Genomic DNA, 57,671 nt, shown 5'->3' with positions numbered 1-57,671 from the left:
GTATTTTACCCATGAAACCGTTGATTTTTATAACTTAGAATTAACCGATACTAATCTTGTTGATCACTTTACCCACAGTTTTGCTAAAAGTCATAATTTAGAATTTGAAATTGTAGAGAGTAAGTAATAGGCAATAGGCAATGGGTAATAGAAAAGACCGAAAATAAAAGTTTTCTTCCCCATTCCCTATTCGTAATTCGTAATTCGTAATTCGTAATTCGTAATTCGTAATTCGTAATTCGTAATTCGTAATTGCCCATTGCCCATTGCCTCTGTCCTATTTCTCCAATTGTTTCAACGCTTGAAACGTCACGAAGAAAAATCCCAAAGAACCAATAACTGTAATGATTTGAGCAATTAAATTAGCTGTTGCCATTTCATCCATTGTTCATCCTCCTATCAAACTAAACTTAGGATTTCCTATTCTTAAGTTTACCGGATCAAATCAACTCCTAGTTTAAGAACTTAGGACAACTCCCTTCTACACAGAACTAAACAAATTGAATCCCGTATTTCATCCCCGTGTTGAGAAATAATACAAACCCTCGTTCCTGACCTCAAAAGTGTTACAACAAAGGAAAAATCGCCAGGAGAACTCTTACCATGCAATTTCAAACCGCAATGCACGAAGCTTGTTATAACAAAGTTGCCACCTGGATGCGAGAATTATACGGCAAATTCCCTTGCGCTAGGGAAGATGTCCCTGGATTAGCAATGGTCATGGGTTCAGCATTGGTTGAGGTATTTGTGTTTCCTTGGGAAAAAGATGATGCTGTTATTAATGCCCGGTCTTATGTTGTAACCGATGTAGAACTTTCCCCAGATTTACTACATTTTCTGCTTCGAGAAAATAACATTATGAGATTCGGGGCTTTTGGAATTGATGAACACGGAGACATTGTTTTTGAACATACCATTGTTGGCTCAACTTGTGATAAACTGGAGTTAGAAGCTTCTGTGAATGCGGTGTTAGAAATTGCCGATGAATATGATGATAAAATTGTAGAACGTTGGGGAGGAAAAAGAGCATTAGATCGCATCGCTAGTTAAAAAAACTATCATTTTAGGGGCGGTTTTACTTCTATTTTTTCAGTCTTGATTAATTTGATAAATCCGCCCATCGTCATCATATTTTAAAGCGGGAATGGTGCTGAACTTAGCATCATTAAATCATTCAGTCCCCTGAGAACCTCTTCGTCGATATTGTCGAACCGAGCCTAAAAAAATTTTAATTAATCCTGAAAACTTCCGTTTAGGATGTGAAAGATTAATATTATATTGCATACAATCAACACCGTGACTTAACCGTTAGATTCCTACTTCAACTATGAAAAAATATTTAGCCGGACTGATCTTACCGATTCTTTGTTTCTTATCTCCAACGGTAGCAAATGCTCAAGTGGAAACCACCCTGCAACCCAATCAAATTACAATTACAGGAAACCGCCTCGAAAAACAACCCCCACGTCAAATTTTTGTGCAAACAAATAGTCCGATTCAGGATTTACGGGTGCTGGTATTAGATTTGAATCGTCAAGATGGAACCACTGTTTTTCCCGCATCAGGTATTGTTTCTAATAAGCAAAATTGGCAGACAATTAAACCCAACCAAATGTTAATTCCACTTGAATTTAACTTAAGTCAAGCCCCCAGTAGTGGCGAATATAATGGAATAATGCGTTTAAGTTATACCGGAGGAGAATTAACCCTTCCCATTACTCTACAAGTTAAAGATTTCTGGTTGCTTCCTGTATTAATATTATTTCTGGGAACTGGATTAGGAATTCTGGTTTCAGTTTATCGCGCTCAAGGAAGACCCCGTGATGAAATTTTAGTGCGGGTTGGACAATTACAAACTCAGATCCAGGAAGATATAGAATTTGGAAAAATCACAGCATTCAAACAATATATTGAAGGGTGTTTAATTGAGATTAAAATGGATTTGCAAACGGAAAAGTGGGAACAAGCGATCGCCACTTTAGAACAAGCTGAAAACGTTTGGAAAAGATGGGTGAAAGGACGAAATGATTGGTTACAACAATTCGATTATTGTCAACAACTCAAACATCAGTTAGAAGATAAAAATCCCAACGATTTAGAAGTAAAAGCCATATTACGGGATTTAGAAGCAACAATTAACGATGTTCCAGAACTGGAAACCCCCGAACAATTCCGAGAACGGTTAGAAAAAATTGCTCAACAGATGAATCAGTCTATTTTGGAGAATCAAAAGCAAGATTTAAAAGCGTTAATTGCCGAAATTCCCTTAGAAAAACGGACTACTATCCTTCCTGAATTTGAACAATTAGAAGCAAAAATTGCCACTGAATCTCTCGCTAATCCCAAACAATTTAAAGCGTTAACAACAGAGTTAAATGATTTAACTGTAAAAGCTCAAGACATCGGAAATGAATTTTCACCAAGAGGAGGGGTAATTTCTAAAAGTCTGTTTGGGTTTACTGGGGTTATGTCTCCTCCTCCAGTGACAAATCGTTCTACAACTTCAACACCAGAAACAACCAAAGCGGGAGTGCGATTAAAGTTATTTACTTGGACAAGTTATGCGATCGCGGTTATCTTTTTAGCCGGAACCGGATTCAGTCAATTATACATTGATAATCCTACCTTTGGTGCTAATCCCTGGAAGGATTATTTTGCATTAATGGCTTGGGGTTTCGGTGCAGAAGCCACCCGCGATGCGATTACAAAAGTTGTTCAAAGTTGGAATTTACCGGGGTTGAAGTGAAACCCAATCACAATACATCAAACCCCATTAAAAATGGCAATTAAATCCGATGAAATAAATGCACCCAACCCGTCTGACCTGGATCAAAAAATACTGTTTGATTAATTAAATCATAGGAATAGTGCAAATTTTCTCCGTTCAGATCGGTTCTATAGCCATCAGGGAACCATTCACCATAGGGGTCATTAACCCAAAATCCCGTTTCATCATAACCCCGTAATAAAATAATATGTCCTTGAGTGGTAAGCTGAGTATGAACGACAACAGGATTTTGGTTTTCTAAGGTTCTTTTTACATCTTCAATTCTGCCTTGCATCGTAAAGTTATCAATGGCAACATCTTTCATCAGAATATTAAAGACTTCTGCTAAGTCAATGCCATTTTGACGATGTAACCCTCTCTGTTCTAATTCAGTATAAAGTTTATCTTTAATTTCGTTATGGGTTCCAGGGTAGCCATAGTGTTTCATGACCATTGTTATGCAAGTTGCAGCACAAGAATCTTGAGGATACCAAATATTAGTATATTGAAAGAAATGCTCAACAGGCAGATTAATAGACATATTGAATATCAAGATAATTGTTTATTTTAATTTACATAAGAACTTAGTCAATATTCGGAAGCAATGATTTAAGAATTGTTAATTAAAATATTAAATTATGGCGGAAATCCAGGGGGGAATGGGATCTCTCTAACTCCACCTCCTTCAGGCCCATTAATTAAAGCTGGCCACATACTCCCAGACCATTCGGGTAAAGCTTTAAGATAATCTGAAAGAGCTTGTGTTTGATTTCCTAGATCATAGTATGCTAGACCTCGAATAAAGTAAGCATTAGCATGGGGTTGCTCATCTAAAAAACGACTATCCTCTTGGGGGTTATATTTTTTCAGTAATTCTTCATGAAGTTTAATTGCATGGTTAGAATCTTCAATCACTTTATCTAAATCTTTTGTATTCTTTGACAATTTAGAAAAATCATAATAGGTCAATCCTCGAATTGCATATAAGTCGGGAAAATCAGGATATATTTTAATAACTTTGTTAATATTCTCAAGTGCTTCTTGATAGTTTTTTTGCTTATAATGAGCTAACCAAAGACCATAGTAAGCTAAAGCTTTTAATGAATTGTCGCTAGAATTCAACTGAATAACTTGATTCAAGTCCTCAATGGCTTTTTGATTATTGTTACTATCTAAGTAAATTAGAGCGCGTTGATGATATAAAGAACCATCATTAGGATTGGTTTTTATTTTTTCAGTTAAATTTTTTATCAGACTTGAATATTCATCACTAAAAACAGGACATGGATTGATTGCATTAAGAACATAAGGATATTTTTTATAAAAAAATGGGTCATTCCGAATAGCATTCTTGAAATCATCAATCATGCTAAAAAATATATTTTCATTAAAAATACCCTTTTCAATCGCTTTATTAATTGCTTCCTTTGAATTCCTTTTTCCATAAGCAACGGAAAAATGAGAAGGTATTTTATAATAACTTAAATAACCCCTTAAATAATAAGCATTAGCAAAATTTGGATTAAATTTTATAGCTGAATTTGAATTATCGTTAATATTAGATAACAGTATGTTAGGGTTACTCCCTTTGCTTGATAGCTCGTTAAAAAAATGGTATGGATTTTTAGGTTTAGAATTTGCTAATTCAAAGTAAGCTGACGCTATAGATTTACTGAGAGTGCTTTTATTTTTATTATTAAGATCAATTGCTCGGTTAAAATCATTAATAGAGCCTTGATAATCTCCTAGTTGAAAACGAATTTTTCCTCGTTTTATGTAGGCTATATCTGAAGCAAGAATCAAAGTTTGAAAATTCTTAACTTGTTCCTCATCAATAGTTGAAGTGGGGCAAATATTTGAACGATCATTAGAGTTGTTCCCAAGATTTTCGATTGATAAAACTTGATTAGCGATTTTTAATTGGGGATCTAATATTAAATATTTACCAAAAGATTCAATAACTTTTGTTTCATCATCATACAGAGGATCTTTAGATAAATAGCTTGCTAAGGTATAATAATCCCAACTTTGAGATTGCTCTAAAGAAAGTTTCTCTTTTTGGCTTAATCGAATAATATTGAAGGCATAGATTAACCCTAATAATTCTACCCCAGCCAAAAATGCTAAAATCAATATTAAGATTTTTTGATGGTTGTGTTTTAAACTAGCTTTAAAATTATTGATCAGGTTTTTCATGGCTAAAATCTCCATTTTTAATTAAATTGTTACATGAATTAAACTGATTAGCTTCCTTCTGGTAATGAGATACGATATATCCCTTTGACCAAGTACAGCTTTGTAACAACAATTGCTTTAGGTTTAAATTTCGCAAAACGACTAAATTATCCTGACTAGCTGAAGCTAAGTAGGTAGGCTCTATAAAACCTCCCTATGTAAACGATTGTAAATCGCTCTAACGGTCTCTCATGGCTGATCTAAGCCTCCTTTACATATTGTTACATGGAAAAGTTTAATCCCGCCTACCTACTTAAGGTTTGACTATCAGGGCTTAAGCTAACACCATACAGATAATTAGTTTCAGGTATAGTCTGTAATAAATTTCCCGCTAAATCCCATAATTTTATGGTTCGGTCAAAACTAGCTGATGCAAGAGTTTGACTATCAGGAGTAAAATTAATATCGAGGATACTCATATTATGTCTAAGAACATTCGTTAAAGGAATTGCTTCACCATCAGGTTTCCAGAGTTTTATCGTTCCATTCATGCTGGCTGATGCTAAAGTCTGACCCGGGGTTGAAGTAATTGTATATAAAGCTTATAATTGCTATAATTAGCGAAGAATAGAAACCATGTTTCTGATTCTTTCTCATGCGATCGCACTGTTATTAATCCGATGAAATAGATGTACCCAACCCACTTGACCTGGATCAAAAAATACCGTTTGATTAATTAAATCATAGAAATAGTGCAAACTTTCTCCGTTCAGATTGGTTCTATAACCATCAGGGAACCATGCACCATAAGGATCATTAACAAAGAATCCTGTTTCATCATAACCCCTTAATAAAATAATATGTCCTTTAGTAGTAAGCCGAGTATGAACAACAACAGGATTTCGGTTTTCTAAAGTTCTTATTACATCTTCAATTCTGCCTTGCGTGGTAAAGTTATCAATGGCAATACCTTTCATCAAAATATTAAAGACTTCTGCTAGGTGAATTCCATTTTGACGATTTAACGCTCTTCGCCCTAATTCATTATAAACTGAGTCTTGAAGATCTTTATGAGTATTTCCAGGGTAGCCATAGTATTTCATAACCATCATGATACTCGTTACAGCACAAGAATCTTGAGGATACCTGATATCATCAATTTGACGGAAATGGGGAATAGGAAGATTAATCGACATATTAACTATGAAATCAGTATTTATTTTATTTTACATGGGAAATCAGTAAATATTCAGCTTCAATTGTTCAAAAACTGTTAATTAATATATCCAATCAAGGCGGAAAATATTCTGGTGGGGGGATTGTACTAACTCCACCTCCTTGCTCCCCTTGAACTAAATTAGGCCACATACTACCAGAATGGAGATTTAAAGCTTGAAGATAATCTGAGAGTGCTTTTTTTTGATCTCCCTGGGCATAGTATGCTAAACCTCGAATAAAGTAAGCATTAGCATGGACAGGATTATTCAAAATATCAGATAAAAGAATAGCTAATGAATAACCTAAAGAACTGCTATCCTTTAGGGAGTTATTTTTTTTCATTGATTCTGGCTTTATTTTTTTCACAGATTCTTTATATATTTTAATTGCTTGGTCACAATCTTGAATCACTTTTTCTCTACCTTCTTCATTTTTTAAAAAATCATAATAGGTTAAAGCTCGAATTGCATATAAGTCTGCAAAATCAGGATGTATTTCAATTGCTTGACTAATATCTTCAATAGCTTTTTGATAGTTTTTTTCTTTATAATATGCTAACCAACGAACATAGTAAGCTACAGCTTTTAATTGATTATCATTTGAAGAAAAATTAAGAGATTTGTTCAAATCTTCAATAACTTTTTGATTGTTGTTACTCTTTAAGTAAATCAAGGCTCGTTTATAATATAAATAAGGATCATTAGGCTCATTTTTTATTTGTTCTGTCGCAATTTCTATCAAGGTTGGATATTCATCACTAAAAACAGGACACGGATTAATTGTATTAATAGGATAACGTCTATAGAAAAATGGATCATTCCGAATAGCATTAGTTAAATCACTAATCATATCATGAGTTATCTGGTTCTTAAAAATGCCCATTTCGATCATATTATTGATTTCGTTTGATTTTATATCTTTTACCGATTTATCAGTATGAAAGTTCAAGCTAATTTCCTTAAGACCCAGATAACCTTTTAAATAATAGGCATTAGCGAAATTGGGATTATATTTTAGAGCGTCTTTTGAATGATCTTTGAGATTAGTTCGCAGAGATGATGGATTATCTATTTGGAGTAAGAGAGCATCTGGAATATGTTGATTTTCATATTTAGGATTTCCTAATTCAAAGTAAGCTAAGGCTCTGGCTTGATTTAATTGATCTGTATTGTTTGAATTGAGAGCTTCAGCTTTTTTAAAATCATTAATAGCTCCTTTATAATCTTCTAAATAAAAACGAATTTTCCCTCTCTTAATATAGGCTGTATCAGAATCAAATTTAAGATCTGAAAAACTGTTGACTGTTTCTGGGTTAATAATTGAACTCAAGCAACTATTTCGATAATCATGAAATTGCTGACTATCTAAATTGTTATAACGACGTACTTTATCGTTTGATAAAACAATCGGATCAGCTATTTTATTAAATAAAGCTTTATTAGCAATTTCTAATTTTGGATCTAATATTAAATATTTACCCAAAGATTCAATAACTTTTGTTTCATTATAATAAAGAGAATCTTTAGATAAATAGCTTGCCAAGGTATAATAATCCCAACTTTGAGATTGCTCTAAAGAAAGTTTTTCTTTTTGGCTTAATCGAATAATATTGACAGCATAGATTAACCCTAATAATTCTACCCCAGCCAAAAATACCAAAATCAATATTAAGCTCTTTTGATGGTTATTCTTTAAAACGGCTTTAAAATTATTGAGCAAGTTTTTCATGGCTAAAATCTCCAGTTTTAATTAAATCAGGGCATAAATTAGACTGATTAGCTTCCTTATGGTAATGAGATACGATATATCCCTTTGACCAAGTACAGCTTTGTGACAACAATTGCTCTAGGTTTAAATTTCGCACAACGACTAAATTATCCTGACTAGCTGAAGCTAAGGTTTGACTATCAGGGCTTAAACTAACACCATACAGATAATTAGTTTCAGGTATAGTTTGTAATAAATTTCCCTCTAAATTCCATAATTTTATGGTTTGGTCAAAACTAGCTGATACAAGATTTTGACCATCAGGAGTAAAATTAATATCGAGAATACTCATATTATGTCTAGGAACATTTGTTACAGGAATGGCTTCACCATCAGCTTTCCAGAGTTTTATCGTTCCATCCATGCTGGCTGATGCCAATATCTGACCATTAGGGCTAAACGTTACTTTTGTGACTGAACCTTCATGGGCATTAATAGTTTTAATTAAAGACCCTTCAAGAGTCCAGAACTGAATGTTGCCATTTTTACTCCCAGAAACAAGAGTATTCCCATCAGGGCTAAAGATTACATCCCAAACAGGATTTTCAACATTTAAAGTCTTAATCAAGGTTCCGTCTAGTTTCCAAAGCTTAATGGTTCCATCCTCACTCGCAGAGGCTATCATCTTATCTTGAGAATTAATACTAACACTCACAACCTTACCATTATGTCCTTCAAGGGTGTCAAGTAAACTCCCTTTTTGGTTCCACAACTTCACAGTTTTATCGCTACTCGCAGAAGCAATCATTTCTCCATCAGGACTAAAACGAACCTTGATTACAGGTTTTGTATGTCCTTTTAAAATATGTAGTAAATCTCCATTCGGTTTCCATAATTTAATTGTTGTATCTTGACTTGCAGAAGCAATGATTTGACCATCAGGAGAGAAGCTAACACCCATCACTGGAGCATCGTGTTTAAGCAGTTGAGGATGTATCCCTTCCCATCTCCATAACCGAATAGTTTGGTCTGTACTGGCTGAAGCTAATGTCTGACCATCAGGACTAAAACGAACCCCTACGACTGGAGCTTTATGACCTTCTAAAGTTTGTAATAGTTCTCCAGTCTCAACCTTCCATAGTTTAATGGTATTATCAGCACTAGCCGAAGTAACCATCTTGCCATCAGCGCTAAAATCAACTTCTAAAACTTTATCTTCGTGTCCCGTTAATGTTCTCATTAATGTTCCATCTTTGGTTCTCCAAAGTTTAATGGTTTTGTCTGCACTAGCTGAAGCAATTATATCACCATCGGGACTAAAACTAGCTTCTAAAACTTTATCTTGATGTCCGGTTAATGTCTTGATTAATGTTCTATCTTTTGCATTCCAAATCTTGATGGTTTTGTCTGCACTAGCAGAAGCAATCATATCCCCATCAGGGCTAAAGCTAACACTAATCACTTCATCTGTATGCCCTAAAATTTGATGCAAAAATTTTCCTGTTTCGGCATCCCACAGCTTAATACTTTTGTCTGCACTGGCAGAGGCAATAATGGGCAAAGTAGGATGAAAACTCACATCATAAACTTTTAAATCATGGGCTGGAATCGTTCGTAATAAATCCCCCTCTTTGCTCCAAAGTTTAATAGTTTTATCTGCACTTGCAGAAGCAAGAGTTTGACCATTCGGGCTAAAAATCACTCGATAGATCTCGGCTTCATGCCCTGATAAAGATTTTATGAGTTGACCGTCTACTGTCCAAATTTTAATAGTCTTATCCCGGCTAGATGAAGCAATCGTTTGGTGATCCGGGCTAAAACTGACACTGATTACGGCATCTGTATGATCTTCTAAACGATTAGTTTCTCGAATATTATATAAAACTTGATTTAATTCAGTTAAAACTTTAATTTTCAAAGAACTAGGAGCTAAAAAAGATATTGCTTTTACCATTTCCCCTGCTTTGATACTTTCCATCAAAGCATCTAAGTCTTGATTATCAGCAAACAAAGCCTGAGAGGATTCACTGAGAGCTTTAATCGTTTGGAGTCTTGCTTGTAAAGCTTGATGAGCAGAAAAAGTGGTTAAGCCAGCCATTAACAATAATGAAACGATTAAGGTTCTAGTTTTAGATTTTTCAGCTTTTAAGGCTTTGTGTTTATTATTATTAGCAATTTTTTCCTGTTCCAACCGTTCTCGAATTAACTCTAATTCCCGTTCTTGAGCTTCTATTTCTCGTTGTTTTTCATCCTCTATTGCCGTTTTACTTAATTCCACTAACGCGACTAATTGCTCATCACTCCCTAATTCTATTGCATCAGAACTATCTAACCAATGTTGGGCTTCAGCGAGTTCAAACTCATCCAATAATCCTCCTTTATCTTTCCCTAATCTCACCCATTCTTCCACTTTTGCTATTAGTCTGCGGCGGGTTTGTTCCGCTTCTCGACGTTCAATAATCCAATCTTGTAACTGGGGCCAACTGCTAATTAAAATTTCGTGGGCAATATCAACTTTTCGGGTTTTATCCTCTTTTCCACTTAGAGTTAATAACCGACGATCTGCTAAATAACGTAAGGTTTCTTCAAAGATTTGATCATTATCTCCTCTGGCTTTTAAAGCTTCTACAGATTCTTGTCTTCGGGTATCTGCCCGCCCTTCTCCAAACTGAATTAAACGTAAAAATACCCGACGGGCGATGATTTGTTGTTCATCAGTTAAACGAGCGATCGCAGCATCCCCCTGTCGCGCGATCGCCACTTGAATTCCAGTCAATTGATTATTAGTATTAGATACTGTATTATGATAAGATAAGACTAAAGCTTCATAGGCTCTTAAGGGTAAATATCGCCGTTCTATTTTTTGCCATAATAAGACTAATGTTTCTTGTAATAACGGTAAAACTCCAGGTTCACTCGCGGCTGTTATAATTAATCGTTCTAATAATGCCGATTCGATAAAAACACCCGCCTTTTCCGCCGGTTTCAGAATGGCTTCTTGCAGTCCCGTTTGATCTAAAGGTAACACTTCATACCGATGGGCTTTAATTTCTCTCCAGAAAGTAGCAGATTCCATCAGTTGAGGATAAAAATCTGCTCGAACCGTTAAAACAACATAAACATTAGGCTGTTTATAGAGATTTAATAGGATTTCTTGAAACGGAATAGCCTCTTGAGGAGAGAGGGTAAAAACTTCTTCAAATTGATCAATGACTAATAGGTATTTTTGGGAAGGATGGAATTTTGTTGTGATAGCTTCATCGGAAGTTGGATCGCAGCCTAATGTTGTGCTTAATGTCGTTATCGGTGTTGTACCGGGACGCATGGAATAGATTTGCCAGGGTTCTTTTCCTAATAATTGGGTTTTTTGCAGCTGGGGAATTAACCCAGCAAAAACCAGGGAAGATTTACCGCTTCCCGATGCTCCAATGACGGCTAAAAAGGGAAATAATCGTAACTGTTGAATTAAATCATTAACTTCTCGTTGTCGTCCAAAAAAGCGATCGCTATCTTCTGATTTAAAGGGAACCATCCCCGGATAGGGACAATCAGGAATAGTGGTTAAAGTCGGAACCGGTTTTTTGAAATCTTCACAAATTCGTTGAATGACTTCCTGTTGTTTTGTCGCATCCGTCGCATCCAGATACCCTAACATTTCTAGGCGCATGGGTAATTCTTGAACAGGATGCAAAATAATCACAACAGTCGGCCAAATATCCGTATGGCGTCCGTAGATTTGGGAGAGTAAATTAACAAATTCTGCAAAATTATCGTTTAAATAGGCGGGGGAAATTACTAATAAAGTTCGTTCACTATTTTTAACCGCACTTTCAAATTCAATTAATCGCGGTACACCTAAACGAAACATCGCCTCGGAATGACAGGTTAATCCGGCTTCTTTTAAAGCGTTTAATAAATAACCTTCTACCCAGGCGCCATCCTCGTCTGCGTAGGAAACAAATACAGAATATTGTTTTGACATAGCAATCCCTCTGGTTTGTTTGGGGGTGAAAACGGTATTCAATGCGCTCGATTCACCTGCTTTCTATTACAGTGCTATAAAAGGAAATTCCTGTACAATTGTTTGCGATCGCTTTTGAGATAGGTTCCCCGATTTTCTCCTTCTGTAGAGACGTGCCATGGCACGTCTCTACGTTATCTGGTGTTCCTTAACCCGTTTTAACGGGTTTGTAGGGGCGAGGTAACCTCGCCCTTACGCCTGAAATTTATTTCAAGGCTTTTAGAATTAAGTTGACACCGATGGTTCTGTGTTAACCTTTCCAACCCCTACCCCAAAAATTATTAACTCACCCTGCGGGTTAGGATCGATTAATCACAAGTCTATAACAACAATATAACAGAATTATTGATTGATTTCAATCATTCGTAAAGTCCCGATTCGGTGCGATGATACAGAGGTTGTTTTAACTGTTCAATTAAATTTTGTAAATTTCGTTCACCGCGTCGAGAATTGTCAAGCTTCCGAAGTTTTTCTAATTGTAGGCGTTCGGGCAGTTTAGACGGATCAACGTCCTCTTTTTGTGCACAAACCAAGCGAGCTTTACCTTCTTTAATTCCCAAGTTTTGAACTAAAACATTTTCAAATTCTGCCATATTATTATCTAAGTATAAATTTGATAAAATGACAAGGGTTCGTTTAGAAAACTTAACACCCCGTTCTATATTCACAACCCGTGCGACCCCTAATAAATCCACATCTCCTGAAACCGCAACTTTTAGGTTTTCTGCTTCTAATTTTGGCACTAAGAAATCCCAAACCCAAGTTGAATCAGGGTCTTCATCCACATAACTAATATAAACATCATAGCGAAACTCTTCTTGAGGTTGAGGAGAAACCGGACTTACCCCTTTTTGCCCGCCTAAATAGAGGGTTAGGGGAAAATTTTCCTCAATATCAGATTTAAAAATCGGGTGTTGATTCGGTTGTTCGGCGGTAACTTTCGGTTGTAAATATTCAAAAATATCAAAGATTCTAATTAAGCCATCATTGCTAGTAATTCCTCCTTTTAACCCAGCAATTAAATGTTGAGTAAAAACACTATTATTTGCGCCCCGATTCACATAGGATTGTTCTGTATTCCGAGAGGAGGCGAATATAACCCGACCTTTTCCTTGCACTAATTGATCATAATAATTATCGGGTAATCCCCCTTTAATTTCAGGTGTTGTTACATCTTTCGGTTGACCAATACCCCCAGAGTGACAACAATCAAAAATTACGACTAATTTTCGCGCGGGAATTGCTTTTAATGCGTCTGTAAATTGAGTTCCTGAAATAGCCGTTTCTGCCAAGGATGCACCGGAGGTATAAACCGTATCAACGGGTAATAAATATTCTCCAGCAGTCGGGCCAAATTCAACTTGTCCTCCATGTCCTGAATAATAAATTAATACCGTTGAATCTGTGTTGGTTTTAGTCGATAAATCCGTTAACGCTTGAGTTAAAGCTAATTTTGTGGCTTTTTCATCTAATAATAATTCCACATTTTCAATTAAATAACCACAGAATGAAGGTTCTGTTAATAAACTATAAATATCCTTAGCATCGTTGAGAACCGTTGACGGTAAAGGTTTGATTTTTTGATAATTAGAAATTCCGATAATTAGAGCGTAACAGTTGTTTAGGGTTGTCATATTATTAGGATGGGTGGGCGGGAAGACCCCGCCCCTACGGTAATTTAGGCAGTTTGGGGTTCTAGGAGTTGGTGTTCTTGACGTAAATAGGCTTGAATGAAAGCATCTAATTCTCCATTCATCACATCCTGAATTGCTGTTGTTTCTTCGGAAGTGCGTAAATCCTTCACCATTTGATAGGGATGAAAGACATAGTTTCGGATTTGATTTCCCCAAGCCGCTTCGACTAAATCACCTCGAATTTCTGCGATCGCTTTTGCTCGTTGTTCTTGAGCAATAATTAATAATTTTGCCTTTAACAACGCTAAAGCTTTTTCTTTATTTTGCAATTGAGATCGTTCTTGAGTACAACGCACAGCAATGCCCGTTGGTAGGTGAACAATACGCACGGCTGTTTCAACTTTATTAACGTTTTGACCGCCTTTTCCGCCTGAGCGAGTCGTGGTAATTTCTAAGTCCTTATCAGGAATATCTAACTCAATAGAATCATCCAAAATTGGCATAATTTCCACCCCAGCAAAACTGGTTTGTCGCTTACCATTGGCATTAAAAGGTGAAATTCTAACTAAACGATGGGTTCCTTTTTCCCCTTTTAAATATCCATAGGCATAACGACCTTCAATTTCCAAAGAAGCAGATTTAATTCCGGCTTCATCTCCTTCAGAAATTTCCGTTAAATGTACTTTATACCCCTGAGATTCTCCCCAACGAGTATACATTCGCAACAACATTTCTGCCCAGTCTTGAGCATCGGTTCCACCTGCGCCTGCATTAATCGTTAAAACTGCACCATGTTGATCATAAATTCCTGAAAGCAGTTGTTGTAATTCCCAGTGATCAAATTCTCGGTTGAGTCGAGAAACCGTAGCTGTTGCTTCTTCTAAGAGAGCATCATCGGTTTCTAACTCCAACAGTTCTAAGATGGCTTTGGTATCTTCGAGCGCTTGCTGCCAATCATCCTGTTGCTGCACAATTGATTTAAGATCATTCAACTGTTGAAGGGTTTGTTGTGCTGTTTTTTGTTCATCCCAAAAGTCGGGTTGTGCTGCAATTTGCTCTAAATCTTGAATTTTGGCTTGAAGTGCAGGCAGGTCAAAGATAGTCCTGGGTTTTACCCAGGTGCTCAGATAACAGTTCGATTTCCCGTTTAATTTCTAAAACATCCATTGCGATCGCTAACCGTTTTTCTATGAGTACACTGGCAGGATGCCAATGCTACAAGGTACACTTTTAATTTTAGCGGGAATGATTGCAAATTTGAGTGATCTATTGTTAGTTTTCCCCAGTCGGTCAACCGTCAACAGCCAACAGTCAATACCCAACACCTAAATTATGTCCCGTCAAATTTTCACTGGAAATAGTCCTTTGCGTCAAATGCGTCCCCTGGATCGTTGGGTTGATTTATTATGGTTTTTAGGTTTATTAATAGCAGCATTGACCCTCTATGGGTTACATTTAGGGGGAGTTCCCTTACGAGATTGGGATGAGGGTTTAGTGGCTCAAGTTGCTCGTGAAATTGGACGAGGAACACACAATTGGTTGTATCCAACGCTGCATGGAGTTCCCTATTTTAATAAACCTCCGTTAGTGCATTGGTTAATCGCTTTTGCCTATCAAATGGGAGGAGTTAATGAAGGGATGGCGAGGTTGCCTTCAGCCTTATTAACAGCACTTTCAGTTCCTTTATTATATAGCATTGGTTTAGAATTATTTCGCCATCGCACCTCGGCAATTTTTTCGGCTTTAGTTTATCTAACCTTCTTACCTGTGATCCGTCAGGGACGGTTAGCCATGTTAGATGGAACAATTCTATTTTTATGGTTAATTTTGGTGTGGTGTGTGTTGCGTTCCCGACGGGATTTACGATTTGCTTTGGGATCGGGATTAGCCTTTGGTTTATTATGTTTAACGAAAGGAATCTTTTTAGGATTATTATTAGGAGCGATCGCCTTTTTCTTCCTCTTATGGGATACACCTCGACTGTTAACAAGCCCCTATCTTTGGTTGGGTTTAGCATTAGGGTTTTTTCCTGTTTCTCTTTGGTATGGGGCGCAATGGCTTCATTATGGGCAAGGATTTATTCTGGGAAATTTATTCAATCAATCCCTACAACGGGTTTGGCAACCTGTTGAAAATCATTCGGGGCCGATTTGGTATTATCTATTAGAAATTTTAAAATATGGCTGGCCTTGGCTATTATTTGTACCCCAGGGGTTACGGTTAGCTTGGCAAAATCGGAATTTAAGTTGGGCTAAATTAATCTTAGTTTGGACAGGGATTTATTTTGTAGCTATTTCGGTGATGACGACTAAATTACCTTGGTATGTTTTACCCATTTATCCGGCTTTAGCCTTAGCAGTGGGACGATATTTGGCGGAAGTTTGGCGGGAAGGTGATCGAGATATTGGACTCTGGAAATTAGGAAAAGTTGAACGCGGAAAGCATGAACATTTTGTTAAACCGACACCGGATCAACTTGTCCCCATTTTTATTTTATTAGCTATCATTTCTGGCATTGGATACTGTTATTTTGGAGGAATGTTTTATTTTATTAATTCTAATTTTACCCAGATCAGAGATTTACAATTCACTTTCGGATCATTAATGTTAACTTTTTCTTTTGTGGCCGTTTTAATTAGTCAAAAAGATAGACAGTTTTTAATTGTTTTATTTTGGGGAATGTATTTATCTCTGCTGCTATTTTTTACTTCAAATTATTGGGTTTGGGAACTAAATGAAGATTTTCCCGTTAAACCAGTGGCGGCTATGATTCGGGAAGGAACACCCCTCGGACAAGAAATTTATCTGGATCATCCCTTCGGGCGTCCGTCTTTAAATTTTTATAGCGATCGCCATATTCACGCCGTTGATCATACCACCCTTAAAACGAAATGGCAAACCCTGGATCAACCTTACTTTTTAGTCAAAGCAAATAACCTGAATAAATTACAGTTAAACCCGGTTGAAAAAATTTCTCAAACACCAGATTGGATATTAATCACGAAGAAACGTTAGCAGAAAGAGAACATCATTAAATCAAAGGCTTGTCCGCACTGCTTCGGGTCATCTTATAGTGGTGTGGATTGTTTTAACACTATTTTTAATGAATCAGTTCAGAAAATTTTAAACAATGGACAATCGACAATAGGCTCTTTATTAAGAATTTTTTCTAGGAGTAAAAAGGCGATTTTATCCCGTTTTCATCAAAAGAAAATTAAGGGATTTTATCTCAAATACTTTCCTCAAGTAAAAAATTATGTTAAAGATTAAATTTTTGCAAAAAAATCGGAAGTTCAGACAAATCTCTCTACAATAGTAATTTATAAAATTTGAGTCTATTAGCCCAGTTAAATCAGTTGTCATTAATAATAAGGTTTGGGCCAAAACCCTAAAGGAAGGGGCTATTCATGAATAGTCACTCTTGTCAATTTATTGAGCGGCACTACAGACTCTGTTTTTGATTAACCAGTTAAAAGGATTGTAAGTCATGAATAATCAATACGTTCTCAGTTTTGATGGTAAGGATGATTATGTCTCCATACCTACTATGAATGTTGATTACTCTCAAGGTTTAACCGTAGAAGCTTGGGTCTTATACCATAGTTTCCAGGTTAACTCACGAGTGATCGATTTTGGGAATGGTAAAGACAACAATAATATTGTTTTTGAGAACCTCCTGACAACAAGAAAGCTGATTTTAGTGGTCGCTCACAATAGCGTTCAACAATTCATTGAGTCAGAGGAGGTACTAGAGACAGGGGTTTGGATACACGTAGCAGCCACCATTGATCAATCCGGCAATGCTACCCTGTATAAAAATGGTCAAGTGGTGAAAACTGGCCGGGTTCATCTGCCACTGAATGTGAATCGCACCACAAATTATATTGCCAAGAGTAATTGGGGAGAATCTGTTTTTCATGGCTGCATGACTGAGCTTCGAGTCTGGAATATCGCTCGTTCTGCTGCTGAGATTCAAGCTAGTAAGAATAGTCGGTTAAATGGAGATGAAAAGGGGTTAGTCCAATATTGGCCGTTGAATGAAATCAGTGGAGACACTGTTGTGAATCTCACCAGTAATGGTCATGATGGCACGGTTTATGGTGCTACCCTTGTAGAAGCAAAACCTCAACTTCAGTTGCAACCCGCCACCCCAAAACCAATAGAGAATCTCGAATCCGTCCTCAAGTTTGATAGCCCGGATGATTATGTCTCCATACCCGCGATGAATGTTGATTACTCTCAGGGTTTCACCGTAGAAGCTTGGGTCTTATACCATAGTTTCCAGGTTAACTCACGAGTGATCGATTTTGGGATTGGTCACACCAACAATAATATTGTCTTTCATAACAGACCGACACCAAAAAATCTGTCATTAGTAGTCATCACTAACAATGATGTTGAATATCCCCTTAATTCAGAGGAGATACTAGAGACAGGGGTTTGGATACACGTAGCAGCCACCATTGATAAATCCGGCAATGCTACCCTGTATAAAAATGGTCAAGTTGTGAAAACTGGCCCGGTTCATCTGCCACTGAATGTGAATCGCACCACAAATTATATTGCCAAGAGTAATTGGGGAGAATCTTTTTTTCATGGCTGCATGACTGAGCTTCGAGTCTGGAATATCGCTCGTTCTGCTGCTGAAATTCAAACCTATAAAAATAGTCGGTTAAATGGAGATGAAAAGGGGTTAGTCCAATATTGGCCGTTGAATGAAATCAGTGGAGACACTGTTGTGAATCTTACCAGTAATAGTCATCATGGCACCGTTCACGGCGCTATCCTTGTCTCTGCTAAACCCCAACTTCAGTTGACACGGAAAACCTTTTTAATTAAGAGCAAACTGAATGGTTTGGCGGTTGTTGGTACGCCAAATAATCCAGCAACAACAGGAGCAGTGGATAGCCAAAATCCCATTCAACGGTGGACTATCACTGCCGATGGCGTGATTAAAAATGAAGCCGGTTTTGTACTCGATTATCAATACTATAATCATCCTCTCTATTATATCGTGATGGCTAATCGCATACAAGGAACTCAGGGTTCACCCTCTCAACAATGGCGAATCGAAAATGGAGTAATTAAGAATAAACAAAAAGCTGATTTAGTGTTAGATATTGCTGGCTGTAATCCCGCTCCCAATACGGAAATTTTAGCGGCTCCTGGCATGGGTGGATTAAACCAACAATGGGAAATTGTATCGGTTTAGAAATTGATTTTCTTCCCCCTTTCTCCCCTGAATTCAGGGGAGAAATAGAGTATAAGTTTAACTTTTAGGGGAATATCAGCCTAATTTTCTATAAATTGAAAGGACTTTTTTAGAGATATTAACTATCACAAAAAAACTATTTTGAATTGAAAAGTTTTTAAAAAACAGAAATCCTAAACTTTATTTTTCTTCATTAACTCACTGATTTTACCAATTTTTTTCTTAGGGTTTTGGGGGGAGAAGCGTTTAGTTTCAGCAGAATAATTCCAAGGGATGGCTTCTGGGTCACGTTGATAACTCCAGTCAGGAAATTCTGGTTTGGTTTTCCACTTGCTGAGGGTATTGGGATGCACCCCTAAGCGTTGGGCGAGTTCCGACTGGTTCAATGTTAAGGGTGAAACGGTGCTGGATGTAGGTTTAACTGGAAATAAAACCACGGATTTCGGGTTTTCCGCAGGAGGGGAAGGGAGAGGGTCATCAGCCGTTGTGGAGGGTTGGGCGGTAGGAAAATAATAAATCATTCCTCCAGCGTCAGTAATTTCATACTGGGCGGCGAACTCGGTGGCGCGTTGGTCGAGATAGGCTTGGACTTTCGTACCCGACTGTTTCGAGTGCATCGCTAAATCTAAGGCTGTGATGCGTCCTTGGTTTTCCCGAATGAGTCGATAAAAAACTTCATCCAAGGTCGCTAATTGATGTTGTTGACGCTGTTGATAATATTTCCACATCTGCCAAGACCCCCATGCGCCAACGGTTAAAATGGCTAAGGGGAATGCTTTCTGAAGGACAAACAAAACCACCGCAATGGGGAGGATAACCGTCAGATATCCCCGTTCAGGCGGGTTGAGGTTTGGGTTTGAGTCTGACATGGATAAGACGTTAGCAAAGGTAACATCTTCAAATATTGAATAAAAAGTCTATTTTTGCAAGGTGGGCGTTGATCAACCGTAACCTATCCCATCAGTTATCTATTATTAGTAAAGACTATATGGTTAAGTGACCCTCTAGGGGATAAAACTATGAACTTGACAAACTGTCTTTTGACGGGTTTATCTAGGGGGTCGAAAATGGGTCGGGTCTATTAAGTTTCTTCTTTTATTTAGCAACTGGCTGTCCTGAACCAGTCCAGCTTGTTGTATCTGCAAGGGTTCGTAGGAGACTAGCTTGTATGAAATCTAAATTGCCTTATGTTTTTGCTGCTTCACTCTTGGCTGGGTTATTAGATTGGAGTGTCATTACAAAACCAGCTTACTCAGAAACCCCATTAGCTCAAACTACGGAAAAGGCGACAGAATCAAGAGCACTGTTTATCAATTTGACCAGTGATGATACATGGACGGCAAGTATGGCGATTTCTATTGCCCACAATGCCTTGCGAATGGGACATCAGCCTGTCACCATCTTCCTTAATGTTCGTGGGGTATATCTGGCTGATAAACGGCGATCTCCAGCAACAGAAGGTAATGGTGATTTAACGATTCATCAAAGGCTACAAAAGTTTATAGAGGATGGGGGAACAGTGATTGCTTGTCCCAGTTGCTCTCGCAAAGCTGGCTTAACTCAGGAGGATTTTATTGAAGGTGTTGTACTTGGACAAGAGGGAGGAATATTGCCACTTCTTTTTGCTCCGAATACGGTAACGATCTCATATTGATTCCTAAAATTAGCTCCTCTCGTGATCAATCACAATCTTCTCAGTTAACTTCTGTTTAAAATATAATAGGCAATAACTATGACTCAAGAAATACGTCAAAAAATCGTTACTTTAGCCCAACAGTTACCAGATGAATTGTTACCAAAAGCCCTAGCTTCTTTGAATTCTATTGCAGAAAAAGCACAGAAGACTCCCTCGGAGCATTCCTCAACTCTTAATCAGCCTGAATTTGACAAAGTAATGCAAATTTATAAACAAGGCAGTGAAAAGTATAAAAATGCGTTACGGGAATTAGCCAAGTGAATGAACCGTTATCTAGTTCTTAGAAACCGGGTTTCTACATTAGATTCATTATAAAAAATCAAGATGTCTTGAGAAACCCGGTTTCTGTGAGTCATTTACAATTTTTTAGAAACCGGGTTTCTACATTAGATTCATTGTAGGAAATGAAGATATCTTGAGAAACCCGGTTTCTGTGAATTATTTACAGAATTCCGTCTTTTTTCGCCATTGAAACCATTAAATCAACAACCCGACAAGAATAACCCCATTCATTGTCATACCAAGCCACAATTTTGAAGAAATTAGAATTCAGTTCAATACCTGCTTTAGCATCAAAGGTACTGGAACTGGGATCAGTGGTAAAATCTGAAGAAACCACTTCATCTTCAGTATAACTTAAAACCCCTTTCATCGGGCCTTCGGCTGCTGCTTTCATCGCGGCACAAATTTCCGCATAGGTCGTGGCTTTTTCCGTGCGGAAGGTTAAGTCAACCACTGACACATCGGGGGTCGGAACTCGAAACGCCATCCCCGTCAGTTTTCCTTTTAACTCCGGTAAGACTAAGGTAACAGCTTTCGCCGCCCCAGTAGACGCCGGAATAATATTTTGGGCTGCGCCACGTCCACCCCGCCAATCTTTCTTACTAGGGCCATCAACGGTGGGTTGAGTTGCTGTCATGGCGTGAACCGTTGTCATTAACCCTTCGGCTAACCCAAAGTTATCTTGTATCACTTTAGCAACGGGAGCTAAACAGTTGGTGGTACAACTGGCATTTGATACAATTAAATGGGCTTGGGGGTCATATTCTTCATGGTTGACCCCAACTAATAAGGTTTTCACTTTATCCGGGTCTTTGGTGGGGGCGGAAATAATCACCCGTTTTGCACCTGCTTCAATATGTTTGTAAGCCCCATCATAATTGGTGAATAACCCTGTACATTCCACCACATAATCAACGGTATCTTCTTTCCAAGGGAGTTGGGTGGGATCTTTGATAGCGGTACAGCGAATAAAACGTCCATCCACCAGGATGCCATCTTCTTTGGCTTCTACCGTACCGGGAAACACCCCATGAGTCGAGTCATATTTGAACAAATAAGCTAAGTTATCTGGGGGAACTAAATCATTAATTCCCACAAATTCCACATCGGGGTTATTAATGGCAGACCGCATGACCAAACGACCAATGCGACCAAACCCATTAATTCCTACTCTTAACGGCATATAATTTACTCCTTTTGACCAAATGAAAAGTAACCTGATTGTTCAAGCCACAACTAGGGATAGACTGTAGCACAAGTCTTGATTGTTCAGGTTAATTCTTCCTGTTATCTTAAGAAAATGCCTCTCTGAATCCAGATTTTTTTAAGATAAAATAGAAGAAATTTCAGGAACAGGAGATATTGTCTGGAAATCTAAAAAAACTTTTTTGACCGAACGTTAAGAAAGGATAAAAAAAACTAATTTTATCGCTTAAGGTGTTAACAAATTGGGAAAAAATCGGTAGGATTCAAGTGTAGACAATTTGGCTTCAGCCAAAACTAAATATGAACAAACGTAAACGGATTGGCATTCTAACCAGTGGAGGAGACTGTCCCGGTCTCAATGCCGTGATTCGAGCCGTTGTCAATCATGCCACATCTGAATATAACTGGGAAGTGCGAGGCATTCCCTATGCGACTCAGGGGCTGATTGAACGGAAAAGTGTTGTATTAAATTCTTATGGTTTAGAACGGCATGGTACTGATCCTTTATTAAGTATGGGCGGAACGATTTTAGGTTCCATTAATAAAGGAGATACAGAAGGCAATACAGATGATGTTATTCAGGGATATTATGATTTAGGACTTGATGCCCTGATCGCCATTGGCGGTGATGGTAGCCTTGCTATTTTGCAGAAACTGGCTGAAAAAGGCAATTGGAATTTAGTCGGTGTTCCCAAAACCATTGATAATGATGTCGCCCATACAGAATTATCCGTTGGGTTTAACTCCGCCGTTACGACAATTTTAGATTGTTTAGATCGGTTGAGTTATACCGCCGCCAGCCATGACCGGGTGATGGTGGTGGAAGTGATGGGACGGACAACGGGACATTTAGCCTTAAATTCGGGGATTGTTGGGGGGGCGGATGCGATTTTAATCCCAGAAATTCCCTATTCGATAAAAACCCTATGTAAACAGATTCGAGAACTCCGCAACCTCTATGGCCGCAAATTCGCCATTGTTGTTGTTGCAGAAGGGGCAAAAACCGCCGATGGGGAAAGTCGATATTATAAAGATGCCCTGGGAGAAGTGCGACTGCGGGGAATTGGGGAATATATTGCCACGGAAATTGAAAATAATATTGGGGTAGAAGCGCGAGTGACTGTCCTGGGTCATGTTCAACGGGGTGGAGCGCCTTCAGCCTTGGATCGATTAATTGGGACAGCCTTTGGTAAGGTGGCAGTAGATTTAATTGCGGAGGAAAAATATGGCGTGATGGTGGCTTGGAAAAACAACACTGTCGCCACCGTTCCCCTGGCGCGGGTGTTTGCAGATAGCCCCCGACTGCTCAATCCTAACGGATTTTGGGTAGAAACCGCTAGATCCCTGGGAATTTATGTCGGTGAAGAAGTCGATTGTAGTGAGGATGGTTCAGGGATCTCAAATCTCAATGGTTTGAAACCCTCTGAATTAGAAGTGATGAATCAGATTAATTAAGTTTAAAGAGAATGTTTCATCCGACGTAAACGATCTGAATAACTCTTGAGAACTTCTAAGGCAAACATGGGCGTTTGCTGAACTGCAAACAAAAATCGAGATTGATCCATAATTGCTAAAAGACAATCGGTTTTAGCAATAGCAGTAGACGCTCGTGTTCTATCGGGTTGAACTAAGGCTCCTTCCCCAAATACATCTCCCGCAATCAAGGTTTCTACGACTTTCCCATTCACCCATAATTCAATTTCACCTTGGAGGATGCCAAACATGACATCCCCCAATTTTCCCTCTTCAAAAATAACTTGACCTGCGGCATAGTGTTGTTCGGGTTGTTTAACAAACAGTTTGACGGTTTCGGCGGGTTGCAGCATTGAATTGAAACTCCCATTCAGTGTAAATAGAGATTCTTATTAATTTTTATTTAATAATATCCCAATTCCATTATGCTAAGATTCAAAATTAAGTCATAATTGGAAGAATTTTATGATGGCTGCTAATATCATTTCTCCCAGCTTAACGATTCCGGCATTAGAAAACGGAGATAAGCTCTCTCGTGCTGAATTTGAGCGTCGTTATCAAGTAATGCCTGATGTGAAAAAAGCGGAATTAATTGAAGGAATTGTTTATATGTCATCTCCTGTTAGAGCAAAACGTCACGGTAAACCCCATGCTCAAATTATGGGTTGGATAGTTGCGTATGAAGCTGCTACGCCGGGAGTGGAAGTATTGGATAATACTACAGTGCGCCTTGACCTGGACAATGAACCTCAACCCGATGCACTGCTAAGAATTGAAACGGGAGGACAATCACGCATTAGTGAAGATGATTATATTGAAGGTGCACCAGAATTAATTGTAGAAATTGCAGCTTCTACTGCTTCCTACGATTTACACCAAAAATTTAATGTTTATCGTCGCAATGGAGTACAAGAATATCTAGTTTGGCGAGTTTATGACCGTCAATTTGATTGGTTTAGATTAAATGAAGGAGAATATATTCAACTTGAGCCTAATAAAGATAATATAATTTGCTCTCAATTATTCCCTGGATTATGGTTAGATAAAGCTGCTTTATTAACAGGGGATTTAGCTAAAGTATTAGCTGTTTTACAAGCAGGTTTATCAACTATAGAACATCAAGAATTTGTGAAAAAAATGTCCGCTTAAAGATTAGCATCAAATGAATGATCACTCTTTTAATTAAAATTCAAAATATCAGAAACCTTCAAGTTGAGTTGGCTAAATCCAGGCGATCGCACTAAATCATCGTTACTAAAATTACCTACCGTTGTATAAACATTATCCACCAGTTCTAATACCAAGATAGTTTGAGTTTGGGGATCAATAATCCAATATTCAGGAATACAACAATCTTGATACTGAATTCTTTTAGCAATGTAGTCCCTTTCTTTTTGTATCTCTCCAGGGCTGACTATTTCCATAACCAACAGAGGCGGTGCCATGTTCAGACGAATCGTGTTACGCTTTGATAGTTGTTGAATATGTTCTTCTCGGATAATAGTAAAATCAGGATAGCGGTTTTTCGGTTCGCCTCTGACTTCTAGTTCTAACCCGTGTCCTCTAACGCGATCACTTCCTAACATTAAGGCAAAAATCATAAAAAGACGATTAGCAATTTGGATATTAAACCCTAATTCTGGCGGCACTTCTATCAATTCTCCATTAAATAGTTCATAGAGTTTTTCCGAATTATCGTCATATATTAGGTATTCTTCAAAGGTTTGAAAGCGAGGTTTAATGGTTAGCATCTCATATCTATTCCCTGAACGTTTAACCCATTATAGCTTAACTCAATAGCATCCTGTTTTTCTATCACTAGGGAACAGCTTAGGAGACTATTGTGTCATTAGACATTACAGGTCGCTTGAAACCGATTGTCAGCTATTTTATAATCATAGCAAACCCAAGGAGAAGAACCCAACCCGATGCTACTAGAGTAGTAAGCTGTTGGTGGAACAGGCTTCTAGCCTGTTGACTGGTTGACGGGTGACGGGCAAGATGCCCATCCCACATTTTATATTTAATACAAAAGAAACTGCGATTTACAAACAGTTGTCAAGATTAACTGATCGCCAACCCTAAAAACCTGTTTAGATGTCAATTTTAATGGGTGAAAAGTTTGGTTAATAGGCAAAATAATTAAAATAGAGGTAAGTTTAAAATAAATTCGGGTAAAACATTTTCCCCTGATAAAGTTGTGGGTAATTGGACAATTTCAAGAGGTTGATGAAGACGATAAATTTCTACTTGTTGTGCTTGAGGATTAATTAACCAACCTAAACGCAAACCACTGTTAAGATATTCCTGCATTTTTGCTTGAAGTTGGGTTAGGGAGTCAGTACGAGAACGTAATTCAATCACAAAATCAGGACATAAGGGGGGAAATTTTTCTTGTTCTTCTGCTGTTAGTAATTCCCAACGTTCCTTCGCAACCCAAGCCACATCAGGAGAGCGATCGCCGCCATTAGGTAAACGAAAGATAGTAGAAGAACTAAACACTTTTCCGAGTTGAGTTTGACGATTCCAACTCCAAACTTCACCGTTTAAATCTGATTCTCGATTACCACTGACTCCACCAACGGGGGGCATAATTATCAATTCTCCTTTAGCGGTTCTTTCCAACTGCCAATTTTCATTATCTTGGCAAAGTTGATAAAATTGATCATTGCTTAAGGTAACATTTTTGAAACTTAAAATAATAGGTTCTGAAGTAATCATTTTGCCCTCCCAATACTAGGGGATACAGAATAATCGTTTTATTGTACTGATTTTTAATAAATATTGGCTGCAATTTATATATTGTAACATTTTATTTAAAAAAATGCTATTCCTTGTGACCCTAAAGCAGTAGAAGAATAGGAGAGAATATTAAAGAATTGAGATTGCACCCTGATTAATTTTAGCAATCTGCTAAAACAATAATCCGATCTTGAGGGGAAAATTTTACCCATTCATCTTTCTTGGGATTCAGTACAATTCCGTAACCTCTCGCTAAATTTTGAGCATCCTTTAAACAGCGATAACCAATGGCTGATTCTCCCCGTTGTTTCGCCGCTTCAACAACAGTATAAAAATTAATCGGTTCGTTAATATTGACATAATCGACGACGGGTTTGAGGTAAATTTCTGACCCTTCAGGACTAAATAATTCAGCAAATACCGCATTCAAGCTTTTCTGTTCTGCAACTTGGGCTAACATCCGACTAATAATTTGTTCGGTAATTACAAAATCATCGGGACGCGCTACCTGAGCTAAGGCTTGATTGCGGGTATCTAACATTTCAGTTACAATCTGTAGGTTAGGATTTTTGCGATCAGCAATATCTCGAAGATAGATTAAGGTAATTAACGTTTGAGCGTCGGCTTCTTCCGGGTCTAAATCAGGATTAGACAACACAATAACATGGTGATATTTTTCTAAACTCAGAGACTCTAAAACCTTCCGTTCTGTGATTGATCCTTGATAATAATGGAGGGTTTGTTGTTGCAAATTCAAGGTGTTTAAACCGTCGATGGTGTCAGTTTCAGGAAAGGGTGAAACTAGAGTTACACTGGAGTTGCTGGCAACGTATTGATCGAGTTGAAGTATAATCCGAGGAATCCGATCATTCCATCCTAAAATCAATGTATGTTCAGGGGTTGCGATCGCTGTTTTTTGGGTAAGTTGAATCCCCTGGCGATTAATTGTAGATTCTGAAACACCAGATAAACGAATCGTGCTATCATCTTCACTTAAAAGCACTAATTTTTCTCCGGGTTGCAAGATTCTCTCAATTGACGGATTGAGTTGAATTGTTCCATCCGTTAATTGCATTCCTATCACCGCAGAATCTTTATAAGCTAGGAGAATATCTCCATAGGATTGTCCCTGTAAAGAAGGTTCTTCGTGAATATAAATTTCAACCCCAGTAAAATCCAATAATTCCAAATAAACAATCGATAAACCAGATTGGCGACAAGTTTGAACAATAATGCGAGAAATTAAATCCTGAGTGAGTAATCCTTCAATTTCATTCTGTCCAATGAGTTGAATAATATCGAGGGTATTAATATCTTGAACCTGTGCTACAATATGATAGGGTTGAGACTCTAAACGCGGTAAATTTTTAATCGCTAAAAGAATCTTAATTAAATTAATATCTGATTTTGCGGGAGACTCATTTAAAATAATAATTGAGCGGGCTGCCTGAATATTCACCATGCCTAAATCAGCTAAATTACTGGGATTTCCCGTGCGACAAACAAGGCGAACTTGACGCAATTTCCCTAACTGATCATATAGATGATCTTCCATCTGAACTTTATCTTCAGGACTGAGAATCACAATGCAAGTATCTGAACGATTAGCATTTGCTAAAATCAGTTGATTAATTAACGTGATAATTTGTAATGACCAACCCAGGATCACAATATGATCTGTTTCAATTACCCGTGAACGTCCCTTCCGTAGGTCTTCTAACTTAATATCAATGCCACTACTGAGCACACCAATGAGGGTACTAATAATAAAGATGCCCCCAAAGGTAACAAATAACATCGCCAGACGAAATGACCAGCCTTCGTCTCCTCCCATGGTTCCCGCGTCCAAGGTACGCATTAAAACAGCCCACATCGCCTCAAAAGGATTCAACCCTGTATCGCCTTGGGGTGCAATTCTGGCGAGACTGACTAAAAATCCCATGAGCACAATAAAGGCTAAGGACACTAATGCTAAACCACTGACTAAAGCAATGGTTCCTTTTGACATGAAATTATCAAATCTGTAGCGAAACTGCTCTGCAAACGTAATCTTACTCATTCGGTTATGATCTCCTCTGGAAATGTCAAATTAGCGGGTTAAACTGGGTACAAAACTTAAAATTAATAATAACCTAAACCGGATGAATCTGCCAAATATTCTCAGAGTAGGTTTGGACAATTGCATCGGAAGAAAAACAACCCAAACGCGCCACATTTAAAATTGACATTCGCGTCCATTTTTCCCAATCTCGATAGGTTTGGCTAACTTGATCTTGACAATCTATATAGGATTGATAATCCGCAAACAGCATATATTCATCATGGTATAATAAGGCATCAATCAAGGTTTTAAATAAATTGGGATCGCCTTGGGAAAAATAACCCGATGCAATTTGATCAATACATTGTCGGAGATTTTCATTCCCATGATAATAACTCCAAGGATTATAACCTTTGGCTTTTAGTGCTTCTGTTTCGGGTAAATTTAAGCCAAAATCAAAGAAATTTTCTTCTCCCACAGCATGGCGTAATTCGGCACTTGCACCATCTACAATTCCCATTGTTAATGCGGCATTCAGAGCAGATTTTAAAATGGCAATTCCTCCCGCTTTTTTTCCGGCCATTGCTAAATGTTCAGACACATCGGCGGCTGGATAGATACGTTGACTTAAGGTTATATTAACATTGGGAATAAATACGACTTTTAAGCGATCGCCAATGATCGAATCTGAATTCACCACTTGACCCACCGCATGGATTAATTTAATCATTAATTTCCCCATCACATAACCGGGGGCTGTTTTTCCTCCAAAAATAAAGGTTTGAGGAACATAATCAAAGTTGGGATTGTTCCGAATGCGGTTATAAAGGGTAATAATCTTCAAAATATTAAGATGTTGACGTTTATATTCTTGAATCCGTTCTATTTGAATATCAAAAATAGAATCAGGATTAACTTTTATCCCACAACTTAGTTCAATATAACTGGCGAGTTGTTGTTTGTTTTCTTGTTTAATATTACGCCAAGCCAACCGAAATTCGGGTTGATCTAATTCTGCTTCTAAGCGATGCAAGTTTGTTAAGTTTTTAATCCAGCTATTGCCAATTTTAGAAGTGATTAAGTGGGTTAAATTGGGATTAGCTAAGACCAACCAACGCCTGGGGGTAATTCCACTGCTAATGGTTCTAAATTTTTCCGGTGATAATTCATAGAAATCAGGAATAATAGCTTGTTGCAAGCGTTCAGTTTGCCAGTTAGAAATCCCATTAATGGCATAGCTTCCCACACAAGCTAAATGAGTCATCCGCACATAACGTTCTCCCGTTTCATCAATTAAAGATAATCGGGCTAATTTGCCAAAGTCTGCCGGATATTGACTGCGAATATTAATTAAAAACCGATTATTAATTTCATAGATAATTTCTAAGTGACGGGGTAATAAACTTCCTAATAATCCAATCGGCCATTTCTCTTGAAGTTCGGGTAATAGTGTGGGGTTGACATAGGTAAAAGTTTGTCGGGTAATTGACCAAGCTTGTTCCCACTCTAAACCATATTCATCAATCAATAATCGCATTAATTCTGCAATAGCGATCGCACTGGTAGTATCATGAAGTTGAACGGTATAATCCTGATGAAAAGTATCTAAAGTTTTTCCTGTTGCTAAATGATACCGAATCATATCTTGCAGGGAACAGGACACAAAAAAGAATTGTTGTTCTAAACGTAGTTGTTTTTCTTGAATCGGTTCATCATGGGGATATAAGACTTTTGTGAGTAATTCAACATAGGGTTTTCCCTGAACTGTTCCATAATAATCCCCCATATTAAAATCTTGATAATTCAGGGAAACAATGGGTTCGGCTTTCCATAATCGTAAGGTATTAATTCGATGGCTTTGATAACCAGAAATCGGGGTATCATAAGGAACACCCTTAATCCGACGCGGGGATATCCAACGCACTCGATAGCGTCCTTGCTCATCATAATAGGCTTCCGTATGACCCCCTAATTTAACCTCTACCATTGCTTCTGGACGAGCAATTTCCCAAGGATTTCCATAACGCAACCATTTATCTACTTTTTCGACTTGCCAACCTTGATGAATTTCTTGATCAAAAACGCCAAATTCGTAGCGAATTCCATAGGCAATTGCTGGCAGATTTAAGGTGGAGAGGGAGTCTAATTGATCAATGGGAATTTGGGCGACATTTCCATAGCCTAAACTGGGTTGGATTTCTTGTTTAATTAAATCTTGTAAGTTTAAATTAAAGGCTTCTAAACTTTGTTGTAACGGTTGCCATAAATTGTAATTAATGATATAATTACCTAGATGGCATCCTAAAGCATATTCTGTGGAAAAATAACAAACTCGTTTAACCTTGTTTTGAGCATCCTGTTGAATCGTTTTCACCCAATCAGGCATTAATAGTTGTCGAACAGTATAAGCTAAGGCTTGATATAATTCTTGAGGGGTGGCTGTTGTCGGTAATTGACCTTGAAGATAGAGAAGATTTGCAGCAAAGTTTCGTTGCAAATCTTCTAAAGAGCCTAGCCTTTCAGGATCATCGGCTATTAGATCGTTTAAAATAGAATCGGGAATCGAGGGACTCATCTTGAGATTTAAGTATAGATTTCATAATAATAAAACTTTATGGCGTATCAGTCATCCGTAAAATTACTAAAAAATCGGTTTAAAGCCTGATCTTTCTGGCTATATGTAGAGACGTTTCATGAAACGTCTCTACAACATTTTGAGGGTTTTGGATATTTAAACCGTTGCTAAATGGAACGATACTCCCAGTCCAGCCGCCATTTCTTCGGCTGTAATTTGACCATCATTATCTTGATCGAGGGCATCAAAAACAGCATCGGTTCCTGACCATTCTTCACGGGTAATATAACCATCTCCATCTAAATCATAGGCGCGGAAAATATCTTCCGCCGCATGACTAATGACTTCTTCTCCTTCAATTCTAGCTAACCGATCGGCTAAGAATTTTTCCAAGGCTTCTAAAGCTTTAGAAAACCCTTTAATTCCTTCTTCTAATTTTTCCGAAGCCATTCGATCTTCAGCGTGCATTCGGTTAAAGGTGTCTTGATCAATTGAGATTTTTTCCATCTCAAAAGTCGTCGCGGTTTCGGGATTAAGTTTGCGAGGTAACTCACCCACTGTAGATTGTAATTCTTCTAATAAAGCGGGAGAAATCGTCAGTAAATCACAACCTGCTAACTCGGTAATTTCCCCAATATTGCGGAAACTTGCCCCCATGACTTCTGTTTGATACCCGAATTTTTTATAATAATTATAAATTCGGGTGACAGATAACACACCAGGGTCTTCCTCTGGGGGGTAGGAATCTCGTCCACTTTCTTTTTTATACCAATCTAAAATCCGCCCTACAAACGGAGAAATTAAAGTTGCTCCCGCTTCGGCACAGGCGATCGCTTGATGAATGCCAAATAAAAGGGTTAAATTACAATGAATCCCTTCTTTTTCCAAAACTTCTGCGGCTTTAATTCCTTCCCAAGTAGAGGCAATTTTAATTAAAATGCGATCGCGGGAAATGCCATTGGCTTCATATTGTTCAATTAAATAACGACCTTTAGCAATGGTAGCTTCCGTATCATAGGATAACCGAGCATCCACTTCTGTTGACACCCGCCCTGGAATAATTTCTAATATTTTTAACCCAAAGGCAACGGCTAATCGTTCAAAAGCTAAAGTGGCAACTTCTGAAGGGGAAGCACTTTTCCCTAACTCCTGACGCGCTTTTTTGAGGGTATTATCCACAATTTCCTCATATTGAGGCATTTGAGCAGCGGCGGTAATTAAGGAAGGGTTGGTGGTTGCATCTCTGGGGGTATACATTTCAATGGCTTGGATATCTCCCGTATCCGCCACTACAACGGTCATTTCGCGTAGTTGTTCGAGTAGAGTCTGTCCCATTGTTTTCCGTCCTCTATAATTAGGTCGTTAACCGTTAACGGTCGGCTATTTTAATATAAATGCTAAAGTAAAGTATATCAAATCTAATTTTTTTGACACTCTACTAAATGCTTTAATTCTGATATAATCTTAACAATTATGATCAAAATTTATATGATTATAAACGATTATAAAAATTATAAGGCTAATCTTTATAAAAAAATTAGAATTGTTAAAAATCGGGTGCGTCAGCTTTGTTTTACGCACCCTTAAAGCAATTTTAGCTAATTTTACCTAGGACACAGAATCGAATTCAAACAGTGGATTAAACCGTTACGCCTCGGTTGGTGAGAACTTCCTGTAATTGGGCTTCTTCATCTTTACTCAGGGAGGTTCTTAATACTTTACCCCCATAGGGTGCGACTTCTTCTAATACTTTATCGGGGGTGACTTTCCGCACTAAAACAAACAGAGCCGAAGTTCCCGGTTGCATTGTTTCCCCCAAAGACTTCATAAAGTTATCATCAACACCAATATCACTTAATGCGCCACTGGCAGCCCCAGCCGCAGCACCCACAGCAGCACCTAAAACTGGACTGAGAAATAAAGTTCCAATTAATAAACCCCAAAAGCCCCCACTCACAGCACCAGCCGTTGTTAAGTCAACCGCCTGTTTGAGTTTGACTTTCCCTTCAGCATTCTTAACGACAACCGCCGCGTCTTCTAATTCGATTAAATGTTCTTTTTGTAATTTAATCAAGGTTAGACGCACTTCTTCGGCTTTGTATTCGTCATCGTAAGCGATCGCAATTAAGTCACTCATGGTAAAACAATAATAAAATTAGTCATCCCTATTTTAGGGCAAAATTAATTTTTTGACAGATACTAAAAAATCAAACTGGAATATCTTTCTCAAGGAATATGGAAACTACCAGAAACCGGGTTTCTGAAGTTATCCTGATTTCTGACAACAAATCTACCAGAGAAACCCGGTTTCTAACAACTCAGTGCAGGCTACCAGAAACCGGGTTTCTAAAGTGATCTTAATTTCTGACAACAAATCTACCCAAGAAACCCGGTTTCTAACAACTCAGTGCAGGCTACCAGAAACCGGGTTTCTAAAGTGATCTTAATTTCTGACAACAAATCTACCCAAGAAACCCGGTTTCTAACAACTCAGTGCTGACTCACAGAAACCGGGTTTCTAAAGTGATCTTAATTTCTGACAACAAATCTACCAGAGAAACCCGGTTTCTAACAACTCAGTGCTGACTCACAGAAACCGGGTTTCTGAAGAGATCTTGATTACTCACAAGAAATCTACCAGAGAAACCCGGTTTCTAACAACTCAGTATAAGCTACCAGAAACCGGGTTTCTGAAGAGATCTTGATTTATCACAAGAAATTTAAGCTAAAATTAAAAGAACTAGATATTATTTTATTCTATAAAAAATATGATGATCACTTCTGACAAAAATCTCAAATCTGATCCCAAAAATTCTTTCTTAATTCGGGTTGAAAACTTACAAAAACACTTTCCTGTGATGCAAGGAATTTTGCTACAACATCAAGTTGGCGCAATTAAAGCCGTTGATGGGGTTACGTTTGATATTCAACGGGGAGAAACCTTAAGCTTAGTCGGGGAGTCGGGGTGTGGAAAAAGTACAACCGGACGACTAATTTTACAACTCACTCGTCCAACCGATGGAAAAATTTACTTTGAAAATACCGATTTAACTTCCTTAACCGAAAAAGAATTGCATCCTTTTCGCCGAAAAATGCAAATGATTTTTCAAGATCCCTATTCTTCTTTAAATCCTCGAATGACCGTCGGTAAAATTATTAGTGAACCTTTAATCATTCATCAATTAGCAGATTCAAAAACTGCCCAAAATCGCGTTAAAGAATTATTAGAATTAGTCGGATTAAATTCCGATCTGATCAATCGTTATCCTCATGAATTTTCCGGCGGACAACAACAACGCATTGGAATTGCCAGAGCCTTAGCCATGAATCCTGATTTTATTGTTTGTGATGAACCCATTGCTGCTTTAGATGTTTCGATTCAAGCACAAGTGATTAATTTAATGCAAAATTTACAGAAAACGTTAGGCTTAACCTATCTCTTTATTGCCCATGATTTAAGTGTAGTTCGTCATATTTCTGACCGAATTGCAGTCATGTATTTAGGCAAAATAGTAGAAATTTCAGATCGGATTTCTTTGTATGAAAATCCACTCCATCCCTATACTCAAGCTTTATTATCCGCCGTCCCCATTCCAGATCCCGAATTAGAAGCCAAACGACAACGCATTTTATTAACCGGGGAAGTTCCTAGCCCGATGAACCCTCCCACAGGATGTCGCTTTTGTAGCCGTTGTCCTGCTGTTATCGAACAATGCCACCTTGAAGAACCTCTTTTAAAAGATATCGGTTCAAACCATTACGTTGCTTGCCATTTGGTCAACATTCCCTGTCCCCCATTCGTAATTCGTAATTCGTAATTCGTAATTCGTAATTCCCTGTCCCCCATTCGTAATTCGTAATTCGTAATTCGTAATTCCCTGTTCCCTGTTCCCTCCTCCCTAAAATTTAACGAAATTTGTTCTGTGTGATGCAATCAAAAATGGACTTAAACGCTACCCTCATAAGAGTAGTGCCTTTAAGTTAAGTAGATTAGGCCCTAGGGGGGATAGTCATTATTTTTAAGAAATGTTAAACTTCTTAACATATAATTGAGTTATGTTAAGCGTGTGACTGCAAGCTTGGGTTACACTGCTTAACATTGAAAAAATCCCAGGTAGTAACACCTAGGCTAACCGTCCGTACTTTAGACGAAAGAATTGCATCAAAACCTGCTTGCTGTTCTTTCGCGCTTCGAGTAGGGGCTTGACGTATCAAACCTTTATAGGTTAAAGGTATCCAGCCGGAGATGAGCCATGAAAACTGCTAAAATCTCAGACACAGACTCTGTACGCGCTTATCTACGAGAAATTGGTCGTGTTCCCCTGCTAACCCATGAGCAAGAAATTCTCTACGGCAAACAAGTTCAACGCTTGAGTGTCGTTCAAGATGAATGGGAATACTTAGCGACTCGTTTAGGTCGAGCACCCAGCCCAGCAGAATGGGCAGAGGCTGTCGGGCTGTCAGAAGCCGAATTAGAACGAGTGCTAGAACAAGGTCAAAGTGCGAAACGTAAAATGGTGGAAGCCAATTTGCGTCTGGTAGTATCCGTTGCTAAAAAGTACATCAAGCGTAATGTAGACTTGCTGGACTTAATTCAGGAAGGGACTATTGGGATGCAACGCGGTGTGGAAAAATTTGATCCCACCAAAGGATATCGCTTTTCCACCTATGCCTATTGGTGGATTCGTCAAGCGATTACCCGTGCGATCGCTGAAAAAGGCCGTACCATTCGCCTCCCGATTCATATTACGGAAAAACTCAATAAAATCAAAAAAGCTCAACGTCAACTGGCTCAAAAATTGGGACGAGCCGCGACGATGGGCGAACTCGCGGCGGAACTGGAAATCACTCCCCGACAGATCCGAGAATATTTAGAACACGCTCGTCTTCCCCTGTCGCTGGATCTGCGAGTGGGGGATAACCAAGATACGGAGTTAGGGGATCTGTTAGAAGATACGGGAGCATCTCCCGAAGATTTTGCCCTGCAATCTTCCTTACGCACGGATTTAGAAGTGATGATGGCCGATCTCACGGAACAACAGCGTCAGGTGTTATCCTTGCGATTTGGTTTGGAAGATGGGCAAAGTTTAACCCTAGCTAAAATTGGCGATCGCCTAAATATTAGTCGAGAGCGAGTTCGACAAATTGAACGAGAAGCTTTAACAAAACTGCGAAAACGGAAAAAAGATATTGACGACTATATGGCAAGTTAAACAACGAGTGATCCCTCTGGAGTGACACTTATTAAAGCAGTAGAGATGTTTATCTAAAACGTCTCTACATCCTGCTAGATTAGAATAAAGAATCACTGGAGTTGAAAATCATCTTAATTGATCAGATTAAGAGCCGTTTCAACTTTTGCACAAGGGAGAGAAAGGCATGAGCGACGCATCCAATCGAAATTCGGAGTTTTTTCAGGAGGAAGGAGGAGAAATTGGGAACTTATTATGGCAATATGTCCAATCTATGAGTCCTGATACGGTTTCTCAACTGTCTAAACCCAATTCTCCTGAAGTCTTTCAAGTAATGGAACGCAATATTATCGGACTATTAGGAAATTTACCCTCGGAACATTTTGGCATTACGGTAACAACCAGTCGAGAACATTTAGGTCGGCTGTTAGCTTCAGCGATGATCAGTGGTTATTTCCTTCGCAACGCCGAACAACGCATGGCCTTTGAACGCTCAATTCAAGTCGGAGAAAAAGCTGCTGACGAATCATGAAAACCCTCGATTTTGTTCCATGCCTTGATGCTCAAACCGACAAAATTTCGGCAGTCTGAACCATGAGTTTGCCGGAATTTGATGTGATTCAATTAAGGCGCTCGCTTCTGAGTTGGTATGCTCAAACCGGGCGGAATTTACCTTGGCGAAATAGTGCTGATCCCTATAAAATTTGGATTTCTGAAATTATGCTTCAGCAAACCCAAGTCAAAACAGTGATCCCCTATTATCAACGTTGGTTAGAAACATTTCCTACTGTTCAAGACTTAGCTGAAGCGGATTTACAAGCGGTCTTAAAAGTTTGGCAAGGGTTAGGATATTATGCCAGAGCCAGAAATTTGCACGCCTGCGCTCAACAAATTGTGCAACAATATGACGGGGTTTTTCCGAATCAATTAGAAGCCGCTTTGAGTTTACCGGGTATTGGTCGCACCACCGCCGGAGGCGTTCTCAGCGCTGCTTATAATCTTCCCGTTTCTATTTTAGACGGAAACGTTAAACGAGTCTTAGCTCGACTTAGGGCTTTATCCGTACCCCCAGGGAAAGCATTAAAATCTCTTTGGGAATGGTCTGATAGTTTACTTGATCCTGACCATCCCCGTGAGTTTAATCAAGCCATTATGGACTTAGGCGCAATGGTGTGTACACCCAAAGCCCCCAACTGTTCAGAATGTCCTTGGCAAGGGCATTGTCAAGCTTATTTATTAAACCTTCAATCTGAAATTCCCATGCGTGAAATCTCTGCTCCCTTACCCCATAAAATGATTGGTGTTGCTGTTATTTGGAATGAACAGAACCAAATTTTAATTGATAAACGACCTGCTAAAGGATTATTAGGGGGGTTATGGGAATTTCCAGGGGGAAAATTAGAAGCGGGAGAAACGTTAGAAGAGTGTATTAAGCGAGAAATTCAAGAAGAATTAGCAATAGAAATAGAAGTTCAAGATCATTTAATCACCATTGAACACGCTTATACCCATTTTAAAGTTACGTTAAATGTTTATCATTGTCGTTATATGAGTGGAGAACCCCAACCTTTAGAATGCGATGAAATTCGCTGGGTAACATTAGATGAAATTGAGCAGTTTCCCTTTCCTAAAGCTAATGAAAAAATTATTGCAGCTTTGAAGAGCAATTCCTAGGTATAGCAATCCACGCCGAGGTTATCATAATTTAAAACTGACGTAAAACAGCTAGAAGTATTATCCCTGTTCCCTCTTCCCCATTCGTAATTCGTAATTCGTAATTCGTAATTCCCTATTCTCTTTAATGATATACAGGTAAGGTAAAGTGAAAACAACTGCCTTTTGTGAAGCTAGAATCAACCCAAATATTACCATAATGGGCGACAATAATTCGTTTACAAAGAGATAAACCAATACCATACCCCTCTTGAGCTTCATCCCGTGCTAAACGAAAATGTTCTTGAAAAATGCGATCGCGATTTTCTTCAGGAATTCCTGGCCCACTATCACAAATACTCACCTGTACTTTTTGGCTGGTGCGGTGTAAAACACTCACTTGTAAACTTCCGCCTCTGGGAGTATATTTAATCGCATTATCTAATAAATTAACCACCACTTGTCGAATCCGTTCTTGATCCGCATAAACACAGGGCGTATCATGGGGGATATCTGTTTTTAGATTCAGAGATTTAGATTGAAACTGCGAGTCTAATTCCGTTAAAATTTGGTTCAGAAAAACCGTTAAATCTAACTGATTCGGTTGAATTTGTAAGCGAATATTCGGACTGCTTGCTGTTTGTAGAATATCCGTAATCATCCGATCAATAATCTGAATTTGAGCGCGAGCTTGTTGAATTAAACGCACTTTCAAAGCCGCCGTAATTTGATCAGAAGATAAAGTTTCTAAAGCCAAAGAAGCTGCGGTGAGAGGACTTCGCAGATCATGAGCCAAAATTTCAATAATCCGATCTTTAAACTGTAATTGTTGTTGTAGGAGTTCTTTCTCTTGTTTCAGGCGAAACGTCTCATCACCGAGTTTCATCAATTCCGCCGCATAGACAACGGAATTGACCGAATTTGTCACAGGATAGGCGGGAACCACAGGGGAAGGCAACTCTTCATCTAACTCCAATAACTCCGTCGTTTGTTGCCAACGGGGCCACCAATGTTCGAGTTGAGTCACTAAGTTACTTCCGGCCAAAACCTGCCGAGGTTCAGGGTGAATTTTGATTAACGTGGGGGTAGCAATCAGTTTAAAATGTTCAGCCAGATACGGCTGTTCACCCACATCAATAATCTGAAGCTCAAATTCATCTTGAGCATTTAACTCCTCTAGGAACTGACGAACTTGCCGAATATGCTCTTGAGAGCTAGGACGTTGATCGACGAACAGAAGAAGTTGTAAGGACACTTCTGGAGACGGAGACTGTTTTTCGGGAAATGCCTGCATGAAATAGGTTTGAAGCAGGAGCGGTAAGCTGTTGTCACTATCGGTGAAAGAGGAAGGATGGTACATGGGCAACTGCTTTTTATCTTATAGTTTAATTTAAGATCTTCTTAAGATTCGATTTTTTTTAGGGATAGGGCAAGTTGGGAGGCCGAGGGAGAGTGGTAGACTATTCGGTGTTTGTTGTTTTTGTCCCTCAACGGTCTTGAGTTTTTGGGGGATAAGATCACCGTTGCAAAAATTTGGGTTGATCCAGAATGTTCCTAAGCTGGCAAAACTGGCAGAAAAATTCAGCATTGAGATGGGTCGTAGGCGTTGCGATCACGTTCTTTTTCCTTTGTTTAGGCTTAACTCTACACCGTTATTTCAGTTTTTACGCCTCTTATGACCAAGGCATTTTTAATCAAGTATTTTGGAATAGTAGTCACGGACGGTTGTTTCAAAGTTCCCTGTCTTCTGCACTATCCACCAATGTTGTCCACCAGGGAGAGTTCCCCAACGTTAGCTACCATCGTTTAGGACAGCATTTTACTCCAGCATTGTTACTGTGGTTACCCCTGTATGTATTATTCCCCTCCCCAGTCACCCTAACGGTATTACAGGTTACGTTAATCACGGTTGCTGGGTTGGTGTTGTACATTTTGGCGCGTCAGTATCTGGAACCTCCTTTAGCCGCATTCATAACGGTCAGCTTTTATGCTGCCAATGCCGTCATCGGCCCCACCCTGAGTAATTTCCATGATATCTGTCAAATTCCATTATTTATGTTTACAGCGCTACTAGCCATCGAAAAACGCTGGTGGTGGTTATTTTGGGTGTGTGCCATTTTAATTTTAATGGTTCGGGAGGATTCCGCTATCAATTTATTTGGGATTGGGGTTTATCTCATTTTAAGTAAACGTTATCCCGTGCAAGGGGTTTTAGTTTGTCTTCTGAGTTTTGGTTATATTTTAGCTTTAACTAATTTTATCATGCCTTTGTTTTCGGCGGATATTTCTGAACGGTTTATGATGGAACGGTTTGGTCAATATGCCGATGGAGAGGAAGCTTCAACCTTAGAAATTCTCTGGGGAATTGTTAGTAATCCGGGGCGATTAATCGTTGAACTTTTTACACCGTTTTGGGGAACATTAAAATATTTATTAGGTCAATGGTTGCCCTTAGCTTTTATTCCCGCGATCGCTCCTGCGTCTTGGATGATAGCAGGTTTTCCCCTATTAAAACTATTCATGGCGAAGGGAGAATCTGTCTTATCGATTACGATTCGTTATGCCTTAACCGTCGTTCCAGGGTTATTTTATGGAACAATATTATGGTGGGCAAATCGACAAAAACAGTTACAGGATAAATCTAACTTACAACTGAACCTAGAAGGGGGAGAAATTTCTGAATCTAAAGTTACTTTACCGTCGGTCAAATTCCGTCGATTTTGGCTATTTTGTATTGGGTTATCCTTATTCTTTAGTTTCACCTCTAACCCCAATCGTACCCTCTATTTTATTATTCCCGATTCTATCGATCCTTGGGTTTATATTCCCGTCACAACTCAATGGTCGCACGTTTCCCAATTTAGACCTTTATTAGCGGAAATTCCCCCAGATGCCAGTGTTGCCACAACGACTTATATTGTGCCCCATTTATCCGGTCGCCGAGAAATATTAAGGTTTCCGTTATATCAGTTAAGAAATGATGCCGGAGAGGTGATTTCTGTTGAATATATTTTAGCCGATTTATGGCAATTACAAAAATATGGTGTCGCGTTTTCAGGCGATCGCAATTCCTTAAATGAAATTACCCAAAGGATTGAACAGTTAACGGCTAACAAAGAATACGGCATTATTGACTTTAGAGATGGAGTCATTTTGATGAAAAAAGGGGTTACCTCTCAACCGGAAGCGGTTAAAAACTACACCTCGTTTCTAGCTAAAACCTAGTTTATCATCGTAAAATTTTATTGTAGGGGTTTGGTCTCCAAACCCTCTTTACACCTATTTTTCTTTAGTAACCCAACTCCTACAGACTTTTTTCAAATATTCGGGTTTATCTCATGCTATTTTAATTGTTTATATTTTTAGTAAAACCACAATATAAACGCCAAAAATATATTATAAATCTACCTGATTAATAGCATCTAATGAGAGGTTCAAAACTTCAGATATTTGCTCATCATTTAACCCAAATAGACGTAATTTATTAATCAATTCTATATTAACTTTGCTTTTTCTAGTTTTGGTATTAACAGTAGGCGGTTTACTACTTTTATCGGGAGTGCTATTGAGTTGATCTGAACCAAAATTTATACAGCCAATTAAATGATTATTAATACTATTATTAATTCTACTATTATCAAAAGCAATATTTAGATTTATTTGTCTATCGAGTACAGATTTAAGATTATTTTTATCAACTGTTTCATTAAAGATATTAGATAATATTTGTAAAAGCTTATAACCCTCATCTTTCGCATGACCCGCAGTGCAACCGTAAGTTTCTGCAATGTCAGTATACCTCTGTCGTTTCAGTGTTCCCTCAATAATTCCCCGTTGCAAATCGTTGAGATGTTTGCCTGTTTTAGAGGAGACAACTTCATCTACAAACTGTAATATATCAGGAATGTCCATCGGTAAAGACCTGAAAAAACCTGCTGTTATTATATCCGTCCTTTTCCGTCTTTTTCCGCCCTTCACTAAAATTTTAGAAATTCCCGTCTTTTTCCGCCCTTTTCCGTCTTTACAGATTTTATCAGAGAACTTTAGTATAGGTTAAGACTTAAAAAATGTATTTTGTCTAATATTTATGCCGTTGCCTCTTGTTCCAATCTTTATCGCTTTTGCCGTTGGCGCGGTGGTAAGCGGATCAGTTGTCTCTAACTGGGAAAATATTGCCTATTCCCTGAAGGGAAAGAAAATTGCCGTTTTAGGTACAAGGAGAGTCGGAAAAACCACCCTTTTAAAATATATGGAAAAGGGGATTTTGATTGAGCGTTATAACCAAACTCGTGACAAAAACGAGATAGAGAGAACCCGCATTAAACTCGACGATCTGGATATTCTAATCAAAAAAACTGATGATGTTTCAGGTGGTGAAAAAGCTTATGGTGTTTGGGAAAAACTTTTTAAAGAAGCTGATTTAGTTCTATATATCGTAAGAACAGATAGGTTATTAGATCAAGATTCGGTTACAGAAAAACGAAGTGAGAACGATCTAAAACACATTCGAGACTGGATTAAAGAACTAGGTACAACAGAAAGAAAGCAATTCTTTATTGTTGGAAATCATTGGAATTCTGATGCGCGATTTAAAAATCTTACTCCTGACACAATCGGTGATTATCACGATAAATTTACATCCCTTCCCATTGTACAAAAAATCACTCTGCTTGCTGGGGGAGCAGCTAAAGTTAAAGTTGCTCTGGGAAGTTTAGCAAATGAACAAGATGCAGATAATCTAATTAAAGAAATTTTCAGACAGGTAGAAAAATGAACAATCTCAATCTATTATTTTGGGTACAAAGCCTTGATAATGAATCTCCTGATGTCATTATTAAAAACAGAAAAGAATTATCTGATGATAAATTAGAACAGCAACTTGTTTTAGAAATTTACGAAATTCCCGCAAAAAAAAGAGAAATTGCACAGTATGGCCCATCGGTTACTGTCCGTCACAGCGATCCTAAATTTGTCATAGAAGTTATACCTATTGAGAAAGATGAAAGTAATCGTCTGGCTCCAATTGTTATCTATGGAGAGTTCCCAGAGGAAGGCTCATCAGACTGGGTTAATAATGTATGTAATGAGATTCAAGAAGTTGTCTCTAATCAAATTAAGAGAACATTACAAAACGGTACATTAGAATCAATTGAAAAATGGTTGAATGAGGAATTAGAAGCAAAAAAAAAGAAGGTGCAGTTTCAAATAAACCTTATCAGTTTGTCAATAAGTCTTTTCGTTCCTTTAGGAGTAAGCTGGCTGATACAGTTTCAAGGGTGGCAATTAACACCGCTACAAATTGGGGGATTAATAGGACTGAACAACCTATTGATAATGTCCATACAAATATTCCTGATCAACCCAAATCAGAGCAAATTAAACCTGAAATAATCTCTGATAAAACTGATAATATCGATAAAATAAAAACGATGAATATTGATGCAGTTCCACCTAGAAAACGCAAAGCTATTTTAGTTACTTCTTCTCATGATTTAGCCCGACTAGAATATACTTCGGGTGGGAATGATTTACTTTTAAACGAGCAGGTTCATCTTTTAGTTCCTTCGGATGAAGCTTCAAGTCCTTTAGAAAAAAAATTGGAAAGTCATGGACTTTTGGAAGAAGGATCTTTATTAATTCAAAATCCTTATGATTCATCGGATTATGTTGTTCTTGAAAAATCGGCTTCAACCTTTGCATTAGCAAAATATCTTCATTTTACAACTTTATGTGGGTTACTCGGTGCGCGAGAAGTTACAGTAGAACAAATCGAAGTCAAAACTTCAACAGGAAAGCAACTTTATAAAGGTTCTCTCAATAGTTATGGTGTTACGGGAAATCTTGAAGCACAGAGTAAAACCTTTGAACAAATACGGAATCAACTTAAAATTCGGAGTACATTTCCAGGGGGAAATCCAAATATAGAAAAAGCTCAAGCTCATCTAAATAAATATCAACTATTAAGCGATCATTCTATGACAAGTTTAATTGAGCAAAGATCAGGTAGTAATCCTCTACAAAGTCGAGAATTAACTTTAAGTCTCAGCGAGGAATTTAAGAAAAATTTTAAAGCCATTGCTGATATTAAGGTTCCAGTTTATCTTGATTTACAAGCTCAAATTGAACAACTTAAAAAAGAAGTCTATGAGTTTACCTTGACGGTTAAAGTGGAGTTTTAGTAACATTTATTAAATAGGAAAGTTTTTTTCTGTTAATATAATGTTAGATGGTGCGTACCCTACACTCACGAGGGTAATGCAAAGATGCGATCGCACCATTTGACACTTATTTAAAAAAACAATATAATTACTTCTATCCTCTGAATTAATGTTATGGATACAAAACAGAGCCCATCCTTTCAAACAGGTTTCTCTCTTTATGAACAAGACTTTTATGGATGGACACAGCAACAAGCTAAATTGCTACTCGAAGGCGCATTAGATCAACTTGATATTATTAATTTGGCTGAGGAGATTCAATCTTTGGGAAAACAACAACGCCAAGAGTTAAAAAAACGTTTAGGAATTTTACTCGGTCATTTACTCAAGTGGCAGTTTCAACCGAATAAACGCTCTAAAAGTTGGTTTGTAACCCTGCGAGAACAACGCCGAGAGATTGGCTATTTATTAACAGAAAATCCCAGTTTAAAACCCTATCTTCCTGAAGCATTACAGAAAGGTTATCAAAGTGGTATTGACTTAGCTGTACGCGAAACATCCCTGAATGATGAAGATTTTCCCCCAGAATGTCCCTATACCCTAGAGGAAGTTTTAGACACTAACTTTTTCCCAGGAGAACCGTCTGATCAGTTTCAGAACTAGAAAAGAAATGAGGATGAAGATGATGAGGATGAAGATGATGAAGATGATGAAGATGATGAAGATGAATACTGTCTTAGCATCAATCTAGGTTGAATATCAAGATTGAAAGGTTTTTTTTAATAAACTGTTAGATGGTGCGTGCGCGGAGCTTACGCACCCTACTTTTGTTTGATTTTTAATAACCCTTGGGTGGGACTGAATAAAAAGGCTAATACAAATAACCCAAATGTTACTAATACAATGGCTGGGCCAGAAGGTAGATTATAAAAGTAACTTAAGTACATTCCGCTAATACTGGAAATGACTCCAATAATCACACCGAATATCATCACGAGATGGAGACGTTCTACCAATAAATAAGCTGTCGCTGCGGGAGTAATTAATAAGGATAAAACTAAGATGACTCCAACCGCTTTTAAACTAGCAACAATGGTTAAAGCAATTAATCCCATTAATCCTAAATTGAGTAGGTTAACGGGTAAACCCGTGGCTTCTGCACCCAAGGGATCGAAGGTATAAAACAACAGTTCTTTATAGATTAACAGAACAACTGCTAGAATAATAATCGTAATAATAAAAGTATCTCGGACATCCTCTCCCGTCACCCCTAGAATATTACCAAATAAAAAATGATTAAGGTCTATTTTATTATCTTTTTGAACTAACGTAATTAAGGTAATTCCTAATGCAAAAAACGCTGAAAATACGATTCCCATTGCTGCATCTTCTTTAATGCGGGAATAGGTTCTAATAATATTCATGCAAATGGTACTCAAAATCCCGGCAATAAACGCTCCGACAAAAATATTAGCATTGAGGATAAACGCGATCGCTAATCCCGGTAAAACCGAATGACTAATGGCATCTCCTAATAAGGCTAATCGCTGTACCATTAAATAGCTACCGACAACAGCACAAATAATCCCCACTAGAATAGCAATCGTCAGCGATCGCTGCATAAAACTATATTGTAAAGGTTCAATTAACAAATTGATCATGTGATTTCAACTCAAAAAACTGTAGGGTGCGTAAGCACAGCGCACGCACCAAATTTTATAAAACATTTATAGCGCGTAGCACGATAAAACCGGGAACGAGAGGTTAAGCCACTTTTTCAGCAAAGAAAAATACCCTACCCCCATAGGCTTGTTGTAAATAATCTTCTTTTAAAACCTGTTGACGATTTCCCGTCACAATTATTTCTTGATTCAACAAGATTAAATCATCAAAATTAACAATAGATTCCCCTAAATCATGATTAATCACAATCACAATTTTACCCGATGCTGCTAACTCTCGAAATAAACTAAAAATTATGGCTTCTGTTTTTTGATCAATGCCAACAAACGGTTCATCAAAACAAAAAATTTCCGCTTCCTGCGCCAAAGATCTCGCTAAAAAAACACGCTGTTGTTGACCCCCCGACAGTTGACCAATAGGGCGATTTTTATATTCAACCATTCCCACCCGTTCTAACGCCTGAGTTGCAATGCGACGACTCACCCCAGAAAAAGGACGCAACCACCCCGTTTTCCGCACTCTCCCCATCATCACAATATCCCAAACCGTTGCGGGATAGTCCCAGTCAATCTGCGATCGCTGGGGGACATAAGCCACCCGTTGGCGTTGCTGACTCAGGGGTTTTCCGTCATACACCACCGAACCCATCCCCATCGGAACTAACCCTAACATGGCTTTCATCAAGGTACTTTTTCCCGCCCCATTAGGGCCAATAATGCCCGTTAGTCGTCCCGGTTGAATGTCCAAACTGATATCTCGCAGTGCTTCCACCCCCCGATAGTTGACGCTGAGGTGATGGACAGTGAGAGACTGATGCAGAGGATGGGGGAATTTTAGAGTGTTCATAGCCGTTTGATCCATTGTTATCTGTATTTTATGGAGTGCTTTCCCCATTGACTTCCTGATCACGGAAGAATTTGAGGGGCTACTTTAGGAGGATTATTCTTCTAGTCTACTGCAAAAATGAAAAAATTATGAAATAATTAATGAAAAAATTATGAAAACGGCTTACAGAATCATGAAAATCAGTGATCTAAACCCTCTATCGATGGGATTTTGGAGTATTTTACTGACAATAATCTTAAGTGGATTAAGTAGTTGTACTCAATCAACACCGGAAAATTCTGTGAATGGAGATCAACCGAAAGTCGTATCCACCAGTACCATTATTGCGGATTTAACAGAACAAATTGGCGGTGATGAAATTGACCATCAAGGAATTTTACAACCGGGTGCAGATCCCCATGTTTATGAACCTGTCCCCCAAGATAGTATTGCTTTAGAAAAAGCAGATTTAATTCTTTATAATGGCTATAATTTAGAACCCGGATTAATTAAATTAATGAAAGCCGCATCCACCTCTGGAAAAAAAGTGGCAGTGGGAGAAGTAATTAAATTTTTAGATTTTCAATATAAAGGACAAACCCAACCCGATCCTCACGTTTGGGGAACCGCTAAAAACGCTATTTTAATGGTGAATAAAATTAGAGATGAGTTAATTGCTTTATCCCCGGAAGATGCCGTTATTTTTAACAAAAACGCCACCCAACTCACTCAGGAGTTAACACAGTTAGATCGTTGGATTCAACAACAAATAGCAACCATTCCTCCTCAAAATCGCAAATTAGTCACAACCCATGATGCGTTTCAATATTATGCTCACGCCTATGGCTTAGAGGTAATTGGAACCTTAATTGGGATTAGTACAGAAGAACAACCGAGCGCAAAAACTGTTAAAAATTTATCCGATTCAATTCAAAAAACAGGAGTTCCGGCTATTTTTGCAGAAACCACCATTAACCCTAAATTAATTACAACCGTTGCGGAAGAATCAGGGGTTAAATTAGCACCAGAGCAATTATATTCGGATTCGATTGGTTCTCCAGGGAGTGAGGGAGATACTTATGTTAAAATGTTAGTTAAGAATACAAAAACAATTGTTGAAGCATTAGGAGGAAAATATACCCCTTTTAATCCTAATTAACTTGATACAATGCTATAAGGGTTTTCTATTCGGGGTCAGGCCAAAAGTCAGAACTCATGATTTGTTCTACAGAAAAAGGACAAACTTCAGGAAACTGATCGTCGGGTAAATCCGTTTCTGCGATCGCAAAATCCCTCGCTTCTGACCAACTTTCATTTAAGGCTTCTTCTAAACGGGATTTCAAACCAGGATTTCGCCTCAATAGTTTAGCGATCGCTGTACGTTGAATACGGATGGTTGCTCGCCAACTGTTTGTCCGTTTCCAATGCTGAATCTGCCATTTGAGTAGATGAGCAATTAACTGTATTAGGCGAGATTCAAGTTGATCATAATGGCGATTTCCCAAGTCTTCTAACTCCTCAATGAGATGAGCTAAATCGAGTTGCTCAAATTTCCCTTCCCGTAGAAGGTTAGATTGCTGGTAAACCCAGCTATAGAAGTCCTGTTCGTAAAGGGTTATACTCATGGGATATACTCGAACAGAGGATTAATATTTTGTTGATTTTAGATTAACATAAGGAATTAGGGGATGGGATGGGCTCCGCCCAGCTAAAGGCGATCGCTAATCAAGGGTGACTATTTGGAGACAGAGGAAAAAATATGAAAAATTCAGTTAAAAATCAACTTCAAGATTTGTATAAAACCGACGATTATTTATGGTTACAAAAAACCATTGAAATATTAAAAATAAAAAATTTTAACAATTTAGATTTAGACAATTTAATTGAGGAGTTAGAAAATTTGGGAAGAAGCGAATTTAACAAAGTTAGAAGCCTTTTAAGACAGATTATGATTCATCTTCTCTTGTTGCAATACTGGGAGCAAGAGTATGATAGAAATTATCGGCATTGGCAAGCCGAAATTATTGCGTTTAGAGATGATTTAAGTCATGAGTTAACGACGAGCTTAAAAAACAAGCTAATTCCAGAATTAGACTCTATCTATCATGTTTCTGTGAATTTAGTTAGTAAAAAAACAGGTTTATCTCAAAGCTTATTTCCTTCGAGTTGCCCTTATTCTTTTGAACAATTATTAGAGGATAACTGGTATCCCCCAAATAATTTAAACCGTATTAATTAACAGAAGTTTTCATGCCTAGAGTTAGTGTTATTATTCTAACGTATAATTTTGATCGCTTTCTTAGGTGAAGGGTTTGTATGTTAACATCATAGATAGGATTCTCTGTCTAAGTCTAGGCGGGGATTGTTTCTCGGTCTAAATCGCATGGGAGAGGGAGCTTTATGCAGTCAATTAGGGGTATTTTTAAAGATGGGGTAGTTCATCCCAGTGAACAAGTTTCTTATGGCGAATTTCACCCAGTTATTATCATATTCTTGGATACACCGACAACTGCTACAACAGTAGGTGTATCATCGGATGAATCTGAATCTGGGTGGGACAGGTTGTTATCGGTTATAGAAGATTGTCAAATGGAAACGGGAATACCTGATTTAGCAGATCAACACGATCATTATTTGTATGGTACACCTAAGCACGATGATCAAGGGACATAAAGTTTTTGTGGATACATCGGCTTGGATAGCTTTGATTAATCAGAGTGATCATCTCGCGGCTCAATCTGAACAAATTCTGTTGAAACTTAAGCAACAGAAGATTACTTTAGTGACAACAGAGTTTGTTTTGTTAGAAGTAGCTGATGCTTTATGCAAAACGAATTTGCGCCAGAAAACTTATGCTTATATTAATGGGATTAAAAAGGCGACCGATGTGATTCAAGTTATCCCTTTAGATCCAAATTTGTTGGATAAGGGTTGGGCGATTTACCATCAGTATTCTGACAAAGATTGGGGGCTAACGGATTGTATTAGTTTTGTTGTGATGAGGCAAGAAGGTATTACTGATGCGTTTACATCTGATCGACATTTTGAGCAAGCTGGATTTACTAAATTAATGGTGACTTAGGGCTAATTTGGATAGCCTGTTGATCAGCTGATAGTGGCTTGATTTAGCTTCTTCCGTAAGAATCCCCACGTCTGACCCGCAGGGCAGCGTGGGATGAATTGCGGTAGGGAGTCTGTGCAATTCATCAATTACTTATTATCATAAAAAAAAGGAGGTGATTTAAAGTGTTGAAAGCAATTAAGGTTAGACTCTACCCAACATCTGAACAAGAATTAGCATTGGCTAAGTCGTTTGGTTGTGCAAGATGGTATTGGAATTTTGCCTTAAATGCCTGCATTCAGCACTATCAAGAAACTGGAAAAAGCTTAAAGTTAGCAATCTACAAAGGAATGCTCCCTCAACTCAAAAAAGAATATCCTTGGCTCAAGGAAGATTGTTATTCATCGGTTCTCCAATGTGTAGCAATTAACTTGGATAAGGCTTACAAAAACTTTTTTGAAGGACGAGCTAAATTTCCGATATTCAAATCTAAACATCATAAACAATCAATCCAGTATCCCCAAAGTGTTACTGTTAATGGCGAATATCTGAAAGTCCCTAAGATTGGTGAAATTAAAGCTATATTTCACCGAGAAGTAACGGGAAAGATTAAAACGGTAACAATCTCTAAAACCTCAACTGATAAATACTATGCTTCGATTCTATGTGAAATTGAAGGAACTGATATGAAGCAGTCAGGAAATAAAATTATCGGGATCGATCTGGGTCTAAAAGATTTTGCAATTGTTCATGATGGAGAAAACGCAACCAAATACGCTAACCCTAAACATTTATATCGTCATCAGAAAAATCTAGCCCGAAAACAGAAAAAACTCTCTCGAAAAACTAAAGCTTGTACTGAGCGTAGCCGAAGGGGTAGTTCTGCGAGAGAGCGATTCCGAAAAATTGTAGCTAAGGTTCATGAGAAAATCGCTAATTCCCGCCAAGATTTCTTGCATAAATTATCAAGAAAATTGGTAGATGAAAGCCAAATTATTGTCGTTGAAAACCTCAACGTCAAGGGAATGGTTAAGAACCGAAAGCTGTCAAAATCAATATCTGATGTGGGATGGTCGATGTTTGTAAACTTCATAGATTACAAACTGAAACAAAAAGAAGGCGAACTGATAGAAATTGAGCGCTTCTTCCCCAGTTCCAAAACCTGTTCGAGTTGTGGTCATGTACTGGATGAGTTACCTCTGAATATCAGAGAATGGGATTGTCCAAGTTGTCATAGTCATCATGACCGTGACGGTAACGCCGCACTCAATATCAGGAACGAAGGCATCAGAATTAAGAATAAAGGCGGAGGGAACCCCGTCTCTGCTGAGGGAGCCTGTGTAAGACCCGCTCATTCTCGAATGATGAGGCATCGGGCTGAGAAATCAGAAGCCGACACTTACTCGTAGAGAAGTGTCGGTAGTTCACTTGGCTACATCTTCCTAAATCTACTTGGGTCAGGGGGGTTTATCTTTTGGGGCGATCGCATTTATAAGAAAATTTTGAACAATTATTAGAGGATAACTGGCATCCTCAAAATCATTTAAACCCTATTAATTAACAGCAATTTTAATGCCTAGAGTTAGTGTAATTATTCCGACTTATAATTGCGATCGCTTTCTTCCTGAAGCGATTGATAGTGTTTTAATGCAAAGCTATCAAGATTATGAAATTATTGTTATTGATGATGGTTCAACGGATAAAACTTGTCAAGTTTTAGAGTCTTACAAACATAAAATTAGATATTTTTATCAAGATAATCAAGGTTCGGCTGTTGCTCGTAATTTAGGGATTAAGCAGGCTCAGAGTGAATTTATTGCCTTTTTAGATGCAGATGATTTTTGGATTTTACCGGAAAAGCTGACAGAACAAGTGAAATGTTTTGAGGAAAAACCGAGTTTGGGTAGCGTGCATACAGGCTGGCAAATTGTCGATGCAGGAGGTGATAAAATTATTGATGTGGAACCTTGGCGTGAGGTTCCTGATCTGAATTTAGAAAGTTGGTTAATGTATAAACCTGTAAAAACCAGTGGAATGATGATTCGACAAGACTGGTTACAACAGGTGGGGGGGTTTGATGGGGAGTTACGACAATCCCATGATGTTGATTTGGTGTTGCGTTTAGCATTGATGGGGTGTGAAGCCGCTTGGTGGCAGCGGGTGGCGGTGGGTTATCGCAGGTATGGGGGGAACACGACTAGAAACACCAAAACTCAAGCTGAATGTGTGGTGAAGGTGTTGGACAAGTTTTTTGCTCAATGCAATTTACCCGAACACATTCGAGGTATGGAGAATCGGGTGCGTTATCATACTTTAGTGTGGTTAGCATGGTATCATTATGAGCGGCGACTATATGGAGAGATGGCTCGATTTCTGAATGGGTCTTTGGAATATACTCCTTATTATAAAATGGAGACGATTTCAGACTGGGTAGAGCAGTTCAAAAAGTTTTCTATTCAAAATGGCTTGAGTTTGGATATTTGTTGGTTGACGGATTTACCAGAATGGAAGAGATTAATATATGGCTCATAATTATATCCATTGGTAGACCTACTCCTAAACATATAATCAGTCTCTAAAAAAATATGGAAAAAATCAAAATAGCACTTCGGCTTAAAGAGAAGATCAAAAATCACACGGCTATTGTATCAGTAGTAGGTTTAGGATATGTGGGTTTGCCTTTTGCCGTCGAAAAAGCTAAGGTAGGTTTTTCAGTAATCGGGATTGAACAAAATCCGGTGAGGGCAGAAAAAGTTAATCAAGCTGATAACTATATTAGTGATGTTAAAGATGAGGAATTAAAGCAAGTTGTTGAGCAGGGAAATTTAAAAGCGCTTACTAACTTTGAAAAAGTCTCGGAATCTGATGCCGTTGTCATCTGTGTACCGACTCCTTTAACTAAAAATTTAACCCCGGATTTAAGCTATATTGAATCCGTGACTCGGGAAATTGCTCATCACTTAAGGCCCGGACAGTTGATCACTCTTGAATCTACCACTTATCCAGGTACGACTGATGAGGTGATGAAGCCAATCTTAGAAGAAATGAGTGGCTTGAAGCAAGGAGAAGATTTCTTTCTGGCTCATTCCCCTGAAAGGGTTGACCCAGGAAATAAGCGTTATACGACACAGAATACTAATAAAGTTGTAGGAGCATCGGACTCAAATTCATTAGAGGTGGCTACGCTTTTTTATCAGCAAACGATTCTTCATGTTGTGCCTGTAAGTAGTGCTAAAGCGGCTGAATTGGTGAAGGTATTTGAAAATACTTTTAGAGCCGTTAATATCGCTTTAGTTAATGAGTTGGCGATCTTGTGCGATCGCATGAATCTGAATGTCTGGGAAGTCTTAGATGCAGCTAACACTAAGCCATTTGGTATTATGCCTTTTTATCCAGGGCCAGGAGTCGGCGGCCATTGTATTCCCCTTGACCCTCACTATTTAGAGTGGAAAGCCAAAGAATTTAATTTTAATACCCACTTTATTGCTTTGGCTGGAGAGGTCAATCGGAAAATGCCTCAGTTTGTCAGAGAGAAAATTTGGCGAGTTCTCAATCACAGAGGTATTGCACCGAGTCAATCAAGGATTTTAGTAATGGGAGTAGCTTATAAAAAAGACTTGGGAGATTGGCGAGAGTCACCGGCTCTTGAGATCATTAACTTTTTATTAGAAGATGGAGTAAATGTCGTTTACCATGACCCTTATGTCCCTGATATTTCTATTGCAGGTCAAGATTTTTATTCAGTGGAATTAACGGATGGGACTATTGCTAAGGCAGATTTGGTATTAATTGCCACAGGCCATAGTGAAATTGATTATGTTTACATTGTGGAGAATGCTCAAGCTGTTCTCGATACTCGGGGCGTGACTCGACATTTAGACTGTAATAAGGAAAAGGTAACTTTACTGTGACTCAAGTAATTGTCGTTGGTGCGGGGAACTGGGGACGTAATTTAGTCCGCAACTTTTATGAGTTAGGAACCCTGGCGGGAGTAGTCGAAATAGATGCTAGTTTGCGGGAAGAGGTAGCGACTTATTATCCTGATGTGTCTCTTTATCAAGATTATCAACAAGCTCTGGAGACGGATGTTCCAGCACTGGTTTTCGCAACTCCGGCTCCCAGCCACTATCGATTAGCGATGATGGCGTTGGAGGCGGGTAAGGATGTGTTTGTGGAAAAACCGATGACTTTGCGGACTGATGAGGCTCGGAGTTTGGCTGAGTTTGCCGATAGGGAGTCTCGAATTTTAATGGTGGGTCATTTGTTGCTTTATCAACCTGCGATTGCTTGGATGCGAGAATATTTAGCAGGCGGTCAGGCGGGAAATGTGCTTCATGTGGCGACTCAGAGGCTGAAGTTGGGGAAGGTGCGTCGGGAGGAGAATGTTTGGTGGTCTTTTGCTCCCCATGATGTTTCGGTGATTTTGGAGTTATTGGGTAAACCGCAGTTACAAGGGGTGACGGCTAGTGGTCATGCCATGTTGCAATCTGGGATTGAGGATAATGTTCATGTGGATTTAGTTTTTGCGGGGGGCCAAACGGCTCATGTTCATTGTTCCTGGTATTGGCCTTTGTTAGCTCGGAATACGGTGGTGATTGGGGATAAGCAGATGTTGGTTTATGATGAGGTGTTGCAAAAAATCACGATTTATGATAAAGGAGTGGATGAAAATTTAAACAACCGTGATCAAGGTAGTTATTTTGTGGAAGTAGCGGATACTCAACCCTTAAAAATTGAGTGTGAACATTTTTTAGACTGTATTAAAACCCGTCAACGTCCCCATTCCGATGGTTGGAATGGTGCTTTAGTGGTAGAAATTTTAGAGAAAGCAACGGAGTTATTAAATGGCTGAGTATTTTGTTCATGAATCCGCTTATGTGGATGAAGGGGCGGACATTGGCAAAGGAACTAAAATTTGGCATTTTTGTCATGTGATGGGAAAAGCCAAAATTGGTCAAAACTGTTCTTTTGGGCAGAATGTTTTAGTGTCTAATAATGTAGTGATTGGCAATGGTTGCAAAATTCAGAATAATGTCTCCCTTTATGAGGGAGTAATTCTGGAGGATTATGTGTTTTGTGGCCCCAGTATGGTGTTTACCAATATTAAAACCCCTCGTTCTGAATTTCCCCGTAATACCAGTAATGATTATTTAACAACTTTAATAAAACGGGGGGCAAGTATTGGGGCAAATGCCACCATTGTTTGTGGAATAACCTTGCATCAATGTGCGTTTGTGGCGGCGGGGGCAGTAGTAACTAAGGATGTCCCTGCTTACGGAATGGTGGCGGGAGTACCTGCTAAACTGATCGGTTGGATGAGTGCCTATGGGGATGTATTAAAGTTTAATGCTGAAGGTTATGCGGTTGATTCAATGGGGGTGAAGTATCAAAAGATTTCTCCTCTGGAAGTTAAGCAAATTTAAACTAAGGAAAATAAAAAAATGAGTCAGACAAAGATTCCTGTTTTGGATTTAAAACCGCAATACGAAAGCATTAAAGAGGAGATTCAGACGGCGATTAATCGGGTGATTGAGTCGGGTCAGTTTATTATGGGGCCTGATGTTAAGGCGTTTGAACAGGAGGTGGCGGCTTATCTGGGAGTTAAGTATGCCATTGGGGTAAATTCGGGTACGGATGCGTTGGTGATTGGTTTGCGGGCTGCGGGAATTGGGGAAGGGGATGAGGTGATTACCACTCCTTTTTCTTTTTTTGCAACGGCAGAATCAATTAGTAATTTGGGGGCGAAGGTGGTGTTTGCGGATATTGAGGCGAGTACCTATAATATTGACCCCCAGCAGATTCGGGCTAGAATCACCCCCCGCACTAAGGCGATTATGCCAGTACATTTGTATGGACAGGCGGCAGCAATGGGAGAGATTTGGTTGATTGCCCAGGAGTATGGGTTAAAGGTGATTGAGGATTGCGCTCAGTCTTTTGGGGCGAGGTATGATGGTAAGGCTGTGGGAACGATTGGTGATGTGGGGGCTTTTTCGTTTTTCCCGTCTAAGAATTTGGGGGGTTATGGTGATGGGGGGATGATTGTTACGGATGATGAGCAAATCGCTGAAGTCGCTGGGATGTTGCGGGTACATGGGGCGAAGAAGAAATATCATAATGAAGTGTTAGGATATAACTCGCGGTTAGATACAATTCAGGCGGCAATTCTGCGGGTGAAGTTGCAATATATTGATCAATGGAATCAGGGGCGGCGCAGGGTAGCGGAGATTTATAATCGATTGTTAGAGGATGTGGAGGGTGTGGTGACTCCGGGTTTAGCTGAGGGTCATGTGTTTCATCAGTACACGGTTAGAATTACTGGGGGAAAGCGGGATACAGTTCAACAATATTTAACTGAGCAGGGAATTGGGACAATGATCTATTATCCCATACCCCAAGACCAGTTACCTGTTTATAAAGGACAGTATGAGGCTTGCCCGGTGAGTGATTTGGCGGCGCAGGAGGTGTTGAGTTTACCAATTTGGCCGGAGTTAGAAGAAGAAGTGATTGAGAAAGTAGTTGATAAAATTAAAACAGGGCTAGGCAAAGAATCACTCGAATTGTAGAGTTAAAAACCTCTAATTTTCTACAATGCGAGAATCTTGGTCACTCTTATTTTAAAAATCAAATGGAATATTCTTGATGATATAGCAGTGTGAAATGATTCGTGAAAAAACGATCCGCTCAAAGCCCCCAGGATTGGGGGTTTGGGGGCCGGAAAATTTTACAAATGATTCCACATTGCTATATAAGAAAATTTATTCTGAATATCTATAAAATAGAAAAAACCATGCACTAATAATCCTAAGCTGATGGGAACAGAGAAAGATGCAGATTTTTATAACAGGGTTTATCTGACTTCAGAAAAGTATAAGAGACACCCTGAATTAATCGACTATTATTATGAAGTTTGGTGCGAAGGCATTAATCAAATTAAAAATTACGTATCTCAACCAAAACATATTATAGATTTAGGGTGTGGCCCAGGTCACTTTGCTTTTTTATTAGCTTCAAATTTAGATATTCTGGAAAATTATGAGGGCTACGATTTCTCGGAGGTAGCCATTAATATGGCTCAATTTCTGATCGGTAAAGATATGAGATTTAAGTTCTATCAGCAAGATTTACGAATGTTTGATTTTCCCCAAAATAATAATTTTGTTGTAACAATGTTTGAATTTTTAGAGCATATTACATTTGATTTACAATTAATGAGTAAAATTCCAGTAGGATCATGGGTTGTTTTTAGTGTTCCCTCCTATGATAGTGCGGGTCATGTAAGATGGTTTAATTCTTTGGAAGAAGTTGAAAATCGCTATGAACCCTTGATAAGGATTGAAAATGTTTACATTTGCAAAGTTAAGAAGAATCAAATATATGTGTGTATTGGTCGGAAGGTAGGATTAGAACAACCAAGCGAATTAATTAGGGCTTGCTGAAAAAGTCGTGAAAAATTGGGTGACAAATTGATGGCGAGTTGGAAAGACAAAAGTATAAGTGGGGCTTGCTTCAGCAAGCCCTATCTATTCCTCTTTTGTCACTCTCGTCGGATAAAAATCTGAAACCCCAACGGAGAGGCACTTTTGTCTCGAAGACCGAAAATGGAAATTTCTAATCGTCGGCAATCGCGAAATGAAAGAACAGGAAAGGCTTTCACGATTTCAGTCAGATTTTACTTTCCCCAGAGTGATAAAAGAGAGATATCGGCGTAGCACCGGAGAACTCATCTGGTAAAAGCTGCATCTAATAAAACCTAAAAATGTTAATTTTTTAATAAATGCTAATATAGCAAGTGGAAATCATTTTGAAAAAGATCGGGTCCCCAAACCCCCAATGCTGGGGGCTTTGAGCGGATCGATTTTTCACGAATCATTTCACACTGCTATAGCTCTGGCAAAATTTATCCTCCGTTTTTTCTCTAGATCTTTTTCCCTCAACTACTGCGGATTATCAAATGACTCAAGTCCTTCAGTCGATCAACTGTTTTTTTGGGGAAATGCTGTTCTAAAAATAACCAAGAATCATTGATCTTCTCTACAGCATCAGCACTTTTAAGATAATTAGTGATTCGGCTTAAGTTACCTCTAGGATATTTGATCCCAACGGCGATTGTTCCTAGCTCTGCCATAGTTAAAGAAAGATGTCCGTAGTAATAAAACTTACCATCAATCTCAACAGGAATTTTATGTTGATATTTTACAGGAAGCATATCAATTTCGTTTAGCTTATGCGTAACATGGTTCTCTAAGTATTTATCGACTTTGACATCCTTCCATAAGGAATAATCTAGAATTTCTAGCAATTTTTTGGACAGTAACCTACAAGCACCAATAGTTTCCCCAAGACGTTTCGG

At 38.5% G+C, this 57,671-nt stretch carries 52 protein-coding genes (2 of these 52 only partly in view); 29 read left to right on the top strand and 23 right to left on the bottom strand.

What is annotated here, in order from left to right; translation table 11 throughout:
- The 3 genes from IQ236_RS01005 to IQ236_RS00995 form a co-directional block, all read left to right on the top strand.
- Positions 1-127, top strand: the 3' end of a protein-coding gene (locus tag IQ236_RS01005) for an ureidoglycolate lyase (protein WP_193867547.1). Its footprint begins 374 nt before the window's first position; the window shows 127 of its 501 coding nt (coding positions 375-501); the start codon falls outside the window, past its left edge; the stop codon is at positions 125-127.
- A gap of 476 nt (positions 128-603) precedes the next feature.
- Positions 604-1,050 carry a T3SS (YopN, CesT) and YbjN peptide-binding chaperone 1 gene (locus IQ236_RS01000; protein WP_072717244.1) on the top strand — a complete coding sequence of 149 codons (447 nt, stop codon included), beginning with the start codon at positions 604-606 and terminating at the stop codon, positions 1,048-1,050.
- Positions 1,051-1,327: 277 nt separating this feature from the next.
- A complete protein-coding gene (locus tag IQ236_RS00995) occupies positions 1,328-2,746 on the top strand; it encodes an AAA family ATPase (protein ID WP_193867546.1) in 1,419 nt (472 codons plus the stop codon).
- A 40-nt stretch (positions 2,747-2,786) separates the two neighbouring features.
- On the opposite strand, the gene IQ236_RS00990 is transcribed toward IQ236_RS00995, so the two are convergent.
- The 8 genes from IQ236_RS00990 to prfB form a co-directional block, all read right to left on the bottom strand.
- Complete coding sequence (locus tag IQ236_RS00990; protein WP_193867545.1) at positions 2,787-3,308, bottom strand: C39 family peptidase; 522 nt, start codon at positions 3,306-3,308, stop codon at positions 2,787-2,789.
- Between the two features lie 95 nt (positions 3,309-3,403).
- Positions 3,404-4,963, bottom strand: a complete 1,560-nt coding sequence (locus IQ236_RS00985; RefSeq protein ID WP_193867544.1) for a tetratricopeptide repeat protein — start codon at positions 4,961-4,963, stop codon at positions 3,404-3,406.
- A 284-nt stretch (positions 4,964-5,247) separates the two neighbouring features.
- Complete coding sequence (locus IQ236_RS00980) at positions 5,248-5,532, bottom strand: WD40 repeat domain-containing protein (protein ID WP_407676128.1); 285 nt, start codon at positions 5,530-5,532, stop codon at positions 5,248-5,250.
- Positions 5,533-5,595: 63 nt separating this feature from the next.
- Entirely contained in the window at positions 5,596-6,138 is a 543-nt protein-coding gene (locus IQ236_RS00975; RefSeq protein WP_193867542.1) for a C39 family peptidase, read from the bottom strand.
- A gap of 94 nt (positions 6,139-6,232) precedes the next feature.
- On the bottom strand, positions 6,233-7,888 hold the full coding sequence (locus IQ236_RS00970) for a tetratricopeptide repeat protein (RefSeq protein WP_193867541.1): 1,656 nt from the start codon (positions 7,886-7,888) through the stop codon (positions 6,233-6,235).
- Positions 7,869-11,849 carry an nSTAND1 domain-containing NTPase gene (locus tag IQ236_RS00965; RefSeq protein WP_193867540.1) on the bottom strand — a complete coding sequence of 1,327 codons (3,981 nt, stop codon included), beginning with the start codon at positions 11,847-11,849 and terminating at the stop codon, positions 7,869-7,871. The genes IQ236_RS00970 and IQ236_RS00965 overlap by 20 nt, the downstream gene beginning before the upstream one ends.
- A gap of 398 nt (positions 11,850-12,247) precedes the next feature.
- Positions 12,248-13,522 carry a caspase family protein gene (locus IQ236_RS00960; RefSeq protein ID WP_193867539.1) on the bottom strand — a complete coding sequence of 425 codons (1,275 nt, stop codon included), beginning with the start codon at positions 13,520-13,522 and terminating at the stop codon, positions 12,248-12,250.
- A 44-nt stretch (positions 13,523-13,566) separates the two neighbouring features.
- A protein-coding gene (prfB, locus tag IQ236_RS00955; protein ID WP_139294935.1) for a peptide chain release factor 2 occupies positions 13,567-14,689 on the bottom strand; the annotation gives its coding sequence in 2 pieces (ribosomal slippage) (positions 13,567-14,616 and positions 14,618-14,689; 1,122 coding nt in all).
- A gap of 165 nt (positions 14,690-14,854) precedes the next feature.
- Between prfB and IQ236_RS00950 the strand changes: the two genes are divergently transcribed.
- Positions 14,855-16,537 (top strand): ArnT family glycosyltransferase, encoded by a 1,683-nt coding sequence (locus IQ236_RS00950; protein WP_193867538.1) that lies wholly within the window; start codon positions 14,855-14,857, stop codon positions 16,535-16,537.
- A gap of 472 nt (positions 16,538-17,009) precedes the next feature.
- A complete protein-coding gene (locus IQ236_RS00945) occupies positions 17,010-18,734 on the top strand; it encodes a LamG-like jellyroll fold domain-containing protein (RefSeq protein ID WP_193867537.1) in 1,725 nt (574 codons plus the stop codon).
- A 173-nt stretch (positions 18,735-18,907) separates the two neighbouring features.
- Here the strand turns inward: IQ236_RS00945 and IQ236_RS00940 are convergent, their stop codons facing one another.
- Positions 18,908-19,603, bottom strand: coding sequence for a hypothetical protein (locus IQ236_RS00940; protein WP_193867536.1), 696 nt, complete (start codon positions 19,601-19,603; stop codon positions 18,908-18,910).
- Between the two features lie 299 nt (positions 19,604-19,902).
- Between IQ236_RS00940 and IQ236_RS00935 the strand changes: the two genes are divergently transcribed.
- A complete protein-coding gene (locus tag IQ236_RS00935; RefSeq protein ID WP_193867535.1) occupies positions 19,903-20,388 on the top strand; it encodes a DsrE family protein in 486 nt (161 codons plus the stop codon).
- A gap of 78 nt (positions 20,389-20,466) precedes the next feature.
- Entirely contained in the window at positions 20,467-20,691 is a 225-nt protein-coding gene (locus IQ236_RS00930; RefSeq protein WP_193867534.1) for a hypothetical protein, read from the top strand.
- Positions 20,692-20,872: 181 nt separating this feature from the next.
- Here the strand turns inward: IQ236_RS00930 and gap are convergent, their stop codons facing one another.
- On the bottom strand, positions 20,873-21,895 hold the full coding sequence (gene gap / locus IQ236_RS00925; RefSeq protein ID WP_193867533.1) for a type I glyceraldehyde-3-phosphate dehydrogenase: 1,023 nt from the start codon (positions 21,893-21,895) through the stop codon (positions 20,873-20,875).
- 323 nt (positions 21,896-22,218) lie between these two features.
- On the opposite strand from gap, the gene IQ236_RS00920 reads away from it, so the two are divergent.
- On the top strand, positions 22,219-23,373 hold the full coding sequence (locus tag IQ236_RS00920; protein ID WP_072717257.1) for an ATP-dependent 6-phosphofructokinase: 1,155 nt from the start codon (positions 22,219-22,221) through the stop codon (positions 23,371-23,373).
- A gap of 2 nt (positions 23,374-23,375) precedes the next feature.
- Here IQ236_RS00920 and IQ236_RS00915 read toward each other — a convergent pair whose 3' ends face one another.
- Complete coding sequence (locus IQ236_RS00915) at positions 23,376-23,744, bottom strand: cyclic nucleotide-binding domain-containing protein (RefSeq protein ID WP_190520058.1); 369 nt, start codon at positions 23,742-23,744, stop codon at positions 23,376-23,378.
- Positions 23,745-23,856: 112 nt separating this feature from the next.
- On the opposite strand from IQ236_RS00915, the gene IQ236_RS00910 reads away from it, so the two are divergent.
- Positions 23,857-24,540, top strand: coding sequence for a Uma2 family endonuclease (locus tag IQ236_RS00910; RefSeq protein WP_193867532.1), 684 nt, complete (start codon positions 23,857-23,859; stop codon positions 24,538-24,540).
- A 29-nt stretch (positions 24,541-24,569) separates the two neighbouring features.
- On the opposite strand, the gene IQ236_RS00905 is transcribed toward IQ236_RS00910, so the two are convergent.
- The 6 genes from IQ236_RS00905 to IQ236_RS00880 all read right to left on the bottom strand — a co-directional run bounded on the left by IQ236_RS00905 (position 24,570) and on the right by IQ236_RS00880 (position 32,886).
- The gene (locus IQ236_RS00905; protein WP_193867531.1) at positions 24,570-25,142 is read right to left on the bottom strand and encodes a Uma2 family endonuclease; all 573 of its coding nucleotides are present in this window, start codon (positions 25,140-25,142) and stop codon (positions 24,570-24,572) included.
- Positions 25,143-25,533: 391 nt separating this feature from the next.
- Positions 25,534-26,112, bottom strand: a complete 579-nt coding sequence (locus tag IQ236_RS00900; RefSeq protein WP_193867530.1) for a Uma2 family endonuclease — start codon at positions 26,110-26,112, stop codon at positions 25,534-25,536.
- Positions 26,113-26,293: 181 nt separating this feature from the next.
- On the bottom strand, positions 26,294-28,192 hold the full coding sequence (locus tag IQ236_RS00895) for a CASTOR/POLLUX-related putative ion channel (RefSeq protein WP_193867529.1): 1,899 nt from the start codon (positions 28,190-28,192) through the stop codon (positions 26,294-26,296).
- Between the two features lie 73 nt (positions 28,193-28,265).
- Positions 28,266-30,749 (bottom strand): glycogen/starch/alpha-glucan family phosphorylase, encoded by a 2,484-nt coding sequence (glgP, locus tag IQ236_RS00890; RefSeq protein WP_193867528.1) that lies wholly within the window; start codon positions 30,747-30,749, stop codon positions 28,266-28,268.
- Between the two features lie 156 nt (positions 30,750-30,905).
- A complete protein-coding gene (locus IQ236_RS00885) occupies positions 30,906-32,084 on the bottom strand; it encodes a transaldolase (protein WP_193867527.1) in 1,179 nt (392 codons plus the stop codon).
- A 304-nt stretch (positions 32,085-32,388) separates the two neighbouring features.
- Positions 32,389-32,886, bottom strand: a complete 498-nt coding sequence (locus tag IQ236_RS00880) for a DUF1269 domain-containing protein (protein WP_072717265.1) — start codon at positions 32,884-32,886, stop codon at positions 32,389-32,391.
- Positions 32,887-33,517: 631 nt separating this feature from the next.
- Here IQ236_RS00880 and IQ236_RS00875 point away from each other — a divergent pair.
- From IQ236_RS00875 to mutY, 4 genes are all read left to right on the top strand, one after another.
- Positions 33,518-34,567: an ABC transporter ATP-binding protein gene (locus tag IQ236_RS00875; RefSeq protein ID WP_456107197.1), complete on the top strand. Its 1,050-nt coding sequence runs from the start codon at positions 33,518-33,520 to the stop codon at positions 34,565-34,567.
- Positions 34,568-35,002: 435 nt separating this feature from the next.
- Positions 35,003-35,962 carry an RNA polymerase sigma factor, RpoD/SigA family gene (locus IQ236_RS00870; protein ID WP_072717271.1) on the top strand — a complete coding sequence of 320 codons (960 nt, stop codon included), beginning with the start codon at positions 35,003-35,005 and terminating at the stop codon, positions 35,960-35,962.
- 166 nt (positions 35,963-36,128) lie between these two features.
- Complete coding sequence (locus tag IQ236_RS00865) at positions 36,129-36,473, top strand: DUF760 domain-containing protein (protein ID WP_190520080.1); 345 nt, start codon at positions 36,129-36,131, stop codon at positions 36,471-36,473.
- A gap of 62 nt (positions 36,474-36,535) precedes the next feature.
- The gene (mutY, locus tag IQ236_RS00860) at positions 36,536-37,615 is read left to right on the top strand and encodes an A/G-specific adenine glycosylase (protein ID WP_193867526.1); all 1,080 of its coding nucleotides are present in this window, start codon (positions 36,536-36,538) and stop codon (positions 37,613-37,615) included.
- A gap of 124 nt (positions 37,616-37,739) precedes the next feature.
- On the opposite strand, the gene IQ236_RS00855 is transcribed toward mutY, so the two are convergent.
- Positions 37,740-38,888, bottom strand: coding sequence for a histidine kinase (locus IQ236_RS00855; protein ID WP_193867567.1), 1,149 nt, complete (start codon positions 38,886-38,888; stop codon positions 37,740-37,742).
- A gap of 254 nt (positions 38,889-39,142) precedes the next feature.
- Between IQ236_RS00855 and IQ236_RS00850 the strand changes: the two genes are divergently transcribed.
- Entirely contained in the window at positions 39,143-40,819 is a 1,677-nt protein-coding gene (locus IQ236_RS00850; RefSeq protein ID WP_193867525.1) for a DUF2079 domain-containing protein, read from the top strand.
- Positions 40,820-40,990: 171 nt separating this feature from the next.
- Here IQ236_RS00850 and IQ236_RS00845 read toward each other — a convergent pair whose 3' ends face one another.
- Complete coding sequence (locus tag IQ236_RS00845) at positions 40,991-41,506, bottom strand: hypothetical protein (protein WP_193867524.1); 516 nt, start codon at positions 41,504-41,506, stop codon at positions 40,991-40,993.
- A 175-nt stretch (positions 41,507-41,681) separates the two neighbouring features.
- On the opposite strand from IQ236_RS00845, the gene IQ236_RS00840 reads away from it, so the two are divergent.
- The 4 genes from IQ236_RS00840 (at position 41,682) to IQ236_RS00825 (ending at position 44,415) form a co-directional block, all read left to right on the top strand.
- Entirely contained in the window at positions 41,682-42,368 is a 687-nt protein-coding gene (locus IQ236_RS00840) for a P-loop NTPase family protein (protein WP_190520084.1), read from the top strand.
- Entirely contained in the window at positions 42,365-42,985 is a 621-nt protein-coding gene (locus IQ236_RS00835) for a hypothetical protein (RefSeq protein WP_193867523.1), read from the top strand. Before IQ236_RS00840 ends, IQ236_RS00835 begins: the two co-directional genes overlap by 4 nt.
- A 38-nt stretch (positions 42,986-43,023) precedes the next feature.
- The gene (locus tag IQ236_RS00830) at positions 43,024-43,773 is read left to right on the top strand and encodes a hypothetical protein (RefSeq protein ID WP_193867522.1); all 750 of its coding nucleotides are present in this window, start codon (positions 43,024-43,026) and stop codon (positions 43,771-43,773) included.
- A gap of 153 nt (positions 43,774-43,926) precedes the next feature.
- Positions 43,927-44,415 carry a DUF29 domain-containing protein gene (locus IQ236_RS00825; RefSeq protein ID WP_193867521.1) on the top strand — a complete coding sequence of 163 codons (489 nt, stop codon included), beginning with the start codon at positions 43,927-43,929 and terminating at the stop codon, positions 44,413-44,415.
- Positions 44,416-44,573: 158 nt separating this feature from the next.
- Here the strand turns inward: IQ236_RS00825 and IQ236_RS00820 are convergent, their stop codons facing one another.
- A complete protein-coding gene (locus IQ236_RS00820; protein WP_193867520.1) occupies positions 44,574-45,413 on the bottom strand; it encodes a metal ABC transporter permease in 840 nt (279 codons plus the stop codon).
- A 103-nt stretch (positions 45,414-45,516) separates the two neighbouring features.
- On the bottom strand, positions 45,517-46,281 hold the full coding sequence (locus IQ236_RS00815) for a metal ABC transporter ATP-binding protein (RefSeq protein WP_228041356.1): 765 nt from the start codon (positions 46,279-46,281) through the stop codon (positions 45,517-45,519).
- A 151-nt stretch (positions 46,282-46,432) separates the two neighbouring features.
- Here IQ236_RS00815 and IQ236_RS00810 point away from each other — a divergent pair, with 151 nt between their 5' ends.
- Positions 46,433-47,419, top strand: coding sequence for a metal ABC transporter substrate-binding protein (locus tag IQ236_RS00810; protein WP_322744058.1), 987 nt, complete (start codon positions 46,433-46,435; stop codon positions 47,417-47,419).
- 25 nt (positions 47,420-47,444) lie between these two features.
- Here IQ236_RS00810 and IQ236_RS00805 read toward each other — a convergent pair whose 3' ends face one another.
- Positions 47,445-47,885 carry a DUF29 domain-containing protein gene (locus IQ236_RS00805; protein ID WP_193867518.1) on the bottom strand — a complete coding sequence of 147 codons (441 nt, stop codon included), beginning with the start codon at positions 47,883-47,885 and terminating at the stop codon, positions 47,445-47,447.
- Between the two features lie 134 nt (positions 47,886-48,019).
- Between IQ236_RS00805 and IQ236_RS00800 the strand changes: the two genes are divergently transcribed.
- From IQ236_RS00800 to IQ236_RS00755, 10 genes are all read left to right on the top strand, one after another.
- Positions 48,020-48,499, top strand: coding sequence for a DUF29 domain-containing protein (locus IQ236_RS00800; protein WP_193867517.1), 480 nt, complete (start codon positions 48,020-48,022; stop codon positions 48,497-48,499).
- A gap of 161 nt (positions 48,500-48,660) precedes the next feature.
- A complete protein-coding gene (locus IQ236_RS00795; RefSeq protein WP_072718718.1) occupies positions 48,661-48,933 on the top strand; it encodes a hypothetical protein in 273 nt (90 codons plus the stop codon).
- On the top strand, positions 48,899-49,342 hold the full coding sequence (locus tag IQ236_RS00790; protein WP_228041355.1) for a type II toxin-antitoxin system VapC family toxin: 444 nt from the start codon (positions 48,899-48,901) through the stop codon (positions 49,340-49,342). Before IQ236_RS00795 ends, IQ236_RS00790 begins: the two co-directional genes overlap by 35 nt.
- 164 nt (positions 49,343-49,506) lie before the next feature.
- Positions 49,507-50,730, top strand: a complete 1,224-nt coding sequence (locus IQ236_RS00785) for an RNA-guided endonuclease InsQ/TnpB family protein (RefSeq protein WP_193867516.1) — start codon at positions 49,507-49,509, stop codon at positions 50,728-50,730.
- 163 nt (positions 50,731-50,893) lie between these two features.
- Positions 50,894-51,853 (top strand): glycosyltransferase family 2 protein, encoded by a 960-nt coding sequence (locus IQ236_RS00780; RefSeq protein ID WP_193867515.1) that lies wholly within the window; start codon positions 50,894-50,896, stop codon positions 51,851-51,853.
- A 53-nt stretch (positions 51,854-51,906) separates the two neighbouring features.
- Positions 51,907-53,232 (top strand): nucleotide sugar dehydrogenase, encoded by a 1,326-nt coding sequence (locus IQ236_RS00775; RefSeq protein ID WP_193867514.1) that lies wholly within the window; start codon positions 51,907-51,909, stop codon positions 53,230-53,232.
- A complete protein-coding gene (locus IQ236_RS00770; protein ID WP_193867513.1) occupies positions 53,229-54,173 on the top strand; it encodes a Gfo/Idh/MocA family protein in 945 nt (314 codons plus the stop codon). The genes IQ236_RS00775 and IQ236_RS00770 overlap by 4 nt, the downstream gene beginning before the upstream one ends.
- Positions 54,166-54,744 (top strand): acyltransferase, encoded by a 579-nt coding sequence (locus tag IQ236_RS00765; protein ID WP_193867512.1) that lies wholly within the window; start codon positions 54,166-54,168, stop codon positions 54,742-54,744. Before IQ236_RS00770 ends, IQ236_RS00765 begins: the two co-directional genes overlap by 8 nt.
- Before the next feature lie 18 nt (positions 54,745-54,762).
- Positions 54,763-55,884 (top strand): DegT/DnrJ/EryC1/StrS family aminotransferase, encoded by a 1,122-nt coding sequence (locus IQ236_RS00760; protein WP_193867511.1) that lies wholly within the window; start codon positions 54,763-54,765, stop codon positions 55,882-55,884.
- 246 nt (positions 55,885-56,130) lie between these two features.
- Positions 56,131-56,757: a class I SAM-dependent methyltransferase gene (locus tag IQ236_RS00755; protein ID WP_193867510.1), complete on the top strand. Its 627-nt coding sequence runs from the start codon at positions 56,131-56,133 to the stop codon at positions 56,755-56,757.
- A gap of 494 nt (positions 56,758-57,251) precedes the next feature.
- Here the strand turns inward: IQ236_RS00755 and IQ236_RS00750 are convergent, their stop codons facing one another.
- Positions 57,252-57,671, bottom strand: the final stretch of a protein-coding gene (locus tag IQ236_RS00750) for a glycosyltransferase (protein WP_193867509.1). The gene runs 3,219 nt beyond the window's last position; the window shows 420 of its 3,639 coding nt (coding positions 3,220-3,639); its start codon lies beyond the right edge, outside the window — the gene reads right to left on this strand; it ends in the stop codon at positions 57,252-57,254.

Origin of the sequence: Planktothrix mougeotii LEGE 06226 (assembly GCF_015207485.1) — a bacterium.
Classification (GTDB): domain Bacteria; phylum Cyanobacteriota; class Cyanobacteriia; order Cyanobacteriales; family Microcoleaceae; genus Planktothrix.
This window is presented reverse-complemented; position numbering and strand designations above follow the sequence as displayed.

Bases quoted from the DNA above. Each gene is read 5' to 3' on its own strand.
- IQ236_RS00870 (WP_072717271.1), top strand. From the start codon at position 35,003: ATGAAAACTGCTAAAATCTCAGACACAGACTCTGTACGCGCTTATCTA.
- IQ236_RS00915 (WP_190520058.1), bottom strand. From the start codon at position 23,744: ATGCTGCAACCCGCCGAAACCGTCAAACTGTTTGTTAAACAACCCGAA.
- IQ236_RS00815 (WP_228041356.1), bottom strand. From the start codon at position 46,281: ATGAACACTCTAAAATTCCCCCATCCTCTGCATCAGTCTCTCACTGTC.
- IQ236_RS00895 (WP_193867529.1), bottom strand. From the start codon at position 28,192: ATGAGTAAGATTACGTTTGCAGAGCAGTTTCGCTACAGATTTGATAAT.
- IQ236_RS00775 (WP_193867514.1), top strand. From the start codon at position 51,907: ATGGAAAAAATCAAAATAGCACTTCGGCTTAAAGAGAAGATCAAAAAT.
- IQ236_RS00945 (WP_193867537.1), top strand. From the start codon at position 17,010: ATGAATAATCAATACGTTCTCAGTTTTGATGGTAAGGATGATTATGTC.
- IQ236_RS00800 (WP_193867517.1), top strand. From the start codon at position 48,020: ATGAAAAATTCAGTTAAAAATCAACTTCAAGATTTGTATAAAACCGAC.
- IQ236_RS00880 (WP_072717265.1), bottom strand. From the start codon at position 32,886: ATGAGTGACTTAATTGCGATCGCTTACGATGACGAATACAAAGCCGAA.
- IQ236_RS00985 (WP_193867544.1), bottom strand. From the start codon at position 4,963: ATGAAAAACCTGATCAATAATTTTAAAGCTAGTTTAAAACACAACCAT.
- IQ236_RS00900 (WP_193867530.1), bottom strand. From the start codon at position 26,112: ATGATTACTTCAGAACCTATTATTTTAAGTTTCAAAAATGTTACCTTA.
- IQ236_RS00865 (WP_190520080.1), top strand. From the start codon at position 36,129: ATGAGCGACGCATCCAATCGAAATTCGGAGTTTTTTCAGGAGGAAGGA.
- IQ236_RS00825 (WP_193867521.1), top strand. From the start codon at position 43,927: ATGGATACAAAACAGAGCCCATCCTTTCAAACAGGTTTCTCTCTTTAT.
- IQ236_RS00950 (WP_193867538.1), top strand. From the start codon at position 14,855: ATGTCCCGTCAAATTTTCACTGGAAATAGTCCTTTGCGTCAAATGCGT.
- IQ236_RS00910 (WP_193867532.1), top strand. From the start codon at position 23,857: ATGATGGCTGCTAATATCATTTCTCCCAGCTTAACGATTCCGGCATTA.
- IQ236_RS00795 (WP_072718718.1), top strand. From the start codon at position 48,661: ATGCAGTCAATTAGGGGTATTTTTAAAGATGGGGTAGTTCATCCCAGT.
- IQ236_RS00885 (WP_193867527.1), bottom strand. From the start codon at position 32,084: ATGGGACAGACTCTACTCGAACAACTACGCGAAATGACCGTTGTAGTG.
- IQ236_RS00855 (WP_193867567.1), bottom strand. From the start codon at position 38,888: ATGCAGGCATTTCCCGAAAAACAGTCTCCGTCTCCAGAAGTGTCCTTA.
- IQ236_RS00765 (WP_193867512.1), top strand. From the start codon at position 54,166: ATGGCTGAGTATTTTGTTCATGAATCCGCTTATGTGGATGAAGGGGCG.
- IQ236_RS00975 (WP_193867542.1), bottom strand. From the start codon at position 6,138: ATGTCGATTAATCTTCCTATTCCCCATTTCCGTCAAATTGATGATATC.
- IQ236_RS00905 (WP_193867531.1), bottom strand. From the start codon at position 25,142: ATGCTAACCATTAAACCTCGCTTTCAAACCTTTGAAGAATACCTAATA.
- IQ236_RS00990 (WP_193867545.1), bottom strand. From the start codon at position 3,308: ATGTCTATTAATCTGCCTGTTGAGCATTTCTTTCAATATACTAATATT.
- mutY (WP_193867526.1), top strand. From the start codon at position 36,536: ATGAGTTTGCCGGAATTTGATGTGATTCAATTAAGGCGCTCGCTTCTG.
- IQ236_RS00805 (WP_193867518.1), bottom strand. From the start codon at position 47,885: ATGAGTATAACCCTTTACGAACAGGACTTCTATAGCTGGGTTTACCAG.
- IQ236_RS00970 (WP_193867541.1), bottom strand. From the start codon at position 7,888: ATGAAAAACTTGCTCAATAATTTTAAAGCCGTTTTAAAGAATAACCAT.
- IQ236_RS00930 (WP_193867534.1), top strand. From the start codon at position 20,467: ATGACTCAAGAAATACGTCAAAAAATCGTTACTTTAGCCCAACAGTTA.
- IQ236_RS00780 (WP_193867515.1), top strand. From the start codon at position 50,894: ATGCCTAGAGTTAGTGTAATTATTCCGACTTATAATTGCGATCGCTTT.
- IQ236_RS00820 (WP_193867520.1), bottom strand. From the start codon at position 45,413: ATGATCAATTTGTTAATTGAACCTTTACAATATAGTTTTATGCAGCGA.
- gap (WP_193867533.1), bottom strand. From the start codon at position 21,895: ATGCCGTTAAGAGTAGGAATTAATGGGTTTGGTCGCATTGGTCGTTTG.
- IQ236_RS00850 (WP_193867525.1), top strand. From the start codon at position 39,143: ATGTTCCTAAGCTGGCAAAACTGGCAGAAAAATTCAGCATTGAGATGG.
- IQ236_RS00810 (WP_322744058.1), top strand. From the start codon at position 46,433: ATGAAAACGGCTTACAGAATCATGAAAATCAGTGATCTAAACCCTCTA.
- IQ236_RS00845 (WP_193867524.1), bottom strand. From the start codon at position 41,506: ATGGACATTCCTGATATATTACAGTTTGTAGATGAAGTTGTCTCCTCT.
- IQ236_RS00835 (WP_193867523.1), top strand. From the start codon at position 42,365: ATGAACAATCTCAATCTATTATTTTGGGTACAAAGCCTTGATAATGAA.
- IQ236_RS00960 (WP_193867539.1), bottom strand. From the start codon at position 13,522: ATGACAACCCTAAACAACTGTTACGCTCTAATTATCGGAATTTCTAAT.
- glgP (WP_193867528.1), bottom strand. From the start codon at position 30,749: ATGAGTCCCTCGATTCCCGATTCTATTTTAAACGATCTAATAGCCGAT.
- IQ236_RS00965 (WP_193867540.1), bottom strand. From the start codon at position 11,849: ATGTCAAAACAATATTCTGTATTTGTTTCCTACGCAGACGAGGATGGC.
- IQ236_RS00875 (WP_456107197.1), top strand. From the start codon at position 33,518: ATGATGATCACTTCTGACAAAAATCTCAAATCTGATCCCAAAAATTCT.
- IQ236_RS00920 (WP_072717257.1), top strand. From the start codon at position 22,219: ATGAACAAACGTAAACGGATTGGCATTCTAACCAGTGGAGGAGACTGT.
- IQ236_RS00935 (WP_193867535.1), top strand. From the start codon at position 19,903: ATGAAATCTAAATTGCCTTATGTTTTTGCTGCTTCACTCTTGGCTGGG.
- IQ236_RS01000 (WP_072717244.1), top strand. From the start codon at position 604: ATGCAATTTCAAACCGCAATGCACGAAGCTTGTTATAACAAAGTTGCC.
- IQ236_RS00755 (WP_193867510.1), top strand. From the start codon at position 56,131: ATGGGAACAGAGAAAGATGCAGATTTTTATAACAGGGTTTATCTGACT.
- IQ236_RS00790 (WP_228041355.1), top strand. From the start codon at position 48,899: ATGGTACACCTAAGCACGATGATCAAGGGACATAAAGTTTTTGTGGAT.
- IQ236_RS00840 (WP_190520084.1), top strand. From the start codon at position 41,682: ATGCCGTTGCCTCTTGTTCCAATCTTTATCGCTTTTGCCGTTGGCGCG.
- IQ236_RS00995 (WP_193867546.1), top strand. From the start codon at position 1,328: ATGAAAAAATATTTAGCCGGACTGATCTTACCGATTCTTTGTTTCTTA.
- IQ236_RS00830 (WP_193867522.1), top strand. From the start codon at position 43,024: ATGAATATTGATGCAGTTCCACCTAGAAAACGCAAAGCTATTTTAGTT.
- IQ236_RS00760 (WP_193867511.1), top strand. From the start codon at position 54,763: ATGAGTCAGACAAAGATTCCTGTTTTGGATTTAAAACCGCAATACGAA.
- IQ236_RS00940 (WP_193867536.1), bottom strand. From the start codon at position 19,603: ATGTCAGACTCAAACCCAAACCTCAACCCGCCTGAACGGGGATATCTG.